The organism is Chryseobacterium paridis (genome assembly GCF_016595215.1).
In the GTDB taxonomy this organism is placed as follows: domain Bacteria; phylum Bacteroidota; class Bacteroidia; order Flavobacteriales; family Weeksellaceae; genus Chryseobacterium; species Chryseobacterium paridis.
In genome coordinates this window covers 747,574-805,244 of sequence record NZ_JAENHK010000001.1, presented here as the reverse complement: position 1 = coordinate 805,244, position 57,671 = coordinate 747,574, and the positions used below count along the sequence as shown (strand labels likewise).

Below are 57,671 nucleotides of genomic sequence, written 5' to 3'. Positions count from 1 at the left end.
CAATCTATATTCACTTCCATCCCAATACATACATTCCATTGGTCGAACATTATCAAGGTCTGCAAACCCTTGAGGGGCTTGTTTACTATTTGAGAAAACGACATTTCCGGTAACCAGGCACAACACTAATATCATTTCCATAATACCCATCCCATTTTGTTTGATGAATTCAGGCATTTTAAAATGCTGCTCGTTAGTGATATTGATAATAATATTTGAGAGCTTTTCTGTTAAAGACTCTTCATCTTTATCAACACTTATCTTCACTGTTGTTTTATTAGCGTTTTCATCATTTTTAACAAAAGTTCTAGAAAAATCTAAGAAATCTTTGTATCCAACATATTGACTTAGCTTATCCTGTTTAAGTGGTTCTATATTGGTGTCTCCTCCATTCTCTATAAAGGTTTCATAATAACGACTAAAGGTTTTGTCTGAAATTTTAAAGTCCAATTTATCTTCAAAATAAGACCACAAATAAGCTGCTAATCCGTTTTTTGTGTCTTTTCCGGATTCTTCTCTAGCTTGTTTGAATACCTCATCAATAAGTAGTTTTCTTTTGGACATATTTAGTTTTTAAAGTAATTACAAAATAGCTGCTTTTCACTCATGTCGCATTACGGATTACCGTAATCATATTCCTGTCCATTTCTTGTCTATCGATGTCTATGTTTTGTCTAACACATGCGTCGCCCTTTGTCGCATCTTTGTTTCAGAAAATCAGTGATAAACAAATAATTAAAACAACAGACAAAAACAAATTTACAAAACTGATTTCTAAATCACCAGATAAAACGGAAGAAAACTCCGGGTTGGGAAGCAGATGTTTCTCTTCCGTTTTTGAAGGTTCTACTTCCCAAAAAATTTAAGAAGCGCTTCAAATTTTTTTAACCGTGTAAAACTATCTGCGATCTGTTTCGCAGGGAAGAACACGAATGCTTTAACATTAAATTTTTTGACAAATGATCCAGTTTATATTAATGCTACTAGGTTTAGCATTTCCAAATAATAACGCGAATACAGCAACATGTCCACATAATAGTGAATCGCAAATTACAACACAAACAAGTAGTAGCCCAGGTGAGGGATTAGATCCGGGAGGGTCAGAAAGTGATACGGGAGGCGAAACAGGCCAAATTATTCCACCAAGAAAATAACTATAGAGCGAAAGAATGATCTTTCGCTTTTTTTATTAAATTTGATAAAAAACACCTTGAAAAATCTCAATTCCCTTTTCTTCATTTTACTCCTAGCTTTCACCTCATGCTATAAAAAAGAACTCTCAAAAGCTGATAGAACGAATTATGACAAGGCATATAATTTCCTAGATGCATCAAAAAAAGATAGTGCATTTAAATATTTTAATAAAGCAAAAGATAACTTCATAGAAAAAGGATACCCTTCTTATGCTGGAAGCAGTTTAGTTAATATGGGTATTATACAGTGTGATGGGGGAGATTATTATGGAGCACAAGAAACAGCTCTGTCAGCCATAAAGTTTTTAGATGAAAAAAAAGACGCAATAGAGCTTACTTCTAATTATAATAATCTTGGTGTCTCGTATCAGAACATGAAGGACTTTAATAAAGCTGCATATTTTTACAATGAAGCAGCAAAATTTACAACAGATTCTATCTATCAAATGACACTGTTAAATAATAAAGCTGTTTCTTATTCTCATTTAAAGAAATATAATTATGCAATTAGTATTTTTAATGAGCTTCTAGCTTCTCCAAATATTAGAAAACACCCTATTGTTTTTTCAATGGTTTATGACAATTTAGCTTTTACAAAGTTTCAACAGAATATTAATTATAATGCAGAACCTGAGTTGAATGTAGCTGTTCGAATCAGAAAAATTATAAAAGATGAGGGTGGGTTAAATGCTAGCTTTTCTCACTTAGCAGAATATTTTGAAAATCGCAATCCTCAAAAAGCATTATCATATGCAAAAGAGATGTTCAAAATAGCCTCAATAAATAAAAGTCCTGACGATAAGTTAAGTGCCTTGCAAAAAATTATCTTATTAGAAAAACCTGAAAACACAAAAATATACTTTAATGAATATCAGAAGCTTAAAGACAGTCTGGAAATAGCCAGAAACAAATCCAAAAGCCAATTCGCACTCGAAAGATTTGGCTCCGAGCAATTAAAAGCTCAAAATGCAGAAAAAGAAAATCAATTATTATGGCAATATCTCCTTTTAGGAGCATTAGTAGCTGCTGTAATAGTCATTATTGTCTTATATAATAGAAGACAGAAGAGACTAAAACATGAAAAAGAAATTGAAATCAAAAATACCCAGCTTAAACTTTCAAAAAAAGTCCATGATGTAGTAGCCAATGGTATTTATCATGTTATGACCAAAATTGAAAATCAAGAGCATTTTGATAAAACAGAAGCCTTAGATGAATTAGAATTTGTTTATGAAAAATCAAGGGATATTTCTTATGAAAAGCAAGAGCACAAAAACAACAATAATAGCTTCAATGATGAAGTATCTCACTTGATCGGGTCCTTTAAAAATGAAAGAGTCAAGACCTATACTGTAGGAAATAGCAAAGAAATTTGGAAGGGATTAACAGACACTACAACAAATGAGATTTATCAGATAATCCGTGAACTTTTAGTCAACATGAAAAAACACAGTCAAGCAGATAAGGTCATTTTTAAATTTGAAAAAATTAATAATCGCATCAATATTCAATATACGGATAATGGGATTGGTATTTCAGGAGATCTAATTCGTAATAATGGTTTAACAAATACGGATTCCCGTATTGAAAATATCAACGGGAAAATTATTTTTGACACCAAAACCGAAAAAGGATTGAAAGTAAATATCTCATTTCCTGTTTCCTAAAAAAAGAAAAAAAATGTTCAAAAAAATTTTAATAGCCGAAGACCATGAAAGTATGAATCTTTCTGTACAAAAGACATTAGAAGAGCTTAAAATCACCAATTTTGATTATGTATATTATTGTGATGATGCATTAGCAAAGACACAAAAATCAATCCGTGAAAAAAATGTTTATGATCTGCTAATTACAGATCTTTATTACGAAGAAGATCATCGGGAACAAAATATAAAAGATGGCAGGGATTTAATACAAAATATTAGGAAAGAACTTCCACATCTAAAAATTATTGTTTTCTCTGCAGAACATAAATCAGGGATTATTGATTCATTATTTTCAGAATACAAAATTAATGGCTATGTTCGAAAAGCACGTAATGACTCCAAAGAATTAAAAAAAGCAATATCTTCTGTCTTTGCAGGGGAAAACTATCTCTCTCTTGATCTTAAGCAAGAAGTAAAAAAACTTAACAGCTATGACTTCTCCGATTATGATATTACATTAGTTTCTCTTCTTTCTCAGGGAGTCCTACAAAAAAACATCCCTGTTTTTCTTCAAAACAACAACATCAAACCTAATAGCCTAAGCAGCATAGAGAAAAAATTAAACATTCTAAAAGAGGAATTACAAGTTACCAGCAATGAACAATTGGTCGCTTTTTGTAAAGATCTAGGAGTTATTTAAAATATCCTATTAATCATTCTTTTTATAACCTTTCATTTTTTTGAAAGGTTTTTTTGTTTTACGGGTTCCCGTAAGGATTGGTTTTTAAAGGGTTATACTTTTGGAATATTAAACCAATTAAAATTAAACGTCATGAAAAAAGACTATTACATCAACACAAATCTACAATCAAATGGAGACTATGAAGTTCATGAAAGTTCATGTAGATATTTACCAAATATATCGAATAGAGTCTATTTAGGAAGTTTTTATTCTTGTCAAGAAGCAGTTGATGAGGCAAAAAGATTATTTCCTTCTCAAAAAAATAACATTAATGGTTGTTACTATTGTTCAAACACCTGTCACACGAGATAGTTAATATCTAAAAAACGAACATTATGGAAGCTCAACATGAAACCACATTTTACCAGGATAATTCAGTTTTAGTTACTCAATCTAGATATATAACAGAATCAAAAACTTATGCTATGAGAAACATTTCTTCTGTTCACATTTTTGAGATTGAAAAAAATAGAATTGGACCTGTCCTAATAATTGTTTTTGGAATACCTTTTCTCTTTTCCAGAGATGTTTTCTGGATAGGATTAATACTTATTGCTGTAGGAGTACTTCGTCTCTTTTCTATAAAAAATGAATATTCAGTAAGAATCAGCACTAATGCAGGAGAAGCAAATAGCCTTGTCTCAAAAAATAGAGAATACATTCAAACTATTGTCAATGCGCTCAATGAAGCAATCATTCATCGAGGATAATCAATTAAATATTAATACAAATAAATTCATTATGAAAAAACTAATCTTTACAAGCCTGCTAGGCTTAGGTCTATTATTACCAGCAAACTTTTCAGCATCAGAAAACAGTACAGCGTCAAAAACTGAACTCTCATCTAAAAAGCCAAGGAAAAGTAAAATCAAAAAAAACCGAAAAAGTAACAAAAGAAGCTCAAGATCATATACCAAAAGTAAAGGCTGTACTTATAATGGATCTCCATTAAATGTAGGCCCAAGAGGTGGTTGTTACTACTACTCTGGAAGCAGCAAAGTATATGTGGACAGAGCATATTGCTCAGGTTGCAATTAATCTTTTAAGAAGATAATTAAAAACTAAGATCATGAAATACCTAATCATTGTAGCAGCACTCTGTTGTTTCATAGGCATAGTCGATTTACCAATGGGTTACTACACATTCCTTCGAATAATAGTTTCCTTCATGACATTCGTTATTATTGTTAATGAATTCAGGAGCAGACGTTTTTGGTTCATCGCTTTTGTGTTGATTTTTATCTTTTTCAATCCATTCATTCCAATCTATTTCTATTTAAAACCTTATTGGATTGTCCTTGATATTATAGTTGGCCTTCTGCTTTTTATTTACTTCTTAAAATTGATTCCGAAGGCTAAAATAAAACAACATGAAACCATTGATATCGAACACGAAGAAATTCCCAGAACCCGGGACAGAATAATTAAATAAAAAATTTATGGAAATAATACAAATCCCTGAAAATCTCAAAGCCCATTTTTTAAGGTTATACCAAATGGCTATATGTGATGATGACTTCAGTGCATCAGAACTAAAAATGCTCTATAAATCTGCAGAAGAGAGAGGCATTTCACCCAAAAATCTGGATGAAATTCTTATGAATCCTATTAATTCAAAATCATTAATTCCCGAAACGCTCAAGGAAAAAGTAGAATATCTATATGACCTTACTGTAATGGTATGGGCAGATGGGGTAGTCTCTCCTAATGAATATTCAGCATTAAAAAAATATATTGCAATGTTTGGATTTTTAGAGGAAAATGTAAAAGATATTGCAGATTATTTCATTGAGGCTGTAAAGCAGGGAAAGACTAAAGATGATATTTTCAATGATCTACAAAACTAAAAGTTATGAATGCTATGACAACCAATATCAAAAATCTCTTCCGCTTAAAAGCTGTTCCACTTGATGATCCTCAGGATCAACTTTCGAGAATAGAATCTTTAAACAGCGAATCGACTGAGGAAAGCAGAAAAAGAACTTACCACGAAACCGGATATAGAGACAGCACCAGAAATAATGGAAACCATACCGCTTTATCCATTTGCCTGGATGCCATTTATTCGAAATTTCAGAATGAGGAAAAAGAACTTGTTGAAAAACAGAATAAACTAAAAGAACCTTACCTCAACGAGCAGAAAAATAAAGAAACCGAGATCAAAGGATTGACAGTTTCTTTAGACAACAAAGAAGATCAATTAAAAAATAATGGAACAGACATCGAAAATGTCCAGGATAAAATCGAAAAACTGAAATTCGAAATCAATGATCTCCCAAGAAATCCAGAGATATATAATGTAAAAGCAACTAAAGGAGCATCTACAAAATTCTGGATTGGATTGATTATTCTTATTCCGATAAGTTTATATCTTTTTACCTTTTACATTTCAACATCCTTCTCTGCTTTCTTTAAAAACTTTGATGCAAATGGTAATATTATTCAAAGTGTTTTGGATGCACAGGCATTTAATAAAGCTTGGGATGAAGGACCTCTTGAGGGAGCATTTGTTACTTTAATTCCATTTGTGTTTCTGGGTCTGGGATATTTGATCCATATGTTTGGGGAAAATAAAAGTATGGTGAATTACTCCAAAGTCGCTTTGCTTTTCATCATCACTTTTGTTTTTGATGCTATTTTGGCTTATGAAATAGAATCCAAATTATATGAACTAAATAGAACTTTCAACTCCCCTCCGTTTGATCTTTCTATTGCATTTACAAAGAACCAGTTTTGGGGGATTATTTTTGCTGGATTTATTGTTTACATTATTTGGGGACTCGTCTTTGATTTTGTAATGAAAGAGCATAAAGAAAAAGATAAAATCAGGCACGAACAAACCAGAAGACAGAAAGACATTCTTATACATCAGGAAAGGATTGAGGATTTAAAAAAGCAGAAAGAAGAAGTAAGAAATAATATAGGAAGTATAAAAGAGCTGATTGCAAAAGCTAAAGGCAGAATTGAAGAACTTCAGAATATTATTGATGGCGTCATTATTCCCACCAAAGATTACACACTGTATGCTTCAGAATATATGCAAGGCTGGATCACCAATATCAATGAAAGAATTCACTCTCAAAAACTAGTAGATGAATGCATGGAAAAGTATAATGAAAACCTCAGAAAGGTTGGTGCAAATTCAGACAGTCAGAACTCAGTTTACATGTCCATTTTATAAAAACAGTTATGAAAAAAATATTTTATCTACTCATCACCTCTTTTCTTTTCATCCAATGTGGAAAGCCAAAAGAAAAGATTTTAGTTCAATCAACACCCGTAAGTAATTCTTCAAAAAATTTAAACATTAGCGTATTGATTGATCTTTCTGATAGAATTGATCCTGAAAAAAATCCGAATCCTACCATGGAATATTTTCAGAGAGATGTCGAATACATCAAAGCAATTGATAAGGGATTTTTAGATCATATTAAAGGAAAAAAGGTTATCCAGCTTGATGATCAGATGCAGGTATTTTTTAATCCCGAACCATCAGATCCTAAAATGAATGATCTTACTAAAAAACTAAAGGTTTCATTTGATAAAAATACCACCAAAGATAACATCAGTCTGGTAGAAAGTCAGTATTCATCACTTCCTTTAGAAATCTATCAATCTGCAATCCAAGACAAACAATATGTAGGGTCAGATATCTGGGAATTCTTTAAGAACAAGGTAAAGGATTATTGTATGAAAGACAATCATAGAAACATCCTTTTTATTTTAACAGATGGATATATTTATCATAAAGACTCTAAGTTTTCAGAGGGTAAAAAAACATCCTACTTAACACCTGAATTAATAAAGTCTTTAAAACTTACTTCCTCCGATTTTAAAACAAAAATTCAGGATAATGGTTTAGGCTTTATTAAAGCAAATGATGATTTAGAAAATCTTGAGGTAATTGTACTAGGAATCAATCCAGTCAAAGGAAATCCTTTCGAAGGAGATATTATCAAAGAATACTGGGAAAACTGGTTCAAAGAAATGAAAATCAAAAACTATCAGATCAAATCTGCAGATCTTCCTTCCAATCTGGAACCTATTATTTTAAAAGCCATCACGGGTAAAAACTAAAAACACTTTATTATATAACCACAAAAAAGGCGAAGATTAATCTTCGCCTTTTTTATTTTCTTATCATTTCCGTATGTGGAATATCATCTTCGAGATATTTATTTCCTGTATCTATAAAACCAAAGTCTGAATAGAACTTAATGAGATAATCCTGCGCAGAAATTTTGATTTCAGAAGTGTGAAAACGATTTTCTATCGTGTCAATAGCATATCGTATCAGCTGTTTCCCTAAGCTTTTCCCTCTTGCCTGCTCTGTTGTCAGTACCCTCCCAAAAGAAGTTTCATCATATTTTACTCCTTTATCAAAGACTCTGCAGTATGCCAGAACCTCTCCGTCTTCTTCCGCCCAAATGTGAATACCCTTTTGATCATTATTATCCAGATCAGGGTATGGGCAGTTTTGTTCAATGACAAAAACATCAATACGGGCTTTCAAAACCTTATACAATTCAGGAACAGTAAATTCCTCAAAAGTTTTAATTTTCCAGATTATATTACTCATCGAAGTTTACGCTATTATTTTTTAAAAATTCATTAGTCTTTTGGATAAAACTCAAAATCTCGTCCCCTCCTTCTTTCTTTTCCGCAGAAGTAACATACAATTCCGGCAGATCCTCCCATGTTTTGTGAAGTTCAGCCTTATAAGCTTCCACATTTTTCACTACAGCATTAGGTTTAAGTTTATCTGCTTTGGTAAATACGATTGAAAAGGGAACGCCGCTTTCTCCACACCATTGGATAAATTCTAAATCTATTTTTTGTGGAGTATGTCTGGAATCTACCAAAACAAAAAGGTTCACCAGGTTTTTTCTGTTGAGAATATAATTCGTGATCAGTTTTTCAAAATCCTTTCTGATCACTTTTGAAACTTTAGCATATCCATAACCAGGTAAATCGGTAAGGTACCAGGTCTCATTAACTAAAAAATGATTAATAAGCTGAGTCTTTCCCGGAGTCTGTGAAGTTTTTGCCAGATCCTTATGATTCATCATCGCATTGATCAATGATGATTTCCCGACATTTGACCTTCCAATAAAAGCATATTCGGGAATATTCGGTTCCGGGCATTCCTGCCACTTTCCGCTACTCTTTACAAATTCTGCAGTTTTAATTACCATTTTTGAATATTTTTTAGAAAAACAAACCATTAAGATAGCTCTTAATGGTTTAAGTTATTTTATACTTTATCTTTTAACCAGCTGTAAAGAATTTCATTGAATTCATCTGGTTTTTCCATCATTGCTGCGTGGCCGCATTTATCAATCCAGAACAAATCCGAATTAGGAATAAATTTATGCATATCCTCCGCTACTTCAGGAGGAGTTACATTATCCTGTTTTCCCCAGATCAGACAGGTTGGTGTCAGGATTTTGGGAAGATCATTCAGCATATTGTGTTTGATGGCACTTCTGGCAAGCATTACCGTTTTAATCCCCTTCATTCTGTCATTTACCACATCAAAAACTTCATCCACCAAATCCTCTGTCGCTACTGCAGGATCATAGAAAACCTCTTCAGTCTTCTTTCTTATATAAAGACGGTCACTCTTTCTTGGAAAGCTGTCACCGAATGTTCTCTCATACAAACCAGAACTTCCGGTCAAAACAAGATTTTTAACAAGATCAGGTCTTGCTAAAGCTAAGATAAGCCCAACATGTCCGCCCATTGAATTCCCCACAATCGTTACCGGTTCGGAAATATGGCTCTCTATAAACTTGATAATATATTTTGCGATGGTAGTAAGATTGGTATTAAGTACCGGCAAATCATAGATTGGCAGTTGAGGCACATACACCTTAAACCTTTTATCCGAAAAAAAATTCACCATCTTATCGAAATTACTCAAACCACCCATTAAACCGTGCAACAGCACCAATGGATGTCCTTCTCCCGCCTCTACAAAAGTATATTTCTTTTCTTTTTTTGTACTAAATATCATAAAACGCCTTAATAAAGCCCTGCAAAAATACAAATTAAACCTCAAAAATATTTTGATATTCCTAATTTAAGATAAAAATAATATAATAAAGGCTTTTTGCTGATCTTTTTTAACATCCTTTTTGTTATGGCCTAAATAACACCAATTCCAATATCCGAAATATCAAGCACTTACCCCCGCAATCTTCAATCTTTGATAAAACTTATTAACATTGAGTCAAAAAGTGGGAAAAAGTGGGAAGTTTTGGAAATAATTATATAAATTTGTCCCAAATGAAGAATTTCATTGGAACATATGAGTGTAAAATAGACGACAAAGGTCGCTTAAAAGTGCCTGCATCGCTGATCAAGCAGATGGAGAACTTTGAAGACAAAGCCTTTGTAGTCAAACGTTCCGTGTTTCAACCTTGTCTGGAAGTCTACCCTATGAAAGCATGGGATAAACTGATGGACAAAATTAATAAACTAAACAGATTCATTAAAAAGAATGCTGATTTCATTAGAATGTTTACAGCAGGTGTAAAAACTGTAGAGTTGGATAATGCAGGAAGATTGCAAATTTCAAAAGATCTCACCCTTTTCGCAAGTCTCCAAAAAGATATTGTGATCACAAGTGCAGGAGAGCTATTTGAAATCTGGGATAAAGATGCTTATGAAAAAGTAATTTCAACCAACGAAACCGATTTTGCGAGTCTGGCTGAGGATGTGATGGGCTCTTTCGATGAAGAATAACTGCGCTAATTAAAAAAAGGCACAAAACACAAATTAAAACATGTATCATAATCCCGTTTTGTTGAAGCAAAGTGTTGATGATTTGGTGACGAATCCAGACGGAACATACGTGGACTGTACTTTTGGTGGTGGGGGCCATTCAAGAGAAATTTTGAGCAGACTTTCCGATAAAGGAAAACTATTCAGTTTTGACCAGGACTTAGATGCTCTTAAAAATAATATTGATGATCCAAGATTTACTTTGATCAATCAGAATTTCAGATTTTTAGAAAACTCTTTACTGATGTATGGAGTTTCTCAGGTTGATGGGGTTTTAGCAGATCTTGGAGTATCCTCTCACCAATTTGATGAGGCTGAAAGAGGATTCTCTACAAGAAGTGACGCTCCTTTGGATATGAGAATGAATGTCATGCAAAGCCTTGATGCTAAAAGGGTGATCAATGATTATGAAGAGGAGCAGCTGGCCGATATTTTTTACTATTACGGTGAATTAAGAGAAGCCAGAAAATTAGCCAGAGATATCGTTCATCACAGAAAAAGCAAAATCATCAATACAACGGAAGATCTGAAAAAATTGTTCAGTTATCTACCACCGCATAAGGTTAATAAATTTTATGCACAGCTTTTTCAGGCGATCAGAATCGAAGTAAATCAAGAGCTTGAGGTTTTGAAAGAAATGCTTGTTCAGGCTTACCAGGTTTTAAAACCTGAAGGAAGATTGGTTGTGATTTCCTACCACTCTCTAGAGGATCGTCTGGTTAAAAGATTCCTGAAGAACGGAATGTTTGAAGGAGAACCCACCAGAGACATTTATGGAAATTATAAAAAGGCATTTGAACTGCTTAAGAGCAAAGCAATTATTCCTGACGACAAGGAAATTGAAGAAAACTCAAGAGCGCGAAGTGCAAAGATGAGAACAGGAATAAAAGTATAAATGATAAAACATTATTGATAAATGAGATCGACTCATCAATCATAATTTATCAATAATCAATTATAATAAGGTTTGGCTAAAAGAACAACAAATCGCCCACAGAAGAGATTAACTTTTATAGATATTATAAAAGGAAATTTTCTTAACCGTGATGAGATAAAAATACATTACAAGTATTTTTTATTGCTATTTGTTCTCATGATGGCCATGATCTACACCAATCACTTAGTGAATAAGAAGATCAAAATTGTAAATGCTTTAAAAGAAGAAACAGAAGAATATAAGTCCCGAAATGCATACGCACAAAGCAAACTGATCAAAGTAAAAATGGAATCAGAGCTGGGAAAAGAAGTGGCACGGGATTCTTTAATGACATTAGAAAACCACCCTCATAAACTGCTAATAAAATTAGATAGTACAGATGCAAAAGCAAAATGAATACGACAACAAACGTAAAAAAACGTTAAGGTGGGGCTACCTCTTCGCAGTGGTAGCTTTGTCCGTGTTTGTACTTTTTTTAGCAAGGATCGTCATTCTACAAAACACTAATGTTCAAGAAATTAAGGACGATTACATCAATAAAAATTATCGCGAAGCCACTTTAAAGGCTGCCCGTGGAAACTTATTTGCTTCAGATGGTTCTATTCTGGCTACTACCGTAATGCGTTATGACATCTATCTTGATTTCAAAACAATGAAAGACACGATCTACAGCAACAATATTGGAGCTTTAACGGATTCTTTAAGCAAGATGTTTGGAAAACCAAGAAGTGAATTCAGACAAAAATTTGACGAGCAGAAAAAAAAGAAGAATCAATACTATACTTTAGCAAGAGGACTTGATTTTGATGAATACGATAGAATCCGAAACTTCCCGATCTTCAAAAAAGGGAAAAATAAAGGAGGATTTATCGTAGACAGAAACTATAAAAGAGAGCTAGCCACTTCTGAAATTGGTGCAGGTACCATCGGAATGGATAACAGCGAATACAAATCCGGATTGGAAGGCGCATTCTCAAAATATCTAACAGGAACAGACGGTAAAAGACTGGAACAGAGGATCAACTCTTCACAATGGAAACCTATCGACTTCTGGAAAGTACAGGAACCTGTGGACGGAGAGGATGTATACACCACCTTAGACCTTAGAATTCAAGACATTGCACACTCTGCTTTAGAGAAGCAATTAATCAATTTTGAAGCAAAACATGGTACTGTGATTGTCATGGAAGTAGCAACCGGAAAGGTTCGTGCAATGGTTAATCTACGAAGAACAGATTCCGGAGATTATGAAGATGCCTACAATTATGCTATAAAAGATAATATAGAGCCAGGTTCAACTTTCAAAACGATCTCGCTTTTAGCAGCAATGGATGATGGTTTTATTGATGACAATACGACTGTAAATGTTGGGAACGGAGTCTGGACCTATGCTAAACAAAGAATCTCAGACGGCCACGGCGGCGGAACCTATGATATCAGTGATGTATTGGCAAAATCGAGTAACGTAGGAACAGCAAAACTGATTACAAAATATTATGCTGATAAGCCTCAGATATTTCTGGATCACCTAAAACGCTGGAAATTATTTGATAAAATGGACATCGAACTTCCGGGGATCACAAGACCTAAGATCGTAACTCCACAAAACAAAAGATGGAATGCAGCAACGCTCGCTTCTATTTCTTTTGGATATTCTTCGAACATCAACTTATTACAATTAGCAACTTTCTACAATGGAGTTGCTAATAATGGTAAAATGCTTAAGCCTTTATTCATCGACAAAATCATGAAAGATGGAAAAGTGATGTATAATGCTAAACCGGAGGTAATGGTTAATAAAATGGCTTCAGAAAAAGCCATAAAAATGATGACCAATGCTCTAACCAAAGCTGTAGAGAAAGGAACCGGTAAAAGTATTTTCACGCCAAACCTCAGGATGGCAGGAAAAACCGGAACTGCAAGATTTGAATATTGGCTTCCTGGCCCGATGAAATACCGTGCATCTTTTGCAGGCTTTTATCCGGCAGATAATCCTAAATATACTTGCTATGTAATGGTCAGTGAGCCAAATACGGCAAAAGGGTTTTATGGAGCTACTGTATCAGCCCCTGTTTTTAAAGAAATTGCTGGAAAGACATTCTTAAAAACACCTCAAAACATTGAAAAAGAAATGCTTGTTGACAAAAAGGTAAACCTCAATAAAATGGTGGAACCGAATGTTAAAATAGCAGTAAATGATAAGCAAATGCCTAATGTGGTAGGATTAATTGGTAAAAATGTAATCCCACAATTGGAAAATTTAGGATACCGTGTAGACTATAAAGGAGTAGGAAGAATAAAAGAACAATTTCCTTTAGAGGGTACAAGTATCAGTAAGAACCAGAGAATATATTTATCTCTACAGAATTAAAAATAATAAGCATCAAAGAAATGCAATTAATTGAATTATTAAATAGAATCCCAACTCTAGACATTCACGGTGACAATACCCGTGAGGTTTCCGAATTGGTTTTCGACAGCAGAAAGGTTACGGAAAACTCACTTTATATCGCAGTGAGAGGAACGGTTGCAGATGGGCATTCATATATTGCATCTTCTATTGAAAAAGGAGCAACGACCATTGTTTGTGAGGAGCTTCCAGAACATTTAGAAGAAAATATCACTTACGTTAAAGTAAAAGATTCTTCTAAAACTTTAGGACATCTAGCTTCCAATTTTTATGGTAATCCTTCACAAAAGCTGAAGCTTATTGGTGTTACAGGAACAAATGGAAAGACATCTGTTTCCACACTGCTATTTGATGTTTTTAAAAATTTAGGATTTGACTCTGCATTGCTTTCAACAGTAGAGATCAGAATTGGTAATGAAATAATTCCGGCAACACATACCACTCCGGATGTGATTACGATAAATCAGATTCTGGCTAAAGCAGTTGATGCAGGATGTGAATTTGCCTTCATGGAAGTAAGCTCTCATGGAATCTCCCAAAACAGAATTGAGGGGCTGCATTTCAAAATAGCAGGATTTACGAATCTTACGCATGATCATTTAGATTATCATAAAACATTTGATGAATATCTGAAAACGAAGAAAAGATTCTTTGACGAATTACAAGATACCGCTATTGCAATCACCAATGTTGATGATAAAAATGGGAATGTGATGCTTCAAAACACAAAGGCTACTAAAAGGTCTTATGCTTTGAAAACAATGGCTGATTATCACGGAAAAGCTTTAGAAATTGATTTCAATGGAATGTTATTGAACTTCAATGGAAAAGAATTCTGGACTACTTTGACAGGGAAATTTAATGTATATAATCTGTTGCTTGTTTTTGGGATTGCTTCTGAGCTTGGATTTGAGCAAAGTGAAATCCTTCAGGCTATCAGTATTTTGAAAAGAGTTTCCGGAAGATTTGAAACCTTTAAATCCGATGGCGGAATCTTCTTTATCGTGGATTACGCTCATACTCCGGATGCATTGGAAAATATTCTTGATAGCATTAATGACATCAGGACAAAAAATGAAAGGCTGATTACCGTCTTCGGTTGTGGAGGCGATAGAGACCATTCTAAAAGACCAGAAATGGGAAATATTGCGACAAAGAAATCCACGTTAGCGATTATCACTTCAGATAATCCAAGAACCGAAGATCCGGCAATTATTATAAAAGAGATTGAAGCAGGCGTTGAACCTCAAAACTTCAGCAAATACACTTCAATTCCAGATAGAAAAGAGGCCATAAAAATGGCGATCAAGTTTGCAGAACCGAAAGATATTGTTCTGGTAGCCGGAAAGGGCCACGAAAACTATCAAGAGATTAATGGTGTAAAACATCATTTTGACGACAAGGAAGTAATTAATGAGCTTTGGAAATTAATGAGCAAGTAATTTATCAATCACCACTTATCATTTATTAACAATAAGAAATTATGCTATACTATCTATACGAATACTTAACGAACCACGGAATTCACATCCCGGGACTTGGAATGTTAAAATACATTTCATTTCGTGCCGGAATGGCAGTTCTGTTGTCCTTAACAATTGCTCTTATTTACGGAAAAAGGATCATTAACTACCTAAGAGCTAAACAGATGGGCGAATTGGTTCGTGATTTGGGACTTGACGGGCAAAAGCAAAAAGAAGGAACTCCTACCATGGGAGGTCTTATTATCATCCTTGCGACCCTGATTCCCGTATTGCTTTTAACCAGAATAACCAATGTATACATTGTCCTTTTGACAATTTCTGTTTTATGGATGGGAGCCATCGGATTTGTAGATGATTATTTAAAGAAAGTTAAGAAAAATAAAGACGGATTAAGTGGCAAATTTAAAATTGTAGGCCAGGTTGGTTTAGGGCTAATTGTCGGAGTTACAATGTATTTCCATCCAGACATTACCGTAAAGAGAAAATATGCAGATGCAAAAGTGGTGAACAGAAACAATGTAGAGCAGAATTTTATGCCTACCGAAAAAATCACTGTTTCAACCGTTCCCTTTGCCAAGAATAATGAATTTGATTATAGTGGAATGCTATTCTGGATGAATGATAAAGATGCTCATGAATGGGCATGGATCGTTTTCATTCCGATTGTTATTTTCATTGTAACGGCAGTTTCCAATGGAGCTAATATTACAGATGGAATTGACGGACTCGCTGCAGGGACTAGTACTGTCATACTGTTAGCACTGGCGTTTTTCACCTACGTTTCCGGGAACATCATTTTTGCGGATTACCTCAACATTATGTTCCTCCCCAATATGGGTGAAACCACCATTTTTGTCGTCGCCATGGTCGGTGCAGTAATTGGTTTCTTCTGGTACAATACTTACCCTGCACAGGTTTTCATGGGTGACACCGGAAGCTTAATGTTAGGTGGAGTAATTGCAGTGTTGGCCATTATTTTAAGAAAAGAATTAATGATTCCTGTTTTATGTGGAATCTTTTTAATAGAAAACATGTCTGTTATGCTACAGGTTGTTGTTTTCAAATACAGAAAAAGAAAATATGGGTTGGAATATGCCCAAAATAATAGATTATTTAAAATGTCTCCATTACATCACCATTATCAAAAAGACGGTTTCCACGAAAGCAAAATCGTTAACAGAATGATTATCATCGGTGTAATGTTGGCTATAGTATGTCTGATCACATTAAAAATGAGATAAAACTTTGTAAAAAGTAAAATGTATTAACGTACAATGATTTTAAAATAAATGAATACAATGTACTTTAATACATAAATACAAAAAAGAATATGAAAATAGTTGTTTTAGGAGGTGGAGAAAGTGGCTGTGGCGCTGCTTATTTGGCTAAAAAGAAAGGTTTGGAAGTATTTCTTTCAGACAAGGGAGCTATTAAAGATAACTATAAGCAGTTTCTTACTGAAAACAACATTGAGTTCGAAGAAGGAAATCACGATGAAGAAAGAATTTTAAATGCAGACTGGATCGTAAAAAGCCCTGGAATTCCCAAAAAAGCAGATATTATTTATAAAATACATCTGAAAGGAATCCGACTTTCATCTGAGATAGAATTTGCATCAGAGTTTACCAATGCTAAAATCATTGCGATCACTGGAAGCAACGGAAAAACAACAACCACTTCATTGATCTACTACATCCTGAAAAATGATGGATTGAAAGTAGGTTTAGGAGGAAACATAGGATACAGCTTTGCCAAGCAGGTTGCAGATGAAAACCATGAATATTATGTATTGGAGGTAAGCTCTTTCCAACTGGATGATATTCAGAATTTCAGACCTTATATTTCTCTGTTATTGAACTTATCTCAGGATCATCTGGATCAGTACAATTATAATTATGAAGAATATGCCCTGGCAAAATTCAGAATAGCTGAAAATCAGGAAAACGACAATTTCTTCATCTACAATAAAGATGATGAGATGAGTAAGAATATTCTTGAGAAACTGGAAATAAAAGCAAAAATGATCCCTTTTTCAACAAAAGAAAAATTGTCTGAGGGAGGGTTTATAGATAACGACAGTATTGTGGTAAAATTAAAGGATGCGTTCTCAATGAAAATTGATGAACTTTCTTTATTAGGAAATCATAACGTCGCGAATAGCCTGGCTGCTTCAATCGCAAGTAAAATATTGAATGTCAACAATGAAAGTATTAGAAATTCATTAATGACATTTCAGGCAGTAGAACACAGATTGGAATTTGTTTCTGAAATTGATGGAGTAAAATACATCAACGATAGCAAAGCAACGAATGTGAATGCGACCTATTATGCATTAGAAAGCATGAAAACACCAACCGTTTGGATCGTTGGCGGACAGGATAAAGGAAATGATTACAGAGAGATTGAAGATCTTGTAAAAAGAAAAGTAAAAGCGATTGTTTGCTTAGGAATTGATAATCAAAAAATTATCAACTTCTTTAAAGACAAAAAAGAGTTTATATATGACACTTCAAGCATGGAAGAAGCCGTAAAAGTATCAAAATCAATTGCCAAAAACGGAGATACAGTTTTACTATCTCCTTGCTGTGCAAGTTTTGATCTCTTCAAAAGCTATGAAGACAGAGGAAGACAATTTAAAGAACAAGTATTAAAATAATTGTATCCATGCAAAATGTACCAAAGTATTAATGATCTCAACGGTCAAAATACATGAATACATTTTACATCAATACATGAATACATAACGTATGAACGAACAGGACACAGAAGAAAGCAGATTTGAATTTCTAAAGGGAGATAAAGTACTTTGGATGGTCATTCTTGTGATCTCTATTTTCTCTATTTTCCCTGTTTATTCAGCAAGTTCAAATTTGGAATATATCGTAAATAACGGAACCACCACGGGTCACGTTATCAAACATATGTTCTTTGTGGTATTAGGATTAGGAATCATGAGATTGGTAGGAACCGTAAAATATGAATACATAGGAAAACTCAGCAGCATCTTGCTGGGATTGATGATTATTTTATTGGTTGTTACCATGTTCACAGGACAAACCATTGATGGGGCAAGTGCTTCAAGATGGTTAAAAATCCCGGGAACTCCGATCTCTTTTCAGCCCTCATCATTTGCTTTCCTTATGCTGATTATTTATTTGTGCAGGTATTTAACAAAAAAAATAACGAGAGAAAGACTTCCGATAGAGAACATTATGTACATCTTCGGACCGATCCTTCTGGTTTTCGTATTAGTAGCAAAAGATAACGGATCCACTGCCCTAATGATATTAATGGTATCTGTTATTGTATTGGTGATTGGACAGCTTCACTGGAAATATATTGCAGGCTTTATTTCTGCATCCTTTGTAGCTATTGTGCTGTTTTTACTGATCGCTTTAAACACCAACTTAATCGGTGGAAACCGTGTTCACACATGGATGAGCCGTGTAGAAACATTTACATCCAGTAAAGCAAAATCAGCTGATGTAGATGATGAAAGTGTAAAAGCCAAAAACTATCAGGTTATGCAGGCTAAAGCAGCCATTGTGCATGGAGGAATTACAGGAATGGGGCCAGGAAAAAGTGCTTTAAAGCAAATGCTTCCACAGTCTGCTTCCGACTTTATATTTGCTGTAATTGTTGAGGAATATGGTGTGATTGGAGCCGCATTTTTGATCAGTATGTATTTGATTATGGTCATCAGGATCGTGATGATTGCCAGTAAAATGCCCGCATTTTTTGGGTCCTTACTCGTCCTCAGTCTTGGTGTGATGATCTTCATTCAGCTATCGGTAAATATTGCCGTAGCCATCAATCTGATCCCGGTAACAGGACAGCCTTTGCCATTAATTAGTTATGGAGGAACATCCATGCTGGTTACTTATTTGCAGTTAGGAATTATTTTAAATATAAGCTCAAGGATACAGATTTATGATGAAGAAGGAATGGGCAAAAAACAGAGTATTGCTGAAATAAATGATATCGCTTAGGTCATTACCCGAAGCGGAATGAAAAAGCAATTTCAAAATTAAAAAAGATGAACAAGAAACTAAAAGTACTATTATCTGGAGGTGGAACAGGAGGACATATCTTCCCGGCTATCGCTATTGCAGATGAAATCAGAAAAAGGTTTCCGGATACAGAATTCTTGTTTATTGGTGCCAACGGTAAAATGGAAATGGAAAAAGTTCCTCAGGCTGGTTACAATATTGAAGGAATTGATATTGCCGGAATCGACCGTGGCAACATGCTATCCAATTTGGGATTGCCTTTCAAAATTTTAAAAAGCTTATCCAGATCCAAAAAGATCATTAAGCGGTTCGCTCCTGATTTCGCAATCGGAACAGGGGGTTTTGCAAGTGGACCGGCTCTTTATGAAGCCAGCAAACTGGGAGTTCCCATTTTCATTCAGGAGCAAAATGCACATGCCGGAGTAACGAATAAAATTTTAAGTAAAAAAGCAAAAGCTGTTTTTACAGCCTACCCAAAAGTAGAAGGCTTCCCTACTGAAAAGATCAAATTTCTAGGCAATCCTATCCGTGAAAATATTATTTCAGGAATGGAAGAGACTTCTCAGGCAAAGGAAAAGATGGGGTTAGACAACAAAAAGCTGACGATCCTTTCTGTAGGAGGATCTTTAGGCTCCAGGACTCTAAATAATGCATGGAGATCACATTTTGATGAAATTGTAAATAAAGATTATCAGCTCATCTGGCAAACCGGAAAGCTTGATTATAAAGATATTATTGAAGAAACAAAAGACAAAACAAGTTCCAATATCCAGATTCTTGAATTTATAAAAGATATGGAAAAGGCTTATTCTGCGGCAGATATCATTGTTTCAAGAGCAGGAGCTATTGCTATTTCAGAACTGGCTGTAGCACAAAAACCTGTTTTATTGATTCCATTTCCGTTTGCGGCAGAGGATCACCAGACAAAAAATGCATTGAACCTTGTTGAAAAGAATGCAGCACGAATGGTAAAGGATTCTGAAATGCAGGAAAAGTTCTGGAACACGCTTATGGAGATTTGTGACAACGAAGCCCTGAGAAAAGAAATGTCTGAAAGTTTAGAATATTTTGCTAAACCAAATGCAGCCAAGGAAATTGTGGATGAAATTTTTATAAAACTACAATAACCAACACCAAAAAGTATGAAAACTAAATTACTAACAGTATTGCTCTTTTGCTTCTTTACCCATTGGGTAACAGCACAGACACTTATAAAGCCTGCTGACTTTAAAATTGCGGCAGTAGGTGCTTTCCTGAAAAGTAAAGGGTATGAAATACTGGAACAGGAGGAGACTTTTATTAAAATAGGAAATAAAGACAAAGCCACCCTATTTATGGATGTGGACTCAGGTAAAAAGTTTATCAATCTTAATGTAAATATCCTTTTAAATAAAGGAGTAAGCCAGGATAAGATTGATAGTTTATTAGCTGAAATTAATAAGCTTGCAATGATAAAGGCAGAATATCTGCCCACTCAAAATTCAATTGGTTTCAAATACTATTTCTGGATAACCAACGGATTTACGAATGAAACTTTAGAAGATGCAGTAATGGAGTTCTTTTTGTATCAGGGAGATGCTTATGGGCTTGATAAAGAAAAGATTTTCAATTATCAATAATTAAAATAGAAGATGAAATTATTAGAAACATATCAGACTTTTTACTTCGTGGGAATCGGAGGCATCGGCATGAGTGCCCTGGCTCGTTATTTTAATGCCTCAGGTAAAAAAGTTTTAGGTTATGATAAAACCAATACCAAACTTACTCAACAATTGATAAGCGAGGGAATTGATATTGTTTTTGAAGATTTGATCGATGAAAAAGTGACCTCTCTTCAAAAAGAGAATACACTGATAATTTATACGCCAGCCATCAAAATATTGGGAATTTTAGATTATTTTAATCAAAATGATTTTAAAGTTTTAAAGCGTGCAAAAGTTCTGGGGTTAATTACTGAAAATACAAATTGTATCGCAGTAGCAGGAACTCATGGTAAAACCACAACCTCAACTTTGGTATCTCATCTATGCAAAGAAGCCGATTTACCATTTTCATGCTTTTTAGGAGGGATCTCTGAAAACTTTAAATCCAATTTCCTATACAATGGTTCGGAATATTCGGTGGTTGAGGCTGATGAATATGACAGAAGTTTTTTAAACCTTTCTCCGGATTGGGCAGTAATAACTTCTACAGATGCAGATCATTTGGATATTTATGGAGATAAAAGCCATATAGAAGAAGGATTCCGCCAATTTGCAGCATTAGTTCCTGAAGATAAAAAGCTTTTTGTTAGAAAAGGCATTGAGATCGGAAGAGATCATAAAACCTATGCTGTAAATGAAAAAGCAGATTATTATTCCGACAATCTTCGTATGGATTATGATAAGATCTATTTCGATTTTCATACTCCGACTGAAACGATAAAAGATTTTGTCTGGGAAATTCCGGGAATCCATAATGTAGAAAATGCAACAGTTGCTTTAGCTATTCTTCACAATTTAGGAGTAGATTTTGAAACATTGAAAAAAGCCATTGCCAATTTCAAAGGTATCAAGAGAAGGTATACAAAGCATATTTATAAAAACGGTAAAAGGTATATTGATGATTATGCCCACCACCCTACAGAGATCAATGCTGTGGTTGGATCCATCAAAGCTTTCTACCCAGATAAAAAGTTATTAGTCGTATTCCAGCCCCATTTGTTCAGCAGAACAAGAGACTTTGCCGATGGATTTGCTGAAAGCTTAAGCAATGCTGATGAATTGATCTTACTGGATATTTATCCTGCAAGAGAACTACAGGAAAATTTTGCTGGGATTACATCAAAATGGCTGTTGGAAAAAGTAACATTAGATAAAAAAGAAGGATCAACATTGGCAGAAGCTTTTGAAAAAATAAAAGAAAAAGATTTTGATATTCTGCTTACCGTAGGTGCAGGAAATATAGACACCTTGTACGATCCGATTTGTGAATGGTTAAGTTTAAATGATAAATAGTAGTAGTGTATATAACTAATGTACCTCATGATCATCATGAATACATTTTACTTTAATACATGAATACAATAAAATATGAAAAATAAATACAGAATATTAAAAATTGCTATCACAGTAATCCTCCTTGGGGTTCTGCTGAGTTTCTCTTTGAAGAAATTCAGTGGCCAGAAGATTACGGATAATAAGATTTCTGTAAAATTAAGTGAAAAGACTCCTGTTTATTTTGTTGATGAAAAAGATATCAGAGAGATCGTAAAAAAAGAAAATCCTTCCGGAAAAGTGGGTGATCTGAATATTCCAGCTTTAGAAAAAAAGATCAATGCTCTTCCTGCAGTAGATAGTGCTAATGTTTATTTAAACTTAAATGGAAAACTTAATCTGGACATCAAACAAAGAGTTCCGGTTTTCAGATTAAATAAAGATGGAAGAGATTTTTATGTAGATGAGAAAGGGGTTGAATTTCCCATTTCAAAAACATATTCACACCCTTGTATGCTTGTTACAGGAAATGTGAAACCGGATGAATATGAAAAACTGGCAGAGCTGGTTGGGAAAATTGACAAAGATGATTTCAGCAAGAAATACTTCATCGGGATTTCAAAAGATAAAGATGATTATAACCTTCTGACAAGTGAGGGAAATTATAAAGTAGAAATTGGAGATTTAGATAATATCGAATTTAAGGTTAAAGGCTTTAAAGCATTTGTTGAAAAATATCTTGTGTATCAGGATCCTCAGAAATACAATATGATCTCTGTGAAATATCAGAATCAGATTGTGACCACTTTAAATCCTTATTTTAAAGAGAATGATAGTATTTTAAATGCCGGACGTAAGGAATTAGCAAAAGCTCCGACAATGGTAGTTGCAAAGAGAACAGAAACCAAAGTAAAACCAACGGAGATAAAAAAACAAAGCAATTCTTCTAAACCGAAGGAAAGCACAAAACCAAAAACGAAAACCAAGCCAAAGGAAACAAAAAAGACATCTGAGAAAAAGGCAACAACAAAGCCTAAAGGAAAAGTTAAAATAGAATAAAAAATCAAATCGATATAAACAAATGGAAAATCAAGAGTATTCAGTAGGTCTGGACATCGGGACAACAAAGATAGTCGCGATTGTCGGAAGGAGGAATGCACACGGGAAAATAGAAGTTCTCGGTGTAGGAAAGGCCAAAAGTCTTGGGGTTCATAAAGGTATTGTGAATAATATTTCACAAACCATTAATTCAATCAAGGCGGCCGTGTCCGAAGCACAATCAAGTGCGGGAGTTCCTATCCGCAAAGTCACGGTTGGTATTGCAGGAAAACATATCCGTTCACTGCAACACTCCGATTATATTATGCGTGAGCATCCGGACAAGTTTATTACAGATGACGACATCGAAGCATTGAAAGACCAGGTCAAGAAGCTGGTTATGCTTCCTGGTGAAGAAATTATTCATGTCCTTCCTCAGGAATATAAAGTGGACTCCGAAGGTGAAATACAGGAACCTGTCGGTATGCACGGAAAACGTTTAGAGGCTAATTTCCATGTGGTGGTTGGCCAAATGGGCAGTATCAGAAACATTGCAAGGTGCGTAAGAGAGGCAGGATTAGAGATGGAGGCACTTACATTGGAACCTTTGGCATCTTCTGAAGCTGTTCTTACAAAAGAAGAAAAAGAAGCAGGTGTCGCTATTGTAGATATAGGTGGTGGTACTACGGATATCGCTATTTTTAAAGATAATATCATCCGACATACATGTGTTATCCCTTATGGTGGAGGAATCATTACAGAAGATATCAAAGAAGGTTGTTCAATTATCGAGAAACATGCAGAGCAATTGAAAGTAAAATTCGGTTCTGCAGTTCCGGAACTGGAAAAAGACAGCACATTTGTTACAATTCCAGGACTTCATGGCAGACCAGATAAAGAAATTTCACTTAAAACTTTAGCACAGATCATCAATGCGAGAGTAGAAGAAATTCTGGAAATGGTCAATACTGAACTTAAAGCATATGGTGCTTTTGAGCAAAAGAAAAAGCTGATTGCAGGAATTGTTCTTACAGGAGGTGGTTCTAATCTTAAACATTTACGTCAGTTGGCAAATTACACTACAGGTTTTGACAGCAGAATCGGTTTTGCCAATGAATATATTGCCAATGACAAGAACCAATACCTAAAAGGCCCTGAATTTGCAACATCTATCGGGTTGCTAATGGAAAGTTTGAAGATCAGAGATAAAAAGCAGGTGATCATCGAGGAGGAAGAACTCGTTCAGGAAAAACAACCAGAAGCTACAACAAGTTCTGTTGAAACCAATACAGTGAACCAACAGATCACTCCGGTTCAGGAACAGGAAGTTGTAAGAGAACAGCAAGAGCACAAAAAGGCGGCAAGATTAACTTTTGGTCAGTCGCTAATGGAAAAAGTAAAAAAATTCTTTGAAGAAGTAGAATAAATTATAAAATGATGAATGATAAGCGATATATGATTATTCCTTATCACTTATCATGAGTCAATTTTAAAAAATATAAGTTATGGAAAATATAGGTACACAAGGGTTTTCATTTGATTTGCCAAAAGGAAATTCATCAATCATCAAAGTAATTGGTGTTGGTGGCGGTGGAAACAACGCCCTTAAACACATGTACGAGAAAGGGATTCACGGTGTTGATTTCGTGATCTGTAATACGGATGCTCAGACTTTAGATAATAACCCCGTCTCTAATAAAGTTCAGTTAGGTACTACCATTACTGAAGGACTTGGAGCTGGTGCAGATCCTGAAGTAGGAGAAAAATCAGCTATTGAAAGTATCGAAGAAATCAAGGCTGCGATGGGACAAAATACCAAAATGGTATTCATTACCGCAGGGATGGGTGGTGGAACCGGAACAGGTGCAGCTCCCGTTATTGCTAAAGTAGCTAAAGACCTAGGAATTTTGACGGTAGGTATTGTTACGGTTCCATTTAGCTTCGAAGGTAAAAGAAGATTGGAGCAAGCTGAAAATGGTCTTGATAAATTAAGAAACAATGTTGACTCTCTAATTGTCATCAATAACGATAAACTAAGACAGCAGTTTGGTAACCTTGGTTTCAAACAAGGTTTCTCAAAGGCCGATGAAGTGTTGACCAATGCTGCAAAAGGTATGGCAGAGGTTATTACCGGTTATTTCGATGTGAATATTGACTTTAGAGATGCTAAATCTGTACTTCAGAACTCCGGTACTGCTCTTATGTCAACCGGTACAGCTTCCGGAGAAAACAAAGCGGAAGAAGCCGTAAGAAAAGCGCTTGACTCTCCGTTATTGAACGACAATAAAATTACAGGAGCTAAAAATGTATTGTTATTGATCAGAAGTGGTGCTGAAGAAGTTACTATGGATGAGATCGGTATCATCATGGATCATATTCAAAAAGAAGCAGGACATACCGCTGATATCATTTTTGGAGTTGGAGCTGATGAGGAATTGGGTGATGCAGTAAGTGTTCTTGTTATTGCTACAGGTTTTTCAAATGACGATAAAAAATTTGCTGGCCCTACTGAAAAGATCAGAATCGGCTTAAATGATAAATTAGATTCTTTCAAAACCTCTCCATTTAAAACCAGAGAAGAAAGAGAAGTTGCTCCAGAGCAAGGCTATACTTTTGGTGGAAAAAACCTTTTCAAGCTAGATGATGAAGACCAGGATGCTCCTCAATTCAATACATCTACTGAAAAAAAAATGATTATTGAGCAAGAAGAGGTTAAAACAGAAATAAAATTCTCTCATAGAGAGGAAGATACGATAGACAGCCCAATTCAGGATTGGAGAAACGAGGAAGAAGAGCAGGATGCATACAACCTGTTTTCTTTTGACGAAGATCATGACCCGAATGACCTGGAGATCCAATCTTTCTCATTCGAAACAGAAGAAAGAAAAGAAGAATCAACTAAAAATTCTTCCGTTCAGTCTTTTTCAGAAGAGAAACCTGTTGAATTCAGCTTCTTTGTGAATGAACCGATCAATGAGCCTAAAGCAGATTATGGACAGCCTAAAGCAGAGTTCAACCCTTCTGCAACTGCCGTTAGTCAAATAACAGAAGAACCTGCTCAGAAAATTGAAAGTTTCTTTACACCTACAAAAGAAGTTCCAGCAACTGAAAATAAACCAATTGTTGAGAATAAAACGGAAATTGAAACTCCAAAGCCAGCAGAAAGTGAGTTCACCTTTGTGAACAAAACAATGGATCAGGAAAGAGTAGTAGAAAGAAGAAATAAATTAAAAGAATTCAACTCCCGTTATCAAAGTTTTGATAATGTAAATGAATTCGAATCTATTCCTGCCTTTAAAAGAAAGAATATTTCAATTGACGGAACCAATGCCTCAGATCAGAATATAAATACCTATTTATCTGACAATAATGGTTCTATGCAAGTGAGAGAAAACAGATTTTTAAATAAGGACGTAGACTAAATAATATAACAATGTAGAAATGTACCAATGTAACAATCTTCCTTTAAACAATTATTGGTAAACCGTTACATTGATACATTGTTAAATTAAAAAAAATGAGCTTAGAAAATATAATTACAGAAGCTATAAAAACGGCAATGAGAGCAAAAGACAAAGTTGCTTTGGATTCCCTTCGTGCTGTAAAATCCCAAATTCAGCTTTTAAAAACAGAAGCTAAAGGAGCAGAAGTTTCGGCAGAACAGGAAATTGCCATTCTGCAAAGAATGATTAAACAGCGTAAGGATTCTTACGAACAGTTTACTGCTCAGGGAAGAACAGATTTAGCTGAAGTAGAAGATTCTCAGATGAAAGTAATTGAGAAATTTTTACCTCAACAGCTTACTTCTGAAGAGCTGGAAACAGAAATTAAAAATATTATCTCACAAACCGGAGCTGAATCTATAAAAGATTTAGGAAAGGTAATGGGATTAGCTTCAAAAGCACTAGCTGGAAAATCAGACGGAAAAAGTATTTCCGAAATGGCTAAGAAGCTGCTTTCATAAAAAGATACGCGATGCGTGTTTCGTGGTTTAAGATGTACATATACAATTAAACTTTAAGCCCGTGATCAAGATCTTGAAAGCTTTTAAAAAGGATATTCAACCTTTGCATATCGATTTGATTAACGAAGCCCGAAATTAATTTCGGGCTTCGCTTTATGCATAAGATGCTTGAGTGTCTGTAAATGACAGACTTAACTAAATGCATCTTTTAAGTCGAGGGAATGACGTAAAAAATGCTTTTTCATGGTTGGTTGTTTTTAGAATCATTTCAAATTTAATAAAAAATATTCATTATACATGTGTTTTATTCATATTTTTTCTAATATTACTAAAGCATTAACACTGTGTAACATTTCTGTTTCATCCACATTTCCTAATGCATCAATAGTTTTTATAAGTTGATGAAACCTAAATAATTTTTTACCTTTGTAAGGATTTAAAAAAACAAAAAATGTATCCATCAGATTTAGTAATGCCTATGAAGGCTGAACTTACAGATAAAGGCTTCGAAGACTTGACAACAACATCTCAGGTAGAAGAAGCATTAAAACAATCAGGAACAACCTTATTAGTAATCAACTCAGTATGTGGATGTGCTGCAGGAGCTGCAAGACCAGGAGTTGTTTATTCTTTAACAGGAGATAAGAAACCTGATCACTTAACAACAGTTTTTGCTGGTTTTGATACTGAAGCAGTTTCAGAAGCTAGAAAACATTTAGCACCATTCCCTCCAAGCTCACCATGTGTAGCTCTTTTCAAAGACGGAGAATTGGTTCATATGTTAGAAAGACATCACATTGAAGGAAATCCTGCAGGAGCAATTGCTGCAAACCTTCAGGCTGCTTACGACGAATATTGCTAGAAAAACAATATATTCAGATAATCAACCGTTACAATATTTGTAACGGTTTTTTATTTTAAGCCATAAAAAATTCTCTAAAAATTCAAATATCATTATATTTGTTGGAATGGCAACGAAAGCACTTTTCAATACTGTGGTGAATTGGTTTATCCGTCAAAGGATAGATCAGATCCAGAACTTCATGAACCATCCTATTGAGACACAGAAAGGTATATTATTCTCTCAGTTGTTTCATGCAGAAGATACGGAGTATGGTAAAAAGTATGGCTTCAATTCAATTTCGAGTTATCAGGATTTCAAGAATAAAGTTCCCGTTGTTACTTACGAAGATTTTGAACCTTATATTGAAAGAGCAAGACAGGGCTATAAAGATGTAAGCTGGCCTGGTTATATTAAGCATTTCGCTAAATCCTCAGGAACAACAAATGCGAAAAGCAAGTTTATCCCTATCTCCGCTGAAAGCCTCGAGTATTGCCATATGAAAGCGGGAAAAGATATGGTATCTATCTATGCGAATAATCATCCTGAAAATCAACTTTTCACCAATAAAAACTTAAGGCTAGGAGGAAGCTCTGAACTTTATGCTGATTTCAATACAAAATTTGGGGACCTTTCAGCGATCCTTATCGATAACCTTCCTTTCTGGGTAGAGATTACAACAACACCCAGCAAAAAGGTATCCCTTATGTCTGAGTGGGAAAGTAAATTGAGAGCCATTATATCTGAAGTTAAGAATGAAGATGTTGGAAGTCTCTTAGGTGTTCCAAGCTGGATGCTGGTTTTACTGCAAAGGGTTTTAAAAGAAACGGATGTCCAAAATATATCTGAGTTATGGCCTAATTTAGAGGTCTTTTTTCATGGCGGAATAAGCTTTAAACCCTATCGGGAACAATACAACCAGATCATCGGGAAAAATATCAATTACTACGAAATTTACAATGCTTCTGAAGGCTTTTTTGGAATCCAGGATAGATCCAATAGTGATGAAATGCTTCTTATGCTGGATTATGGGATTTTCTATGAATTTATTCCCATGGATCAGTTTAACTTTTCCAATCCTCCGGTAATAAGCCTTGAAGATGTAGAAGTTGGGAAAAACTATGCCATGGTTATTACTACCAATGGTGGACTATGGAGATACCTTATTGGTGATACAGTCGTATTTACTTCCGTTAATCCGTTCAGAGTAAAGATTTCAGGAAGAACAAAACACTATATAAATGCTTTCGGAGAGGAATTAATGATCACGAATGTAGAGCTTGCTCTTACAAAAGCCTGTGAACAAACCGGAGCTGCCATTACAGACTTTACAGGAGCCCCTGTTTTCATGAAAGAAAATGAAAGTGGTGCTCATGAGTGGATATTTGAATTCAGTAAAAATCCAGACGATTTAGACTGCTTTGTCAATGCTTTTGATGAAAGTCTCAAGGCTGTAAATTCTGATTACGAAGCCAAAAGATACAACAACATCACACTGAAGAAACCTATCGTCCATATTGCTAAGCCCAATTTATTTTATTGCTGGCTGGAGTCTAAAGGAAAACTTGGTGGACAAAACAAGGTTCCAAGATTAAGTAACGACAGAGAATACATAGATCCATTATTGGAACTCAACAAAAACTAACACATAAAAAAACCGCAGTTGTAAACTGCGGTTCTTATTTTATTTCTTCAAATCTTCTTTTAATTTTTTAGCCCCTTCTTCTACTTTGCCGGCTCCTTTTGCTGCAGCGTCTTTTACATCTTTACCGATTTCTTTGGCTCCAGCCTTGATATCTTTTCCGGCTTCTTTCAGATCTGCTTTCGTCTTATCTGCAGCATTATCTATTTTATCCCCGGCAGCATCAACTTTAGCTTTTACATCTTCTTTTGCCTTATTAATCTTAGAAGAATCTACTATTTCAGAAGGGCTTTGCGTTACAGTAGTACTGGTTGTAGTTACTGATCCATCTGGATTCTCAACCGTCTCTGTTTTTGTTGTTGACTTAGTGCAAGAAATTACTACTCCTGCAACCATAAGTGCTGTTACAATTTGTTTTTTCATATTGAATTTTTTAAGAATGTATCCAAATTTATAAAAAATATCATAACGTTTTTATTTTTAAGGAGAGGTTTTTGGTGCTTCTGTTTTTTCTTTATCCTCCTTTTCTTTTTTCTTTTTTTCCTCTTCCTGCTTTTTCTTATTCTCTTTCTCCAGCTCCTCTTTAATACGTTTTTCTTCCTTCTGAATTTTTATTGCTTCTTTTAAGGAATCCTGGTATTTTTGAGAAGACATCCTGATCTGACGTACGATATCGACAGATGTTGCTCCATTTGAGAAAGAATCAATAGCAATAGTATCATAATGTACTTTCATATCCATATCTTCCTCTGCATGAGCGGGTTCTTTTTTGGAACATGAAGTAAATAGGATAGAAAAAATTGCAGCTACAAAAAATAAATTTTTCATGGAACTAATTTAACAGAAATTCCGCAATTACCGGATAGTGATCAGATAATTTTACAGATTGATCTATTTTATAGCTTATCGGTCTGATATCTTTTGAAGTAAAAATATAATCTAGTCTCAAAGGGACTTTATAATCATGAAAACTAGTAGAAACTCCATTTCCTACGGTTAAAAAAGCATCATCCAGGTTTTTACCTAAATTATAATACTCATAGGAATTAGGTACAGAATTGAAATCTCCTGCCAATATTACAGGATATGGAGAGAAATCGATTGCTTTTCTTATTTTCTTGATTTGCTCTTCGTGCGCTCTGAAAGTAGGAGTCATATGAGACAAAAGAAGATGCAGTTTGTTCGATCCTTTTCCTAAGTCAAACATAGATTTATTCAAACGGAAAGGCTCCAGATATACATTGACAATTCTGATGATCTTTCCATTGATATCAATATCAGCATAAAATGAATTTCCTCTGGATTTATCTTCTATTAATTCTGCCTGTCTGAGAATTTTGTGCTTTGTCTTTAATATGACCACCGGATATTTTATCATATCCTTTCTTATTGCTCTGTTTGTATCCTTTTCCTGAACCAAAATGATATCAGCATTCTGATCCTGGATGTATTTTTTTACTTTATCCCAACCAAACTCACCATACTTAACATTGAATGTCAATATTTTAACATCCCGTATTGATTTGTAATTTTCAGTTTTAGGAGAAAAGTTCACCCATCGTCTAATCGGGTTATAGAAAATAAAAGTACTTAGAATAAAAACAATTGCAATTTTATTTCTTTTTATGATCCATACCAAAGTCAGTAAAATATGCAGTAATATAAAATACGGAAAGCCGAGTGAAAGAAGATTTAAGCCGCTGATAAAGTTCGGTGGAATCCATGCATTCCCTAAGGTGCACAGTAATAATACGATAATTGCAATATGCAAAAACAACAATATCTGGTTCGGCTTCATGAAAAAAACGGTCTAGTCTTTCTTTCATCAAAAATCCTACCAATAGGAAAACATTTAACTTATTTTATGAATATTATTTTTTTAATTTAAAAGTAGCAATGACAGGATAATGATCTGAAATCCTGACAGAACGGTCTACTTCATAGCTTAAGGGCAGTATAGAGTCTGATGTAAAAACATAGTCTATTCTTATTGGGAATTTGTAATCATGGAAACTTGTTGCACTTCCTCTTCCTGATTCTACAAAGGCATCTTTTAGCCCTTTTCCTAAATGATAATACTCGTAAGAATTCGGCACTGAATTGAAATCTCCAACCAGTATAACAGGATAAGGAGAGTCATCTATTCCTTTTCTTATGGATGCTACCTGTTCCTGATGCATTTTAAAAGTAGGGATCAATCTTTTAACAACGTCTTTCACTTTTTGTTCATCTTCATCACTGTTTCCTTTAAGTTTTACCATATTCTTTTCAAACTTGAACGGTTGAAGATAGACATTGATAAAGCGATAAATACTCCCTTTTATTTCAATATCAGTTTGATTGGCGTAAGCATTATTTGTTTCAGAGTTACTCTCGATCAATTCTTTTTGGTCAACAATTTTATATTTTGAAAAAACTGAAATAATATCATCTCCTTTTCCTTCATTGAACCCTTTTAAATGATACCCTTTCATATTACCATGTTCTTGTAACAACACAATATCAGCATCCTGAGTATTTATATATCTTTCAATATTTTCGTATCCTAAAGTTCCGCCCTTAGCATTAAATGAAACAATTTTTAAATCAGAACCCGCTTTTTTATCAGAGGAAAAATTTACCCATCTTTTAATAGGGTTCAAAAAAAGTAGCCCTAGTAAAATAAATGCTACAGCTCTTTTCTTCCATAAGAATATCCAGAAAATTGTTAATACAATATAGGCAATAATTAAAACCGGAAACCCTAAAGAGAGCAGGTTAAACCATGGATATACTTTTGGGGGAACGTATGCATTCATTAATGTTCCTAATAGAAGAAACAGTATTCCCAAATGTGCAATTAAAAATATAAGACGAACTACTTTCACAGGGTTATTTTAACGGAATCTATAAAGATGTTTCTTCCAGATCATTGCCAATAAAAATCCTACAAGAGCACCTCCCACGTGTGCAAAGTGAGCAATTCCACCTACATTTCCTGATACTCCTAAATAAATGGAAATCACAAGAAGTATAGGCAATAAATATTTTACCTTAACAGGAACCGGAATAAACATGATCCCGATTTTTGCATCAGGGTATAGTGTAGCAAAAGCAGCGATAACACCAAAGATAGCACCTGAAGCTCCAACCATAGGAGTTCTAAGTGCATTATAAAGATTTTGCGAAAGTTCTTTTCCTTCAGCTGTTGTTGCACTGATATTCATATCTCCTGTATATCCTATTGCTGACTTCTTATAAATTTCTGCAGCATTTAATCCTAAACTCTCCAAACCAGAAGTAATTTGCTGGATTTCAATAAAATTCCAGAGATTAAATAAGAAAAACGCCCCTAATCCACTTACAAAATAAAGAATCAAATATTTTTTCTCACCCAGCGACTGCTCTAATATAGGTCCAAAACTCCATAATGTTAACATATTAAACAAAATATGCATATAACCTCCATGCATAAACATGTGAGTGATAATCTGCCAGGACCTAAAGTTTGGGGAAAAAGGATAATACGCAGAAAGCGTATTATATAGTTGAGGAAATATAAAAAATGATACAATAAATACAATAACATTTATTATAATTATATTTCTTGTGATCGGTGGTATACTGTTAAACATTTTTAAAATTTGTTTTTAAAGTCATTGAACGGAACTTCATAATAGCATCTTTTCCCGTTCGGTAAAAACTCAGGAAAGCCTAATGCCGTAAAGTCCTTAATTAATTGCTCAGCATCTTTTTTATAAATAAAATCAAACCTCGACTTAGATTGCATCTTGGTCCACTGATTTTGATAATATTGCGTAAACTCTTCTTCTGTTTTATAGTCCAGGATATCAAACAAATCTTCAAGAAACTTCATTACCTGAGTTTCTTTTAATCCTTCAGGAACAGCATCTATTCTTAAAACACTTTCATGAGCAATCTTCATATCGAATCCCAACTCCGGAAGATATTTTTTAATTGATTTATATTTATTTTTCTCAATTTCATTCATGTGATATTCCAAAGAGAAAAGAAGAGCATGACTATTGGTTGCTCCTTTTTTAGTAGGCTTATTATTTTCTGAAACGAAAAGCCTGTGCATTCTTCCCAGATCCAGCATCAATGTCCGATCTCCTTTATTGAAAAGCCAATATCCATTCGGAAGCCTCATCAAATCTTCGTCAAAATCTTCATCTTCAAACAAATTGATTTTTGAAGGTTCCGCAGAGATATTCTGGTGATACATTTCAGCCAAATTTTGAATTTCTGCCTGCTTTACTCCTCTTTCTTCCAAAAATGGATTGTAATCTTTATCAACAACAATTTCCGGCATCTTTATGACTCCTCCACTACTCCCCTTACTGGAAAAAGTTTTCTGCATAAGGTCATCCAACTGGGGATCTCTTTCAAAATCAAGACTTGGTGCAACATTATAAATTCCCAAAGATCTTTTTATTGTAGAGCGGATAAGCGCAAAAATAAGATGCTCATCCTCAAACTTCACTTCTGTCTTTTGTGGATGAATATTAACATCTATTTTTTCAGGATCAAGTTCAAGAAAAAGGAAAAACGTAGGAATATATCCTGGTAGAAGCAATCCTTCAAATGCTTCCTGAACCGCTTTATTAAAATATGGACTCTTAAAGAATCTTCCATTCACAAAAATAAACTGTTCTCCTCTTGTTTTCTTAGCCCCCTCCGGTTTTGCAACAAAACCATGAAGCTTACACCAGATGATATCTTCTTTGATCGGAATAAGCTGTGGTTGCAACTTTCTTCCGAAAATATCTACTATACGCTGCATCTGGCTTCCTTTCCTTAATTTAAAAACAGGTTCATCATCATGAAACAAAGAAAATTCTAAATTTTCATGAGCTAAAGCAACCCGTTGGAATTCATCGATAACATGTCTGAATTCAATATTATTGTTTTTAAGGAATTTCCTTCTTGCAGGCACGTTAAAGAAAAGGTTTTTTACAAGAAAATTAGACCCTTCAGAAGTTTGAACGGGATCCTGAAATTGGAAAACACCCCCTTCAATATAAATATTGGTGCCGATATTGGTTTCTTTTTGTTTCGTTCTTAATTCTACCTGAGAAACAGCGGCTATAGAAGCTAATGCTTCTCCACGAAAACCCTTTGTTGCGATTTTAAAAATATCTTCTGTCCCTCTGATTTTAGAAGTTGCATGTCTTTCAAAAGCCATTCTTGCATCTGTCTCAGACATTCCTTTTCCGTCATCAACAACCTGTATCAGATTCTTCCCGGCATCTCTTACGATCAGTTCAATTTTAGAAGCATCTGCATCGATAGCATTCTCCAATAGTTCTTTCACAATGGACGCAGGTCTCTGCACCACTTCTCCTGCCGCAATTTGGTTGGCTACATGATCCGGTAAAAGCTGAATAATATCTGACATAAAAACGTTAAATCAACTTACAAAAATAGTCAATGAAAATGGGAATAAAAACAATAAATCGTGAATTAAAATTAAATTATCAACATGCAAAAATTCTGCCTTTTATTGTTTATTCAAAATTCTCTTTATTTTCTGACTTTTTTAAAAATACAATCCCCTAATTGTACGACACAAATAGAGGATTGATTCACAGCTTGTTTACACAAAATTAATACTGATAGTTTCTTTATTTATTCTTGTATTTTAATCATCAAATACAAGTGTTCTTTTTTCTTTCGTTTTAGGCTTCCCATGGATCTTATCATACATCTTAGCTAAAAAGCTTGGCTTTTTGTAGATCTTATTATACCTGTATCGGGTATTGAAGTGTCTGATATTGATGGTATAAAAATCATATCCAATTACCACTAAAAGACAGACGCTGATTACATAAAACACTCTGAATTCCAGATAATAATATGTTAGTCCCGAAAATACTGCCCCTAAGACATAGGCTACCATAATACTTGACAGCAATTTCGCTCTTGCGATCAACTCTGGGTTTCTTCTGTATTTCTTATGGGTAAACATAGATACCAAAATCCCCAAGTCGGTAGTTGTACCTGTAAGGTGAGTTGTTTTTACGGAAAAGTTGGAAATACTTGCCGTCAGTCCATTCTGTAGTCCTGTTGCAAACAGCATTAAAGCCACCAGATACTCTGTTTCTTCAACTGTTCTTTTGTAAAAAAACTGTCCGTAAATCCCTACAAATAGTAAACACATGATCTCCAATATAATTGGCATTGCATGGGCAAAATATTTACTTTTTTTATTGAAATTGATGACAAAGAAGTTGGCTACGAAACTTCCAAAGAAGAAAAGAAAAATCCATCCACCTACTACTGCAACCTGAGTCCAGTTTCCTTTACTGATCTCAGCCGCAAAAATAGCATAGTGCCCTGTTACGTTTGAGGTAAAAGAAAGAAATATTAAGAGAGATGCTATATTTATAGTTCCTGCTGTAAAAGCAGTCAGCGTCCCCAGTCTAATATTGTCTCCCAATGTCCTGCTGTTACTATAATTTCTTAACATTTTTTTAATTTTAAAGTTTGTGTGTGTTTTTTTTAGACCTCGACAAAAATCTCAGCAAGTCTTCCTCTTTCAGGAAGTCTTTCAGAAATCTCAAGAGTAATTTCATGAGATTCAAGACTTTTACACTTCCTGATATATGGAATGATGTCGAATTTCCCTTTACCTTTGCTTTTAATAGATGGAGAAAAATAAGCTTCGTCAATATTTTCTACTGTCACATAATTATTAAAAGTTCTTTGAAAACTTCCCGTAAAAACATCGCATGTCATCTTATTGATCAGATGCGGATATTTATTTTTTACAATACTGAACGCATCACAAAATTCGAGAGGTCTTATTTTATTGAATATTGCGCTTTTAGTAGTGAACAAAAGATCTCTTATAGAATCCCCCATATCATATCCTGATACGAATAATATATTGTATTGTGTTTCTTCCTGTTTTCCATCTTTCTCTTTAAGTACTTTTTTTAATATATTTAATGACTCAAGAGAGTAATCTGTAGCAATTAAAATTGTTTTGATCATATCTTATTAGATTTAGTTGATGTGTATCTGATTTTGATATTACAAAACTATAGCGACCAAATTAGAGGATCTTTGGAATGGAATTAAAATGTCATTAAAGAGATTAAAATGAGATTAGAAAATTGTTAAGCGGAGTTAATATTGGGGAAAGGGAGGAATGGCAAATGGGTGAAAAGGCGAAATCGCAGATTCGTAAAATTGCCAAATTGCGGAATCGTTAATTTGTAAAAATGCAAGGCATTTAGATAAAAGATAATGAATTACCACCTAACTGCGAAAATTATAATACTAAATCGAATCCTCAATCGTGGAAAAGCGATTTTACTATTCTGCAATTTCAAAAACAAATCAATTTATAAAAACGAAGGCTACCCGATAAAGATATTGAATTAATATTTATACAAATCAAAATCTAGTCGATTGTTATTCTTTTTTAAAGCTTCTTTAAAACGTTCTTTATTTTTTCTCATCTCTTCATTTGCATCTAATTTGTGTCCAGATGCATCCACAAAATTGAATGTAGAATTCCCTTGAGCATCATGTTCAGAACTTGCTATTTTTTGCCTTGTTATCTTATTGGGATCATTAACATATTCTTTCCAGAGTTTATTAAATTGAATATTATTTACAGAAATTTCATTCTTTATTTTATTAAAAACCATTTCATCTGAAACTTCTTTAACTGTTCTATTAGCAATCAAAGTCATTATATGGCTTTGTTTCTTATCTTCTAGTTTTACAATTAAACCAGGTAAACCATAGAATTTATATGGTCCATCCTGAAAAGGTAAGTCGGTGGAAAACCATGCTGTCCATTCTCTTCCAAGATATTTTGTGGTTGCTTTTTGACTGGAATAATTTCCGATTTTTATTTTTTCCGGATGTATTTTCCAGATAGGTTTTTGATCTTCCTCCACTTTATAAAAGTCAAAACTCAAATTTGTGTGTAAATAAGTTTTATAATCAGGATATTCTTTTGTGACCTTGCTTCTAATTGCCCCTTTATAATTGCCTGGTTTTATAAATGCTATAGGATTTCCTTTATCCCCTTGTTTTACAAATTCTGAATTCAGAATAGAATCTGTTACAAAAACATCATAACTATAATATTTAGAACCTTTCTCTTCAATATCCAATAACATTAATTCCTTTTTCACATCGGCACGATTTGTAGAATCTGTAATATATTGATATTCGTATGTAAAACGCTGTATTTGGGATGAATATAATACAGAAAACAATAAAAATAAACATGCGTAAGTTTTCATAGAAGCCAATGTTTTCACGAAAATAAGAATTTTATAAATCATATTCAACAAAAAAAAATCATTTACAACATTTTACGCTTTTTCATTAATATATAATTATAATACGTTTCAAATTTTACAAAAAATTCATTCAAAATCAAAAATTATTTTTATTTTTGAAACAGCGGAATCCGAAAAGCTAATGAGTAGGAAAAATTAAAAAATTAAAAATTAATGTCAAATTTTGAAAAACTTGAAAATTTTGAACTTGAAAACGAAAAGTTAAAAGTGGTAATTGGAGGCAATGGACCTGTAACCTCAACTGGTGGAGGTTCAGCTGTAGCACAAGGTGTCCCAAGTGCTGGACAATCTACAACTGTAACATGGACTAGTGATACTTGTAATGAGGATGGTTCAACAAGCTATCAAGGAAAAACTACTAGCGTAAGCCCTTCTTTTGATATAAATTAATTTATATTAAGGATTACAAATTTATAAAAACCAAAAGAGAAGTATTATTTACTTCTCTTTTAATTTTTGTTTTATAATAGACATATTGTTGATTCACATTTAAAAATGTATGGTGCTTTTGGTAAGTAAATATAATGATTCAATTACAGATGAAATTTGTTCTTGGTTATTATCAGAAAATAAAAAATTTATCCGCCTAAATGAAAATCAAGTAATCTCTTCAATATATTTTGACTTCAATCAAAATATATTTGAAATTTCTGTCGATAATATTTCGTATAATTTAAATGAAATTAAATCCGTTTTTTATAGAAATGGAAGTATTTCATATGATACAATTCATTTTAACAACAAGGAAGAAATTGATATAGAGATAGGAGAGTTCTATAAAAAGGAGTATAAATCAATTACAAATTTCATATTCTATTATTTGAAAGCAAAAAACATTTCTATGTATGGAAATTTTTTTGTTAAAGAAGTAAATAAATTAGAAGTTCTGCATTTGGCAAGTTTGATTGGTTTTAAAATTCCAGAAACCTACATTTTTTCAGAAGTTTCAAATATTAGACAAACTATATCACAAAAAGAGTATATTACAAAAGCAATATCTGAAATGCAACCTATTATTAATGATAAAGATCTTTATTTAAATTATACCTGTCAAATTTTTCAAGAAAAAATTCCAAACAAAAAAAGTATAGTGCCTACTTTATTGCAGAATATGATTCAATCTGATTTTGAAATCCGGACGTTTTTTTTTGAAAATAAAATCTGGTCAATTGCAACTTTTGACTTTGAAAATAATGTTGATATAAGAAACATCAAAGAAATTGATAAGAAATATATTCCATACGAGCTGCCAAAATCTTTGAAAAATAAGATTTTGAAATTAGCAAAAGTATTAAAATTAAAATGTGGAACGATTGATTTATTAAAGACCAAAAATGAATTTCATTTTTTGGAAGTGAATCCATTGGGCCAATTTCATCAGGTCAGTTATTTTGGCAACTATAACATAGGTAAATACATAGCAAATTTATTATGAAAGAAAAAATACAGTTAAAAGGAACACAATATTCACTACAAGAATGGATAAAATGTAAGAATATAGTTCAAATAAAACCAATTCATAATAAAAATGTAAAAAAAGTTACCACTCATATTTTACGTTCGCCTAAACAGTATTCATTATTTTGAAAATATGTATTTAAAGTTATTTGAATCTGTAAAGATTACTAAAGGTTTCAGTAGGTCAATAATATTTGATACCAATTCCGGGTTTTTAAAATTCATACCAAATATCTTATATGATCTGCTAGTAAATGATAATCAAAATTATCTTCTTTTAAAAAAAAGTTTGGATGATGAATCTAATAAAATATTACAGCAATATATTGATTTTTTAATATCAAATAAACTTGCAATAATTATTTCCTCAAAGAAAGACTTAAATAGATTCAAAAATTCAAATAATAAAATTGACGAACCAAACAGTTTGAATTATTTAATTATTGATCTTGATAATATTAATATTTTGTGTGAAAGAATTATTCCACAAATAATAGAAAGTAAGATTAGGTTTATTCAAATTCGGACAACACCTTTGTTTTCTAATACAGAAATACTAGAACTATTTTCATTACTTAGGTTGTTTAATGAAACATATATTAATGAAATTTCAATTGTCATAAAATATACCCCTGAAATATTCTCTTTTATTATAAATGGCAATATCGATTCAGAAAAATATTTACAATTTATAATGCATTCTTCTGATGAGAATCTAAGAAAAGATTATGGCTCTATTGAGATTATCAAAAACAAAGAAACGATTAAGATACCCATTAGTTGTGGTTCAGTCAAATTAGAAAATATGAATTCGAGTCGTTCATTTTATTATGAATCTATACATTGTAATTCATGTCTTAACAAGAAAATATCTATTGATACAAATGGAAATATCAGAAATTGTCCAAGTATGTCTCAAAATTTTGGCAATATAAAAGATACAACATTAGAAGGGGCATTAGAACATCCTGATTTTAAAAAATATTGGAATCTCACAAAAGATCATATCGAAGTCTGTAGAGATTGTGAGTTCCGTTACATGTGTACAGATTGTAGAGCTTATACAGAACGGACACATACAAATTCGGAAGGTTTGGATACTTCAAAACCGTTGAAATGTGGTTATAACCCTTACACTAGTGAGTGGGAGGAATGGAGTAAAAGTCCTCTGAAAGAAAAAGGTATAAAACATTACGATATGGAATAGGTATTGAAAAAAAATTAGACCATGGATAATACGACGCAACTCTGAAAGTCATAATAGTAGAATAAATCCTCAACCTAAAAAAGCAATTTCGCAATTCAGCGATTTTGCGATTTTACTAAATACCCTCTTTACATTCCCGGATCTTCCGCCTGCATAGTATAGAAATTAGGAAAACGAAGCTGAACAGTTGTCCCCTGATTTTCGTGAGAGCTTACAATCAATTCTCCATGATGCATTCTTACAATATTTCTGGCTAATGGTAAACCTATACCATACCCTTCATAGTTTTTTGTATTAGAAGCCCTAAAGAAAGGATCATAAATTTTATTCATTTCCTCTTCGGGAATTCCGATTCCATTATCTTTTACAATAATGTAAACATCAGTATCTGTTGCTCCTAATGAAACTTTCACCTGTTGGAAATTAGAATATTTACATCCGTTATTAATAATATTGGCTACCGCAAGATGCAGCAATTGCTCATTTCCGCGAACTTTCAGTTTTTTTGGATTTTCAGGCAACATACTGATATCTAAATAAATGTTATTTCGGGTATCAATTCTCCTCAGGGTTTCAATTACATCCCAAAGCAGCTGATCGATCCTTACTTTATCTATTTTCTGAATTTTACCATCAAACCCTGTTTGCGCAATCATCAGTAGTGCTTTAATTTTTTTATCAAGCTTTTCTGCTTCGTCCAGAATAATTTCCAATGTTTCTTTGTATTCTTCAGCAGTTCTGTTGATAGAAAGGGCTACATCAGCTTCCCCCATAATGGATGTGAGCGGGGTTCTTAATTCATGAGAAACATTTCCGATCAGATGATTTTGGGTTTCAAATGAAGTTTCAATACGGTTCAGCATATCATTGAAAGTGTCTGCTAACTCATTAAGCTCTTTATTATCAGGATGGGATTCCAGTCTCAAATGCAGATTTTCAGAACTGATCTCTTTTACTTTTCCTGTGATCTTTAAAATGGGTTTAAATAAAGTTCTCGACAAATAGAAAGAGAAGATCATACTGAAGAACAATGAAAGTACAATACAGGTAACTAATGTTCTTTTCAGAAATCCCAGGTAATAAATGAGATAGTGATTTTTAGCAGAAGCTATTGCTATATAATCTTTATCATGAAACCTGAAAGACTGACCTATATAGTAAAACTCTTTATCATTATAATTGTCCTCGCCTTTTTTCATGATATTTTTGAAAAAGGTATCGGGAATATGAACCTCCTGAGATATTTTCTTGAAATTGGAATCTGTTGGAACCATAAATACATAATCCTTTTCCATTGGCAGCTCTTCATCATTCAGGCTGTTCAGGATATAATTTTCAGGAAGATCCAAATGTTCTTTTCCTTTTTCAATTTGTACAATAGTAGTGGTCCTGATCTTCAGCAATTCATAAAACCTCTGATGCGAAAAGTTGACAATTGAGAAATATACCAGCCCTCCAAACAATAGTATAATGGTTGTAAAAACGACCATTAAAAGCACCATTGTCTTGGTTTGAGTGGTAACAACTTTATTAAACATCTATATTATGGCTTTTTTAAAACATACCCCATTCCTATTACTGTATGTATCAACTTTTGATCATCCTGGCTATCGAGCTTTTTTCTTAGATAGTTAACATATACATCTACCACATTCGTCCCCAATTCATAGTTGACTCCCCAAACAGCATCAAGAATTTCAGCCCGGGAAATTACTTTTTCGGGATTATTAAGAAAATACATAAGTAGTTTATATTCAGTTGAAGTGAGTGTAACTTCTTCTCCCGCACGTGTTACTTTTTTAGTATAGTCATTGACAACAAGGTCAGAAACTTGATAAATATATTCACTATCTTCTTCCGGTTCTGCAGTTTCCTGTGTTGCACTATTGGTAACACTTCTTCTTAGTAAAGATTTTACGCGAGCTACCAGTTCAATAAATTTGAAAGGTTTTACAAGATAATCGTCTCCGCCACTTTCAAGACCCAGAACTATATTTTCTGAAGTCCCCAATGCGGTCAGAAATAAAATCGGAACATGCTGATTGGTCTTTCTAATCTCTTTACAGACATCCAACCCATTCATTTCCGGGAGCATAATATCTAAAATTACCAGATCGAATTCATTGGCTTCTACCAGCTGTACTCCAGTACGCCCGTCAAAAGCGACTGAAATCTCATAGCCTTTTTCCTGAAGCCCTTTTTTAATAAAAGAAACAACACTTGTTTCGTCTTCGATCAGAATAATTTTTTTCATAAGTAACGAATTTCACAAAAATAACAAAAAGAAAGCAAACGCCCCGATCGTATAGATGATATGATTTTAAATGAAATGATTTCAAATTTGGTGAAAACTTTAGAGAATAATACTACATTTGCTGTAATTAGCAAATACTGAAAACAGTTTAGGTTAAATTTTTAATTATATGAATGATTTTTTAATAGGTATCGGGAAGAGATTAAAAGATATTAGAAAGAAAAACAATTTAACCATTAATGAACTGGCTTTTAAAGCGAACGTGAGCAATGGTCTTGTATCAAGAATTGAAAATGGAAGAACTATTCCTTCACTTCCTGTTCTTTTGGATCTTATTCAGTCATTAGAAATTGATGCCAGCTTCTTTTTCGAAGGAGTTGAAAAGAAATCAAATGCTAAATTCATCTATTTACCTAAAGACAGCCAGCAGCTTATCGAAAAAGAAGTAGAAGCTGAGGGCTTTAAATATCTCCATATTTTTAGCAAAAGTCTTCATTCATTAGGTTTTGAAGCGGTGCTATTAACCTTGGAACCTAATTCTAAAAGAGAAAAGGTAATTACAGATGCCTGGGAGTTCAAATACATTCTAAAGGGTGAAGTAAAATATCTTATAGATAATGAAGAAGTAATTTTACACGAAGGAGATTCACTGTATTTCAATGGTAAATTACCGCACGTTCCGGTAAGCATCAGTAATGAAAGCTGCATTATGTTAGTATTATATTTTTATTCTGATAAATAATCACCTTATTCTTCATTTCTTCTTTTGACAAATTTCAGCCTAAATCTATTAAGAAAGTTTACAAATATTCAACTTTTGCTTTTTTGAAATTCATTAAAATGAATCGAAAGTAAACTCATTTTACGTTCTGCATAGTCCAGGTTTTTAAACATTTTTATTGAATAAAAACATCAAACTACCTGTTTTACAGCATTAATTAATCTTTTATCCTGTTTTTTAAGTATGATTTTTCGTAATACATGCTTAACAAATTACGCGTATTTGTTAATCATTACTTAACACCAAATATTTACATATATTAAAATTATTAGCTTGATTTGCATAAAAATTTAATATTTGTAAAAATGAAAACAAAATCGAAGAAATTATTACTCCTTATTTTTCTTTGTTTCATTGGTTGGGTCTCGGCCCAGAAGAGATCTGTTACGGGAATTGTATCAGATGAGAATCAGCCTCTCCCGGGGGCATCTATAAAAATAAAAGGTCTATCTAAAAATATTGTCACAGATCTTGATGGAAAATTTACCATTACTGATCTTCCAACAGGCGAATATAATTTGCAGGTCGGATATATTGGATACGAAAACAATAATATTACTGTACAGGTAAAATCTGAAGAGAACACTGATCTGGGTGTTATTACATTATCCCAAAAACATAAAAATATAGATGAAGTCGTTGTTACTGCTACCTTGAAAAATAGTGAAGCAAGGGCTTTAAGTCTTCAAAAAAATGCAATCAACATTTCCAATGTTATTGCTTCTGATGGAATCGGAAAATTACCGGACAGAAATGCTGCAGAAACTGTTCAACGTGTTCAGGGTGTTTCTATTGAAAGAGATCAGGGTGAAGGAAGATTTGTATCCATCAGGGGGCTACCTCCTTTTTGGGCATCCACAACGATCAATGGAAACAGGCTGCCAACAGCAGAAGAGGAAACCACTTCAAGGGCAACTGCTTTTGACTTTTTTCCAACAGAGCTTATCTCGTATGTTCATGTAAATAAATCTTTCACTCCAGATATGGAAGCCGATGGAATCGGTGGTGGAGTGAATTTTATTACAAAAACACCTCCGATGAAACAGGAATTAAAAATCACAGTTGGAAGTGGTTACAATGCTAAATCCGACAAAGGAGTTTATAACCTTGGGCTATTGTACGGAGGAAGAACAAAAGATAAAAAATTCGGATACCTGCTTAACGTTGCTCATTTTACAAGAAACTGGTCTACAGATAATTTTGAGGCAAGAAGAAGTGGTGATGAAGGGGTTTTCCGATTAGAACTTCGTGATTATAATGGAGTTAGAAAAACAACCGGGATCAATACTGCTTTCGAATACGTGCTGTCTCCAAAAAGTACTTTATATGCAAAAGGAATGTTCGGAACACTATCTGATGATGAAACACATTATAAACACAGAATCAGATTTGATAAATTCAGTTCTGCGAATAATACAGCAAGAGTTGAATTGCAAAACATTCATAACCTTTTAATTACTGAAATGACTTCTGTTTCATTGGGTGGGATCCACCAATTGAACAAAGGAAAAATTGACTGGGATGTATCTTATTATGATAACAGATTCAAATACGGAAACATTCCCGACAAACAGAATAACTCTTATTACGTAATCAAATACACTCAATCTGGTGTTGGTATTAACCCTAATTATATTGCGGATCATGGAAATGGGCCAAGAGCCTACTGGAAAGCTGATGGAGGGAAATTAGATTATAAAGACCCGGATGCCTTATTTGGATTCTATAGTGATCCTAATTTTAAAATGGATGCTTCACAGATGAGATTTACTGATCTTGAATTTTACAAAGTTTTTGTTGATGAGAAAGATAAAATTGTAGCGGCATTCAACCACGAATTGAATATTTCTGATCGATTGACTTTAAAATATGGTTTTAAATACCGAGATAAAGAACGTACTGCAAAGTTTTCAGATATTTTCTACAACTGGAGCAACGGAACAGCACCGCTTTTATCACAATCCGGTCAATACATCACCACTCAACCCAACGGACCTAAATATCTAAGCGAAATGAATGCCCATATCGGGAACACTTTCGGTCCTGTTTTATCAACCACAGGAATGGATCAGTTCTGGTTTCAGAATCAGGGAAATTTAAAGATAAATCCTGCAGATTCCGAAGCTCTGGAATACAATAAAGCTCTGGGAAGAAACTTCGATGTATTTGAAAAACATGCAGATGCTTATGGGATGGGGACTTACAAAATAAATGATAAAATTACAGTATTAGGAGGAATCAGATTATCCAATACCAACACGAAAGTAAAGGGTTACAACGTAATTGATGACAAATTGGTTCCCGTTGAAAACACTAAAAAATATCTTGCTGTTTTACCCATGCTGCATATCAAGTATACATTAAATGATAAAACAAACCTTCGTTTTGCAGCAACAAGAACTTTTTCAAGACCTAATTTCGGAGACCTGACTCCAGGAGGAACTTATATTGAAGCAGATAATGAATTTAAAGGCGGGAATCCAAACCTGAATCCTACCTATTCTATCAATCTTGACTTAATGGGAGAATACTACTTTTCCAATGTAGGTATTTTGAGTGGTGGAGTTTTCTATAAATCAATTACAGATCCCGTTTTTCAGGACTCTTTTATTGGGACTTATAATGGAAATACAGGCGTGCAGTTTACAGCACCCAATAATGGAAAAGCAGCTTCTTTGGGTGGTCTTGAACTTGGTTTGAACAGAAGATTCGATTTTCTTCCAGGTTTTTTACAATATTTTGGAACACAGTTGAATGCAACTTTCATGACTTCAAAAATGGAAAAACCAAGTGGCAGAAAGGTTGCCCTTCCTTACCAGGCTAAGGAATTATATAACGTTCAGCTTTTCTTTGAGAAAAAAGGATTCAATGCAAGGCTAGCTTACAACTATAAAGGAAAATATGCAGTTGAATATGCTGAGGATGACATCAATGATACCTATTACGGGAAATACAGCAGTTTAGATTTTGGAGGGTCTTATCAATTTACCAAATATTTAATGTTGTACGCAGATGTCAATAACATCTTGAACAAACCGCTTATCTATCATTTCGGAAAAAATGAAGATCGTCCGGAACAAGTTGAATACTACGGGGTAAGATTTAATCTGGGTATCAAGCTTAATTTTTAATACGATCAAAATGGCTGATACAATCAAAAAAAACACATTAGTAACACTGAAAGCAGCATTTTCTGCTTTTGGTGTTTACTTCTGCATGTATGGTTTTAGAAAACCTTTTACGGTGGCATCATTCGAAGGCCTTGCTTATTTTGGGGTCGATTATAAAGTATTGATTATTATCGCTCAGGTTGCCGGATATTTTATTTCAAAATTTATTGGAATCCGATTTATTTCAGAATTAAAGCCAGAAAAAAGAATCTTCTATCTTTTTACTTTCATTGCCATTGCGGAACTTGCGTTACTGGGTTTTGCAGTCGTTCCTGCACCTTACAATATCATTTTCATGTTTATTAACGGGTTCCCGTTGGGATTAATCTGGGGGATCGTTTTTTCATATATCGAAGGAAGAAAAACAACCGAAATCATAGGGTTGTTCCTATGCTCAAGCTTTGTCGTTTCTTCCGGATTCACTAAATCAGTTGGAAAATTTATTATGGATACGTTTGGGATCTCAGAATTCTGGATGCCTTTTACTGCTGGTCTGGTTTTCATTATTCCTCTGATCGTCTTCGGTCTTTTATTAAACCGAATCCCTAAACCAACTGAAGAAGATATTTTATTAAAAAACAAAAGACAACCTCTTGATAAAGCAGCAAGAAAAGGATTGATCCATCAGTTCTTTATCCCAATGATCTGCATTACTGTTTTGTACATAAGCTTAACTATTTTAAGGGATTTCAGGGATAATTTTAATCGTGAGATCTGGGATAGTATCAACTTCAAAACTAATAGTTCTGTATTTACCCTTACGGAAATTCCCATCGCCATTGTTGTTCTTTTAATTTTAAGTTTCATGGTAAAAGTGAAAAACAATAAAAAAGCTTTTGCTTACTATCATTACATTCTTTTTACAGCCATAGGAATCGTTGGGTTTTCGACTTATTTTTTTCAGCACAACATGATCTCTCCTTTTTTATGGATGATGTTGTCAGGGCTTGGAATGTATTTGTGCTATATTCCTTTCAATGGTATTTATTTTGACCGGATGATAGCTGCTTTCGATATTAAAGGTAATGTAGGATTTTTAATTTATTTCGTAGATTCATTTGGCTATCTGGGAAGTGTTTTAATACTGCTTTATAAGAACTTTGGTTCTGCACAGACATCATGGTTGAATTTTTATATTCATCTCAATTATATTATCGTCATGATCGTTTTGATTTTTTCGGTCATTGCCTATTTAGCTTTCAAAAAAAAATCGAAACCAAAATCCAATAAAAATAATCAGTACATCAATTTCGATACCTCGAAAATGATATAAAATAGAATAAAAATGACAACAAAATTTGATTTAATCGTTGTGGGAGGAGGGATCCTAGGAACATTCCACGCTTACCATGCATTAAAAAGAAACCTAAAAGTAGCCCTATTAGAGAAAAATTCTCTTCCTCAGGGAGCTACGGTAAGGAATTTCGGACAGGTCGTACCATCGGGAATGGATCTTAAATGGCAGAATTTCGGAAGAGAAAGTTTAGCAATATATAATGAGTTACAGTCTCAGACAGATTTGACGATAAGAAAGAATGGTTCTGTCTATTTAGCTTCTAATGAAGAGGAGCTTCAGCTGATCAACGAACTTTATGAGATCAATCAGAAAAATAATTACGAATCTGTTCTGCTATCGAAAAATGACTGTATGAAAAAATTCGATGGTCTTCGTTCGGATTATTGCAAAGGAGGTTTATTTTTTCCAGAGGAACTGTCTATAGATTCTGCTGAAATGATTGTGAAACTTCATGGCCTTTTACAGGAAAAACTGGATCTGAAGATTTACTATAACACCACTGTTGTTGAAACTTACGAAACTGATCATCAATGTGTTGCAATAACTGCAGACGGTCAGGAACTCAATGCTGCAAAAATAATTATCTGTGGAGGACACGAGTTTAAAACATTATACCCTAATGTATTCAATGAAAGCGACTTAGTAGTCACTAAACTGCAGATGCTACAGACAAGACCTCAGGGTATTTATTCTTTACAGGGAAATATCCTTACCGGATTATCCATAAGAAGATACGAGTCATTTCAGGAATGTCCTTCTTTTGAAGGAATCAAAGCTTTAGAGGATCCTAACTCATTTGAGAAAAAATATGGTGTCCATATTTTATTTAAACAAGCTCTTGATGGATCTGTTATTTTAGGCGATTCTCATGAGTATGCGAGTGCAAAGGATTCTGATGCATTAGGATATGACCTGAATATGGAAATTGATGAATTCATGATCAACGAGGCTAAAAAGATCATAGATCTCCCTACTTATGAAATCCAAAGAAGATGGTTTGGGATCTATTCACAATGTAAAACAAAAGATATCTTCGAACATAATCCATCCCCTAACATCCACATTGTAACCGGAATTGGTGGAAAAGGAATGACCGCAAGTGGCGGATTTTCAAAATTTAATATTGATAAAATTTACTCATAAAATAATGAAGAACATAGAATTATTGGTTCTGGATATGGCCGGAACAACGATTAATGAAGATAATGTAGTATACAAAACCTTAATGCACGCTGTGAATGATTACGGATATAATGTTTCTCTTGAAAAGGTATTATCGAGTTGTGCAGGAAAGGAAAAATTAGAAGCAATCAACAGTTTATTACAGGAAATCGGAGGAGACACGAATGAAGCGCTTCCTATTTTTGAAAACTTCTCTGATCAATTAAAAGAAGCTTACCAAAACTTAGAAGTAAAGCCCATTGAAGGAGTGGAAGATTTTTTACTGAAAATGAGAGCAAAAGATAAAAAGATTGTCCTTAACACGGGTTACACTACCGAAATCGCCCAACAGCTACTGGATAAGCTAGGATGGAAAGAAAATGTATATTATGATGCGCTTATAACTGCAAATGATGTTTCTGAAAGCCGTCCAAGCCCTGAAATGATTCACCTTGCTATGCAGAAATTCAACATCAATGAGCCTGAAAAAGTGTTGAAAGCCGGCGACTCTGTCATCGATATAGAGGAAGGAAAAAATGCAGGATGCGGACTTACAATTGCTGTACTTTCCGGTGCTCAAAAAAGAACAGAACTGGAAAGCTCCAATCCGGATTACATATTCAATACCATCTCTGAGGCTGAAGAAGTTATCTAGTATATTCTTTCATCTTTCTACTGATCATTCAGCCTCAGTTTCTTATTGTTTTTTTATCCTTTAATTAACTTTAAGTTCATACATGTTTACAAATAGTAAATTAATTTTACAAATAATAAAATATAATTACTATTTGTAAACATTTTCATTTCTAAAAACAAAAAAATTTCTATGAAAACAAAACTATTTTCAATGGCCGTCATAATGAGCTGCTTTTTAGGAGCTCAGACGAAAAAAGTTCTTTTTATTGGTATTGATGGATGTCGCGCGGATGTCATGATGTCTTCCAACACTCCCAACATTAAGAGTCTTATTACAAAATCAATTTATTCCCTGGATGGCCTTTGTGCTGCGACCACATGGAGTGGAAATGGCTGGAGCACTATGCTAACCGGGGTATGGCACACAAAACACAACATTCAGGATAACAATTTTACGAATCCCAATTATATCAATTATCCTGATTTTTTGACTCGTGCAGAAACCTATAATCCAAACCTGAGAACAATTTCATTAGCACATTGGGCTCCTATCAACGATATTATTATCAAAGATGCGGATATACAAACTAACTTAAGCACAGATTTAGCCGTAAAAAATGCAGCGGTTGCAGCTTTACAAAATGATAATCCTGATATTCTATTTGTTGATTTTGATGATGTAGATCACGCAGGACACTCTTATGGTTTTTCTTCAAGCGTTCCACAATATGTTTCTTCTATGCAGACAACAGATACCTATATTGGTGAAATTGTAAATGCAATGAAGAACAGAGCAACCTACAACAATGAGGACTGGCTGGTTGTTTTAACAACGGATCATGGTGCTGTAAGTGATGGACATGGTGGAGGAAACCTTTCCGAAAGAAATATCTTTACCATTTATTCCAATCCTAATCTTACCCCTCAGCAGATAAGTAAGACTGAAATTAATTCAAGTGTTACCCATAACCAGCTTAATTTCCCTGCAGGAACTTATGCTAAACCTGCCAACCAAACCCCTTTTAATTTTGGGAGTACTCAGGATTTCACAATTGAATTTTGGGTAAAACCTAATGCTAATTTTTCAAGTGATCCGGTAATGATCAGCAATAAAAACTGGAACAGCGGAAAAAACAAAGGATTCGTTATTTCAGGATATTCGGGGCAAACCTATAAAATAAATATCGGTGACGGTACCAACAGAATTGATCTTGTAGGTGGTAAAATGGAAACCAACAAGTGGAAACATATTGCAGTAAGTTTTGATAGAGATGGTCTTGTTACGCTTTATGAAGATGGTGTACCTGTTACTTTTGCTAAAATGAATACGATCGGAAATATTGATTCCGGCCTTCCTCTTACAATCAATCAGGATGGAACGAATACCTACGGACAGAATCTGGCCGCTTCTTATAAAGACATCAGAATCTGGAAATCTGCTCTTCCAAACAATGTTTTGGTAAACTGGGCAACTCAGAATATTACGTCTTCACATCCTTATTATTCTCAATTGCTGGCTAACTGGAAATGTGATGAAACTTCAGGAAATACATTAACAGACTCAAGTTCAAACAGTAACAACGCTACGATCACAGGAAGTCCAACCCGTAACCTCAACACGGTTAATAACTTTAAAATTTATAATTACTTATCTACCACAAGAGAAACAGATCATTTACCAACGGTATTAAACTGGTTGTGTATTCCTGTTCAAAGTTCTTGGGGAATAGATGGAGTGAACAGATTACCCAATTGTGATCTTAACACATTATCTGCAAAAAATATTGAAAAATCAACAGAAGATTTTGCGATCTACCCTAATCCTGCCGATCAGAAGGTCAATGTAAAATTCAAATCTGATGAAAAGGAAATCAGCATACAGGTCATTGATACCAAAGGGACTATTGTTTCATCTAAAAAATCAAAATCATCAGATGGACAATATGGCGAAACAATCGATATCAACACCATCCCAAGTGGAGTATACTTTATAAAGATTATAGGAGCTCAGAAATCTTTAACAAAAACTTTTATCAAAAAATAATTTCATCATATCATTAGTAGATTTAAATTGGATATTAGAACGAGGATCACTCCAAGTTCTAATATCTTTTTTATTTAATCCTTAAAAACTAATTCCATCTGTGTATCACATCGGTCGTACGCCGAATGAGTAATCGCAATGTGTTTAAAACCTAGCTTTTCGTATAATTTAATGGCAGGTACCAAAACAGAATTCGTTTCGAGAAATATTTTTTCTGCATTGAGTTCTTTTGCTTTTTCTACCAGTGCATTTCCCAGAAGATATCCAATCTTTTTACCCTGAGCTTTAGGACTTACCGCCATTTTAGAAAGTTCATAGGTCACAGGATCTGTTTTTACTAAAGCACAAGTTCCTACCACTTCATTATCCAACAAAGCGAATACGATGTGGCCTTCTTTATTAATAATATGTTCTTCAGGATTATCAAGCAGCTTATAATCTCCGCTTTCCATCACAAAGAATGTTTTGATCCATTCTTCATTTAGGGTTTTAAAGGCTTCTTTATACTTTGGATCATAAGCCACTATCTTTACTTCAGTATTCTGGGCATTCATATTTTTATCGTATTAAATATTATTTTTTATCATGTTACCAAGTTTCTCAATATCACTCTCCACTCTATCTGTCCATTCTAAAGCATAATTCAACCGCATGCAATTCCTGTACTGATCATATTGAGAAAACATTCTTCCGGGAGCAAAATTGATCTTCTGACTAAAAGCTTCGTCAAACAGATCTTCGGTGCATATTCTTTTATCAAGTTCCAACCACAGCATAAAACCTCCCTTGGGTTCAGAAACTTTAGTGTTATCGGGAAAATAGGCTGTGACTGCTTTTTGGATCTGCAGATAATTGGAATACATTTTATTTCTAAACGTTCGCAAATGGTGATCATACCTTCCAAATTCAAGAAAATCTGCAATCACATCAGAATACAGGGATGGACTACAAACAGTCTGAATCAATTTCTGGCGAATAATCCGATCTTTAAACTGACCTGGCGCGACCCAACCTACCCGAAATCCGGGAGCCATTGTCTTGGAAACCGAGCCTACCCACATAACCAAACCTGCTTCATCGTAAAACTTACATGGTTTTGGACGTTCTGCTCCGAAATATAAATTTCCATAGATATCATCTTCGATCAATGGGACATTATAATGAGTGATCAATCTTACCAATTCCTTTTTGTTTTCATCAGGCATTTGAAATCCCATAGGATTATTGAAATTAGTAACAAAACAACACGCTGAAAGCTTAGGTAGTACTTTTTTCAATGCATCCAGATCAACTCCATATACAGGGTGTGTAGGAATTTCTACAGTTTTTAATCCTAATAACTGGATAGCCTGTAAGATTCCAAAATATGCAGGACTTTCCACAGCGACAGAATCACCCGGTTTTGTGACGGCCATCAAACTGTTATAAATGGCATTCATAGCTCCGGAGGTTACCACAAGATCATCTTCCGTAATTTTTCCTTCCATTACCAGTGACCATTTAGCAATTTCACGACGAAGGTTTTGACTTCCTTGTACAGGCTCATAATTGGTTCCACTGTCATTCTTGCTTTTTACCACATTGATAATTGATTTCTTCATTTTGGCCAACGGAAGAAAGTTTTTCCCGGGAATTGCCAACGCAAATTGAGTGATCGTAGAATCTGAAATGGTTCCAAATACTTTATCAATCAGATCTTCATTAGGTCCTTCTATTTCAGAATCTTTTATTTTTGTTACAGAAGGAAGAGCCAGCTTTCGTTGTGAAGTATGGCTTACAAAATAACCGAACTTTGGTTTAGACTCAATAAGAGAGTGGCTTTCAAGTTCCATATAAGCCAACTTTACGGTATTCAGGCTTACATTGTATAATTTCTGAGCACTTCTGAGAGAGGGTAATTTATCCCCAAACTGAAGGGTTTCTGTCTGGATTTGCTCTTTAATTGTTTTCGCTATTTTGAGGTATAAAACTTCTTTGCCCATAAGATGATCATTTAAAATAAAGCAAGTACGAATCTGTATTCACTACACATTAATCCAGTCGATAATTCTGCTGGTAGTACTTTTCAATTGTTCAGGATCACGATAGTTATCTGAAGGGCTTTTTCTAAAGTAGTCTTCAACATACCATCTAAAATCCTCTTTTTCCTCCTCACTCAAATCTTTCGATTCATAAATTACAAAATCTATTTCATTATGATCATTGATAATAAGACTGGCAAAAGCTACAATAGCATTGGCTTCTTTAGCTAACAAAAAAGGTAGTCCAAAATCTTCATTGACGATATCCGAATCCTTCTTTTGCATAAAGATCTGTTTTAAAAGAACCAGATCGGAAAAGTAAACCTCACTATATTTAAGGTCATTCGAGTGCTGAAGGCGCGTTTCCATAGTGCTTGTATTAGGATGTAAAGTTATGGAATCACCTCAAAAGGGTACAGATACAGAAGTTGCTATTTTTGTGGATACAGCAAAATTATAAATTGAGAAAATAGGATCGGAATATAAATGGAACCGTTAATTAATCTTCTTCTTTGAAAAGTCCGTAATAAATTCATCAACCTCTTTTTTGTAGGTTCTTCCAACAGGAATTGAGTACTTGCCCAACATCAGTTCATCATTGTTGAAAGCAGTAACAAATTGGGAATTGATCAGAAAAGAACGGTGGACTCTTACAAATCCTTTTTGTGACAATAGCATATCCAGTTCGGAAATCTTATCCTTCGCAATGATACTGGTGTTGTCTTTTACAATCACCTTCACATCATTCCCACAGCTCTCAAAATATACAATATCCTCCAACAGAATTCTTTTGTTTAATCCTCCTGATTTAAGAATAATAAATTCTCCCTCTTCTTTCGTCGCAGTATTCTTTCTTAGTACCCTATCTACTGCTTTGAAAAAACGTTCAAAAGAAATGGGTTTTAAAATATAATCTACCGCTTCCAGCTCAAATCCTTCAATCGCAAATTCACGATATGCAGTTGTAAAAATGGTCTTTGGTTTTTTGTGAAGTGATTTTAAAAAATCAATTCCGTTCAGATCCGGCATTTCAATGTCTAAAAACATGAGGTCTATGGGTGTGGATTGTAGTATCTTATAGGCATCCATTGCATTTTTAGCCGTGCCTATCAGTTTCAAACTTTCTATTTTTGAAATATGACTTTCCAAAAGCTGTATCGCCAGAGGCTCATCGTCTACTATGATGCAATTAATCATGATGTGCAGGTATCGTTATCGTAATGGTAAACCAATTATTTTCTTTTGTTGTGGTCAACTCAAACCGGGTATCAAAATACAACTTTAGCTGCTCTTTAATATTTTTTAATCCCAATCCCTCTTTTTCAAAACTGTTATTTCCATTGAACGTATTTTCTACCTTTAAAACAGAATGAATTTTATTCGTTTCTGCTGAGATATGAATCTCTGCTTCTCCTGACGTTTTACCCGCCCCATGTTTAAATGCATTTTCCACCAAAGAAAGAAACAATAAGGGTGGAATTGTATTTGAAGATTCCAGCTTTTCGAATGTACGCACTTTTAATCTTTCATCGTAGCGCAATTTCTCAAGTTCTACATAATCATTAATGATCTCAAGTTCATCGGAAATGAGAACCGTTTTCCTCTGTCCTTTATATAGAATATAGTCCAGGATATCTGAAAGCCGATGAATCGATTCAGAGGTTCGTTCAGAATTCGTAAGAGAAAGAGCATAAATATTATTGAGTGTGTTGAACAAAAAATGTGGATTCAATTGGGATTTCAATGCCTTTAATTCAAGTTCTGCCTTTTCTTTTAAAAGCCGGGCCGCATTCTCTTTTTCATTCCTGTACCTCAACATAAACATGGTGGCTATAAAAATAAATGCTCCGATGATAATAGAAAATACATAATGAAACAGCAAATAATTAAGATCTGTAAAAATATCATAAAAGCTATCCTTAGGATAATTCATGAAAAGAGGTTCAACCCCATACACAATAAAGATTCTGTTGACCACAGAAATGGCATAAAGACTTACTACAAGTGACAGCGAAAATAAAAGATATTTCTTCCGGTTAAAAAAATATTCAATCAGCACATAATAAATAAAATTAGCTGCTGCGATCTGAAAGATCCAATGACTGATCTCATAGATGATGATTTCTTTGAAATTGGTTCCGTCATATTGCCCATAGTTTTTGGCTATCCCAAACAAAAACAGCCCTACCCAGAAAATAATCTGGTATCCAATATCCTGTTGTATTCTTTTCTTTTTTACCATTTCCACAATATCCAAAAATATAAAATCCATTCCTATAAAAAACTGCATATCTCCTTAATGCAATGAAATTATTGGTCAATGTCTCTACTTTCCATTTAAACAGCAAAAATTGTTTTCTACCATCAGTTATCCCTATTCTGAAACAACAGCTCCAATAAAAGCCCAATTTTAGAAACATTTGCAAAAAAAATAAATAATGAACACCTTTTCTGAACGGTTTTATGGGCTTGATCATTTAAGAGCCGCTGCTATAGTTCTGGTTTTATTTTATCATTATCGCTCGTTTGATCATCCGGAATGGGTGGATGAATATGGACGATTTGGCTGGACCGGAGTAGATCTCTTTTTTGTACTCAGTGGATTCCTTATTTCCAATCAGCTTTTTAAAGAAATTAAAGCCCGCAATACGATCGATCTCAAATCCTTTTTTATCAAAAGGTTTTTTAGAATTATTCCACCTTATCTGTTCACCGTTTTATTATATTTTTCTGTTCCCTTTTTCAGAGAAAGGGAGAGTCTGGCTCCTCTCTGGAAATTTCTCACATTTACTCAAAATTATGGCCTGGATGTGATCAATAAAGGAACTTTTTCACATGCCTGGTCCTTATGCATTGAAGAACAGTTTTACCTGCTTCTCCCTTTTTCATTGTTATTATTTATAAAAACAAGAGGCTTTAGATATTTAAAATATATGATATTATCTCTTCTTATTTTCTGTATTATCATCAGATGTTTTATATGGTATCAATTGATTGTTCCAAGCCTCAATACCGATGACTTCTGGAAAGAGTGGTATATGAACCTCTACTACCCTACTTATACCCGTCTGGATAGCCTGGCTGTAGGGGTTTTGGTCGGTTATCTTTTCCAGTTTTCGCCAAAATTCAAAGCATTTATCAATACGTTTGGCAATCTCCTTTTTGTATCAGGTATTGCACTTCTGGGTTTTTCGTTCTGGGTTTGTAATGAGCAAGTCTCAAAGAATGCTTCTATTTTTGGTTTTACATGGGTCGCTATAAGCTATGGACTCATTGTAATGTCTGCTATCTCCAGCTCATCTGTCCTTTCCCGATCCCGTTCTTCTGTTACCAGCCAGCTCGCCAGTCTGTCATATGCCATCTATTTATCTCATAAAGGGATTATTCATATGGTACAAACAGGGCTTACCTCATTAGATATTGAGATTCCGGAAAATCTCCTGCTTTTGATCTGTTTATTGACTTGTATTATAGGAGCACTATTTTACAGATATGTTATTGAGAAACCTTCGGCAAAGTTTAAAATAGCTAATCTAAAGAGATTATAAAAAGTTAAAAGCACTAGCTATTTTGTTTCATAAAAAAAATGATTTTTTTTATTTGGGAAACACCTAATAATACTAGTGTTCTCCGGTGTTTTTGTTTTTGTA

The 57,671-nt window shown here is 34.0% G+C and carries 56 protein-coding genes (1 of these 56 running past the window's edge); 36 read left to right on the top strand and 20 right to left on the bottom strand.

Annotated elements, in window-relative coordinates:
* Nucleotides 1–564, bottom strand: the 5' portion of a protein-coding gene (locus JHL15_RS03780) for a hypothetical protein (protein ID WP_200242987.1). Its footprint begins 270 nt before the window's first position; only the first 564 of its 834 coding nucleotides appear in the window; it begins with the start codon at nt 562–564; its stop codon lies beyond the left edge, outside the window.
* 395 nt (nt 565–959) lie between these two features.
* On the opposite strand from JHL15_RS03780, the gene JHL15_RS03775 reads away from it, so the two are divergent.
* From JHL15_RS03775 to JHL15_RS03735, 9 genes are all read left to right on the top strand, one after another.
* The gene (locus JHL15_RS03775) at nt 960–1,154 is read left to right on the top strand and encodes a hypothetical protein (protein ID WP_200242986.1); all 195 of its coding nucleotides are present in this window, start codon (nt 960–962) and stop codon (nt 1,152–1,154) included.
* A gap of 56 nt (nt 1,155–1,210) precedes the next feature.
* Nucleotides 1,211–2,860, top strand: a complete 1,650-nt coding sequence (locus tag JHL15_RS03770) for an ATP-binding protein (RefSeq protein ID WP_200242984.1) — start codon at nt 1,211–1,213, stop codon at nt 2,858–2,860.
* A gap of 13 nt (nt 2,861–2,873) precedes the next feature.
* A complete protein-coding gene (locus tag JHL15_RS03765; protein WP_200242982.1) occupies nt 2,874–3,539 on the top strand; it encodes a response regulator in 666 nt (221 codons plus the stop codon).
* 377 nt (nt 3,540–3,916) lie between these two features.
* Nucleotides 3,917–4,291 carry a DUF6232 family protein gene (locus JHL15_RS03760; protein WP_200242980.1) on the top strand — a complete coding sequence of 125 codons (375 nt, stop codon included), beginning with the start codon at nt 3,917–3,919 and terminating at the stop codon, nt 4,289–4,291.
* 31 nt (nt 4,292–4,322) lie between these two features.
* Nucleotides 4,323–4,619, top strand: a complete 297-nt coding sequence (locus tag JHL15_RS03755; protein WP_200242978.1) for a hypothetical protein — start codon at nt 4,323–4,325, stop codon at nt 4,617–4,619.
* Nucleotides 4,620–4,650: 31 nt separating this feature from the next.
* Nucleotides 4,651–5,013: a DUF6804 family protein gene (locus JHL15_RS03750; protein WP_200242975.1), complete on the top strand. Its 363-nt coding sequence runs from the start codon at nt 4,651–4,653 to the stop codon at nt 5,011–5,013.
* A 7-nt stretch (nt 5,014–5,020) separates the two neighbouring features.
* Nucleotides 5,021–5,428 carry a hypothetical protein gene (locus JHL15_RS03745; protein WP_200242973.1) on the top strand — a complete coding sequence of 136 codons (408 nt, stop codon included), beginning with the start codon at nt 5,021–5,023 and terminating at the stop codon, nt 5,426–5,428.
* Between the two features lie 5 nt (nt 5,429–5,433).
* The gene (locus JHL15_RS03740) at nt 5,434–6,762 is read left to right on the top strand and encodes a beta-carotene 15,15'-monooxygenase (RefSeq protein ID WP_200242965.1); all 1,329 of its coding nucleotides are present in this window, start codon (nt 5,434–5,436) and stop codon (nt 6,760–6,762) included.
* Between the two features lie 8 nt (nt 6,763–6,770).
* Nucleotides 6,771–7,658 carry a hypothetical protein gene (locus tag JHL15_RS03735; RefSeq protein ID WP_200242962.1) on the top strand — a complete coding sequence of 296 codons (888 nt, stop codon included), beginning with the start codon at nt 6,771–6,773 and terminating at the stop codon, nt 7,656–7,658.
* 52 nt (nt 7,659–7,710) lie between these two features.
* On the opposite strand, the gene JHL15_RS03730 is transcribed toward JHL15_RS03735, so the two are convergent.
* From JHL15_RS03730 to JHL15_RS03720, 3 genes are read right to left on the bottom strand one after another with little or no spacing between them, the layout of a single operon-like run.
* Nucleotides 7,711–8,160 (bottom strand): GNAT family N-acetyltransferase, encoded by a 450-nt coding sequence (locus JHL15_RS03730; RefSeq protein WP_200242959.1) that lies wholly within the window; start codon nt 8,158–8,160, stop codon nt 7,711–7,713.
* Complete coding sequence (gene yihA, locus JHL15_RS03725) at nt 8,153–8,776, bottom strand: ribosome biogenesis GTP-binding protein YihA/YsxC (RefSeq protein WP_200242957.1); 624 nt, start codon at nt 8,774–8,776, stop codon at nt 8,153–8,155. Before yihA ends, JHL15_RS03730 begins: the two co-directional genes overlap by 8 nt.
* Nucleotides 8,777–8,835: 59 nt before the next feature.
* Complete coding sequence (locus JHL15_RS03720) at nt 8,836–9,597, bottom strand: alpha/beta fold hydrolase (RefSeq protein ID WP_200242955.1); 762 nt, start codon at nt 9,595–9,597, stop codon at nt 8,836–8,838.
* A 272-nt stretch (nt 9,598–9,869) separates the two neighbouring features.
* On the opposite strand from JHL15_RS03720, the gene mraZ reads away from it, so the two are divergent.
* The 17 genes from mraZ (at nt 9,870) to JHL15_RS03635 (ending at nt 29,671) form a co-directional block, all read left to right on the top strand.
* A complete protein-coding gene (mraZ, locus tag JHL15_RS03715; RefSeq protein ID WP_200242953.1) occupies nt 9,870–10,328 on the top strand; it encodes a division/cell wall cluster transcriptional repressor MraZ in 459 nt (152 codons plus the stop codon).
* A 40-nt stretch (nt 10,329–10,368) separates the two neighbouring features.
* On the top strand, nt 10,369–11,262 hold the full coding sequence (rsmH, locus tag JHL15_RS03710; protein WP_200242951.1) for a 16S rRNA (cytosine(1402)-N(4))-methyltransferase RsmH: 894 nt from the start codon (nt 10,369–10,371) through the stop codon (nt 11,260–11,262).
* Between the two features lie 72 nt (nt 11,263–11,334).
* Nucleotides 11,335–11,700 carry an FtsL-like putative cell division protein gene (locus JHL15_RS03705; RefSeq protein ID WP_002981890.1) on the top strand — a complete coding sequence of 122 codons (366 nt, stop codon included), beginning with the start codon at nt 11,335–11,337 and terminating at the stop codon, nt 11,698–11,700.
* Nucleotides 11,684–13,675: a penicillin-binding transpeptidase domain-containing protein gene (locus tag JHL15_RS03700; protein ID WP_200242949.1), complete on the top strand. Its 1,992-nt coding sequence runs from the start codon at nt 11,684–11,686 to the stop codon at nt 13,673–13,675. The genes JHL15_RS03705 and JHL15_RS03700 overlap by 17 nt, the downstream gene beginning before the upstream one ends.
* A gap of 20 nt (nt 13,676–13,695) precedes the next feature.
* Nucleotides 13,696–15,156, top strand: coding sequence for a UDP-N-acetylmuramoyl-L-alanyl-D-glutamate--2,6-diaminopimelate ligase (locus JHL15_RS03695; RefSeq protein WP_200242947.1), 1,461 nt, complete (start codon nt 13,696–13,698; stop codon nt 15,154–15,156).
* A 41-nt stretch (nt 15,157–15,197) separates the two neighbouring features.
* Nucleotides 15,198–16,439, top strand: a complete 1,242-nt coding sequence (gene mraY / locus JHL15_RS03690; protein ID WP_200242944.1) for a phospho-N-acetylmuramoyl-pentapeptide-transferase — start codon at nt 15,198–15,200, stop codon at nt 16,437–16,439.
* Nucleotides 16,440–16,528: 89 nt separating this feature from the next.
* Complete coding sequence (murD, locus tag JHL15_RS03685; protein ID WP_200242941.1) at nt 16,529–17,854, top strand: UDP-N-acetylmuramoyl-L-alanine--D-glutamate ligase; 1,326 nt, start codon at nt 16,529–16,531, stop codon at nt 17,852–17,854.
* 91 nt (nt 17,855–17,945) lie between these two features.
* The gene (locus JHL15_RS03680; RefSeq protein WP_200242938.1) at nt 17,946–19,187 is read left to right on the top strand and encodes an FtsW/RodA/SpoVE family cell cycle protein; all 1,242 of its coding nucleotides are present in this window, start codon (nt 17,946–17,948) and stop codon (nt 19,185–19,187) included.
* A gap of 47 nt (nt 19,188–19,234) precedes the next feature.
* Entirely contained in the window at nt 19,235–20,335 is a 1,101-nt protein-coding gene (murG, locus tag JHL15_RS03675) for an undecaprenyldiphospho-muramoylpentapeptide beta-N-acetylglucosaminyltransferase (RefSeq protein WP_200242935.1), read from the top strand.
* 15 nt (nt 20,336–20,350) lie between these two features.
* Nucleotides 20,351–20,827, top strand: coding sequence for a hypothetical protein (locus JHL15_RS03670; RefSeq protein ID WP_200242931.1), 477 nt, complete (start codon nt 20,351–20,353; stop codon nt 20,825–20,827).
* 12 nt (nt 20,828–20,839) lie between these two features.
* Complete coding sequence (gene murC, locus JHL15_RS03665; protein WP_200242928.1) at nt 20,840–22,204, top strand: UDP-N-acetylmuramate--L-alanine ligase; 1,365 nt, start codon at nt 20,840–20,842, stop codon at nt 22,202–22,204.
* A 75-nt stretch (nt 22,205–22,279) separates the two neighbouring features.
* Nucleotides 22,280–23,242, top strand: a complete 963-nt coding sequence (locus tag JHL15_RS03660) for a cell division protein FtsQ/DivIB (RefSeq protein WP_200242926.1) — start codon at nt 22,280–22,282, stop codon at nt 23,240–23,242.
* Nucleotides 23,243–23,264: 22 nt separating this feature from the next.
* A complete protein-coding gene (gene ftsA, locus JHL15_RS03655) occupies nt 23,265–24,647 on the top strand; it encodes a cell division protein FtsA (RefSeq protein WP_200242924.1) in 1,383 nt (460 codons plus the stop codon).
* Nucleotides 24,648–24,726: 79 nt separating this feature from the next.
* Nucleotides 24,727–26,643: a cell division protein FtsZ gene (ftsZ, locus tag JHL15_RS03650; protein ID WP_200242923.1), complete on the top strand. Its 1,917-nt coding sequence runs from the start codon at nt 24,727–24,729 to the stop codon at nt 26,641–26,643.
* A 95-nt stretch (nt 26,644–26,738) separates the two neighbouring features.
* Nucleotides 26,739–27,185: a GatB/YqeY domain-containing protein gene (locus JHL15_RS03645; RefSeq protein WP_200242912.1), complete on the top strand. Its 447-nt coding sequence runs from the start codon at nt 26,739–26,741 to the stop codon at nt 27,183–27,185.
* A 451-nt stretch (nt 27,186–27,636) separates the two neighbouring features.
* Nucleotides 27,637–28,047, top strand: a complete 411-nt coding sequence (locus tag JHL15_RS03640) for a BrxA/BrxB family bacilliredoxin (RefSeq protein ID WP_200242909.1) — start codon at nt 27,637–27,639, stop codon at nt 28,045–28,047.
* Between the two features lie 106 nt (nt 28,048–28,153).
* Nucleotides 28,154–29,671, top strand: coding sequence for a GH3 auxin-responsive promoter family protein (locus JHL15_RS03635; protein ID WP_200242906.1), 1,518 nt, complete (start codon nt 28,154–28,156; stop codon nt 29,669–29,671).
* Between the two features lie 39 nt (nt 29,672–29,710).
* Here the strand turns inward: JHL15_RS03635 and JHL15_RS03630 are convergent, their stop codons facing one another.
* From JHL15_RS03630 to JHL15_RS03590, 9 genes are all read right to left on the bottom strand, one after another.
* Nucleotides 29,711–30,091 (bottom strand): hypothetical protein, encoded by a 381-nt coding sequence (locus tag JHL15_RS03630; protein ID WP_200242903.1) that lies wholly within the window; start codon nt 30,089–30,091, stop codon nt 29,711–29,713.
* A 57-nt stretch (nt 30,092–30,148) separates the two neighbouring features.
* Nucleotides 30,149–30,496, bottom strand: coding sequence for a hypothetical protein (locus tag JHL15_RS03625; RefSeq protein WP_200242901.1), 348 nt, complete (start codon nt 30,494–30,496; stop codon nt 30,149–30,151).
* Between the two features lie 4 nt (nt 30,497–30,500).
* Nucleotides 30,501–31,466 carry an endonuclease/exonuclease/phosphatase family protein gene (locus tag JHL15_RS03620; protein WP_200242899.1) on the bottom strand — a complete coding sequence of 322 codons (966 nt, stop codon included), beginning with the start codon at nt 31,464–31,466 and terminating at the stop codon, nt 30,501–30,503.
* 73 nt (nt 31,467–31,539) lie between these two features.
* Entirely contained in the window at nt 31,540–32,535 is a 996-nt protein-coding gene (locus JHL15_RS03615) for an endonuclease/exonuclease/phosphatase family protein (RefSeq protein ID WP_200242896.1), read from the bottom strand.
* 9 nt (nt 32,536–32,544) lie between these two features.
* The gene (locus tag JHL15_RS03610; RefSeq protein ID WP_200242887.1) at nt 32,545–33,282 is read right to left on the bottom strand and encodes a rhomboid family intramembrane serine protease; all 738 of its coding nucleotides are present in this window, start codon (nt 33,280–33,282) and stop codon (nt 32,545–32,547) included.
* A 2-nt stretch (nt 33,283–33,284) separates the two neighbouring features.
* Nucleotides 33,285–35,066, bottom strand: a complete 1,782-nt coding sequence (gene mutL / locus JHL15_RS03605; RefSeq protein WP_200242885.1) for a DNA mismatch repair endonuclease MutL — start codon at nt 35,064–35,066, stop codon at nt 33,285–33,287.
* A 243-nt stretch (nt 35,067–35,309) separates the two neighbouring features.
* A complete protein-coding gene (locus tag JHL15_RS03600) occupies nt 35,310–36,137 on the bottom strand; it encodes a YoaK family protein (protein WP_200242883.1) in 828 nt (275 codons plus the stop codon).
* 32 nt (nt 36,138–36,169) lie between these two features.
* Nucleotides 36,170–36,664, bottom strand: coding sequence for a hypothetical protein (locus JHL15_RS03595; RefSeq protein WP_200242882.1), 495 nt, complete (start codon nt 36,662–36,664; stop codon nt 36,170–36,172).
* Between the two features lie 389 nt (nt 36,665–37,053).
* A complete protein-coding gene (locus JHL15_RS03590; RefSeq protein WP_200242881.1) occupies nt 37,054–37,932 on the bottom strand; it encodes a GLPGLI family protein in 879 nt (292 codons plus the stop codon).
* A 213-nt stretch (nt 37,933–38,145) separates the two neighbouring features.
* Here JHL15_RS03590 and JHL15_RS03585 point away from each other — a divergent pair, with 213 nt between their 5' ends.
* From JHL15_RS03585 to gwsS, 3 genes are all read left to right on the top strand, one after another.
* Nucleotides 38,146–38,382, top strand: a complete 237-nt coding sequence (locus JHL15_RS03585) for a hypothetical protein (RefSeq protein WP_200242880.1) — start codon at nt 38,146–38,148, stop codon at nt 38,380–38,382.
* 109 nt (nt 38,383–38,491) lie between these two features.
* Nucleotides 38,492–39,427: an ATP-grasp domain-containing protein gene (locus JHL15_RS03580; protein ID WP_200242879.1), complete on the top strand. Its 936-nt coding sequence runs from the start codon at nt 38,492–38,494 to the stop codon at nt 39,425–39,427.
* A gap of 156 nt (nt 39,428–39,583) precedes the next feature.
* Nucleotides 39,584–40,657, top strand: a complete 1,074-nt coding sequence (gene gwsS, locus JHL15_RS03575; protein ID WP_200242878.1) for a grasp-with-spasm system SPASM domain peptide maturase — start codon at nt 39,584–39,586, stop codon at nt 40,655–40,657.
* A gap of 128 nt (nt 40,658–40,785) precedes the next feature.
* Here the strand turns inward: gwsS and JHL15_RS03570 are convergent, their stop codons facing one another.
* Entirely contained in the window at nt 40,786–42,195 is a 1,410-nt protein-coding gene (locus JHL15_RS03570) for a sensor histidine kinase (protein WP_200242877.1), read from the bottom strand.
* Nucleotides 42,196–42,200: 5 nt separating this feature from the next.
* Complete coding sequence (locus JHL15_RS03565) at nt 42,201–42,911, bottom strand: response regulator transcription factor (RefSeq protein WP_200242875.1); 711 nt, start codon at nt 42,909–42,911, stop codon at nt 42,201–42,203.
* Nucleotides 42,912–43,080: 169 nt separating this feature from the next.
* Here JHL15_RS03565 and JHL15_RS03560 point away from each other — a divergent pair, with 169 nt between their 5' ends.
* The 6 genes from JHL15_RS03560 to JHL15_RS03535 all read left to right on the top strand — a co-directional run bounded on the left by JHL15_RS03560 (nt 43,081) and on the right by JHL15_RS03535 (nt 52,000).
* On the top strand, nt 43,081–43,653 hold the full coding sequence (locus JHL15_RS03560; RefSeq protein WP_200242873.1) for a helix-turn-helix domain-containing protein: 573 nt from the start codon (nt 43,081–43,083) through the stop codon (nt 43,651–43,653).
* 344 nt (nt 43,654–43,997) lie between these two features.
* Complete coding sequence (locus tag JHL15_RS03555) at nt 43,998–46,823, top strand: TonB-dependent receptor (RefSeq protein ID WP_200242871.1); 2,826 nt, start codon at nt 43,998–44,000, stop codon at nt 46,821–46,823.
* A 10-nt stretch (nt 46,824–46,833) separates the two neighbouring features.
* Nucleotides 46,834–48,135: a DUF5690 family protein gene (locus JHL15_RS03550; protein ID WP_200242868.1), complete on the top strand. Its 1,302-nt coding sequence runs from the start codon at nt 46,834–46,836 to the stop codon at nt 48,133–48,135.
* A gap of 12 nt (nt 48,136–48,147) precedes the next feature.
* On the top strand, nt 48,148–49,302 hold the full coding sequence (locus tag JHL15_RS03545; RefSeq protein WP_200242865.1) for a TIGR03364 family FAD-dependent oxidoreductase: 1,155 nt from the start codon (nt 48,148–48,150) through the stop codon (nt 49,300–49,302).
* Between the two features lie 4 nt (nt 49,303–49,306).
* Nucleotides 49,307–49,975 carry an HAD-IA family hydrolase gene (locus JHL15_RS03540; RefSeq protein WP_200242862.1) on the top strand — a complete coding sequence of 223 codons (669 nt, stop codon included), beginning with the start codon at nt 49,307–49,309 and terminating at the stop codon, nt 49,973–49,975.
* 171 nt (nt 49,976–50,146) lie between these two features.
* Nucleotides 50,147–52,000 (top strand): alkaline phosphatase family protein, encoded by a 1,854-nt coding sequence (locus JHL15_RS03535; protein ID WP_200242859.1) that lies wholly within the window; start codon nt 50,147–50,149, stop codon nt 51,998–52,000.
* Between the two features lie 74 nt (nt 52,001–52,074).
* Here JHL15_RS03535 and JHL15_RS03530 read toward each other — a convergent pair whose 3' ends face one another.
* The 5 genes from JHL15_RS03530 to JHL15_RS03510 all read right to left on the bottom strand — a co-directional run bounded on the left by JHL15_RS03530 (nt 52,075) and on the right by JHL15_RS03510 (nt 56,311).
* The gene (locus tag JHL15_RS03530) at nt 52,075–52,554 is read right to left on the bottom strand and encodes a GNAT family N-acetyltransferase (RefSeq protein WP_200242842.1); all 480 of its coding nucleotides are present in this window, start codon (nt 52,552–52,554) and stop codon (nt 52,075–52,077) included.
* 12 nt (nt 52,555–52,566) lie between these two features.
* On the bottom strand, nt 52,567–53,982 hold the full coding sequence (locus JHL15_RS03525) for an aminotransferase-like domain-containing protein (protein WP_200242839.1): 1,416 nt from the start codon (nt 53,980–53,982) through the stop codon (nt 52,567–52,569).
* Between the two features lie 42 nt (nt 53,983–54,024).
* The gene (locus JHL15_RS03520; RefSeq protein WP_200242836.1) at nt 54,025–54,390 is read right to left on the bottom strand and encodes a hypothetical protein; all 366 of its coding nucleotides are present in this window, start codon (nt 54,388–54,390) and stop codon (nt 54,025–54,027) included.
* A gap of 126 nt (nt 54,391–54,516) precedes the next feature.
* A complete protein-coding gene (locus tag JHL15_RS03515; protein WP_200242833.1) occupies nt 54,517–55,218 on the bottom strand; it encodes a LytR/AlgR family response regulator transcription factor in 702 nt (233 codons plus the stop codon).
* A complete protein-coding gene (locus JHL15_RS03510; protein WP_234047673.1) occupies nt 55,211–56,311 on the bottom strand; it encodes a sensor histidine kinase in 1,101 nt (366 codons plus the stop codon). The genes JHL15_RS03515 and JHL15_RS03510 overlap by 8 nt, the downstream gene beginning before the upstream one ends.
* A gap of 148 nt (nt 56,312–56,459) precedes the next feature.
* Between JHL15_RS03510 and JHL15_RS03505 the strand changes: the two genes are divergently transcribed.
* The gene (locus JHL15_RS03505) at nt 56,460–57,569 is read left to right on the top strand and encodes an acyltransferase family protein (RefSeq protein ID WP_200242830.1); all 1,110 of its coding nucleotides are present in this window, start codon (nt 56,460–56,462) and stop codon (nt 57,567–57,569) included.
* The last annotated feature ends 102 nt before the right edge of the window (nt 57,570–57,671 follow it).

Excerpts from the sequence above, each read along its gene's own strand:
- JHL15_RS03775 (WP_200242986.1), top strand. The coding sequence starts at position 960 with ATGATCCAGTTTATATTAATGCTACTAGGTTTAGCATTTCCAAATAAT.
- JHL15_RS03765 (WP_200242982.1), top strand. The coding sequence starts at position 2,874 with ATGTTCAAAAAAATTTTAATAGCCGAAGACCATGAAAGTATGAATCTT.
- JHL15_RS03760 (WP_200242980.1), top strand. The coding sequence starts at position 3,917 with ATGGAAGCTCAACATGAAACCACATTTTACCAGGATAATTCAGTTTTA.
- JHL15_RS03755 (WP_200242978.1), top strand. The coding sequence starts at position 4,323 with ATGAAAAAACTAATCTTTACAAGCCTGCTAGGCTTAGGTCTATTATTA.
- JHL15_RS03750 (WP_200242975.1), top strand. The coding sequence starts at position 4,651 with ATGAAATACCTAATCATTGTAGCAGCACTCTGTTGTTTCATAGGCATA.
- JHL15_RS03745 (WP_200242973.1), top strand. The coding sequence starts at position 5,021 with ATGGAAATAATACAAATCCCTGAAAATCTCAAAGCCCATTTTTTAAGG.
- JHL15_RS03740 (WP_200242965.1), top strand. The coding sequence starts at position 5,434 with ATGAATGCTATGACAACCAATATCAAAAATCTCTTCCGCTTAAAAGCT.
- JHL15_RS03735 (WP_200242962.1), top strand. The coding sequence starts at position 6,771 with ATGAAAAAAATATTTTATCTACTCATCACCTCTTTTCTTTTCATCCAA.
- JHL15_RS03730 (WP_200242959.1), bottom strand. The coding sequence starts at position 8,160 with ATGAGTAATATAATCTGGAAAATTAAAACTTTTGAGGAATTTACTGTT.
- yihA (WP_200242957.1), bottom strand. The coding sequence starts at position 8,776 with ATGGTAATTAAAACTGCAGAATTTGTAAAGAGTAGCGGAAAGTGGCAG.
- JHL15_RS03720 (WP_200242955.1), bottom strand. The coding sequence starts at position 9,597 with ATGATATTTAGTACAAAAAAAGAAAAGAAATATACTTTTGTAGAGGCG.
- mraZ (WP_200242953.1), top strand. The coding sequence starts at position 9,870 with ATGAAGAATTTCATTGGAACATATGAGTGTAAAATAGACGACAAAGGT.
- rsmH (WP_200242951.1), top strand. The coding sequence starts at position 10,369 with ATGTATCATAATCCCGTTTTGTTGAAGCAAAGTGTTGATGATTTGGTG.
- JHL15_RS03700 (WP_200242949.1), top strand. The coding sequence starts at position 11,684 with ATGCAAAAGCAAAATGAATACGACAACAAACGTAAAAAAACGTTAAGG.
- JHL15_RS03695 (WP_200242947.1), top strand. The coding sequence starts at position 13,696 with ATGCAATTAATTGAATTATTAAATAGAATCCCAACTCTAGACATTCAC.
- mraY (WP_200242944.1), top strand. The coding sequence starts at position 15,198 with ATGCTATACTATCTATACGAATACTTAACGAACCACGGAATTCACATC.
- murD (WP_200242941.1), top strand. The coding sequence starts at position 16,529 with ATGAAAATAGTTGTTTTAGGAGGTGGAGAAAGTGGCTGTGGCGCTGCT.
- JHL15_RS03680 (WP_200242938.1), top strand. The coding sequence starts at position 17,946 with ATGAACGAACAGGACACAGAAGAAAGCAGATTTGAATTTCTAAAGGGA.
- murG (WP_200242935.1), top strand. The coding sequence starts at position 19,235 with ATGAACAAGAAACTAAAAGTACTATTATCTGGAGGTGGAACAGGAGGA.
- JHL15_RS03670 (WP_200242931.1), top strand. The coding sequence starts at position 20,351 with ATGAAAACTAAATTACTAACAGTATTGCTCTTTTGCTTCTTTACCCAT.
- murC (WP_200242928.1), top strand. The coding sequence starts at position 20,840 with ATGAAATTATTAGAAACATATCAGACTTTTTACTTCGTGGGAATCGGA.
- JHL15_RS03660 (WP_200242926.1), top strand. The coding sequence starts at position 22,280 with ATGAAAAATAAATACAGAATATTAAAAATTGCTATCACAGTAATCCTC.
- ftsA (WP_200242924.1), top strand. The coding sequence starts at position 23,265 with ATGGAAAATCAAGAGTATTCAGTAGGTCTGGACATCGGGACAACAAAG.
- ftsZ (WP_200242923.1), top strand. The coding sequence starts at position 24,727 with ATGGAAAATATAGGTACACAAGGGTTTTCATTTGATTTGCCAAAAGGA.
- JHL15_RS03645 (WP_200242912.1), top strand. The coding sequence starts at position 26,739 with ATGAGCTTAGAAAATATAATTACAGAAGCTATAAAAACGGCAATGAGA.
- JHL15_RS03640 (WP_200242909.1), top strand. The coding sequence starts at position 27,637 with ATGTATCCATCAGATTTAGTAATGCCTATGAAGGCTGAACTTACAGAT.
- JHL15_RS03635 (WP_200242906.1), top strand. The coding sequence starts at position 28,154 with ATGGCAACGAAAGCACTTTTCAATACTGTGGTGAATTGGTTTATCCGT.
- JHL15_RS03630 (WP_200242903.1), bottom strand. The coding sequence starts at position 30,091 with ATGAAAAAACAAATTGTAACAGCACTTATGGTTGCAGGAGTAGTAATT.
- JHL15_RS03625 (WP_200242901.1), bottom strand. The coding sequence starts at position 30,496 with ATGAAAAATTTATTTTTTGTAGCTGCAATTTTTTCTATCCTATTTACT.
- JHL15_RS03620 (WP_200242899.1), bottom strand. The coding sequence starts at position 31,466 with ATGAAGCCGAACCAGATATTGTTGTTTTTGCATATTGCAATTATCGTA.
- JHL15_RS03610 (WP_200242887.1), bottom strand. The coding sequence starts at position 33,282 with ATGTTTAACAGTATACCACCGATCACAAGAAATATAATTATAATAAAT.
- mutL (WP_200242885.1), bottom strand. The coding sequence starts at position 35,066 with ATGTCAGATATTATTCAGCTTTTACCGGATCATGTAGCCAACCAAATT.
- JHL15_RS03600 (WP_200242883.1), bottom strand. The coding sequence starts at position 36,137 with ATGTTAAGAAATTATAGTAACAGCAGGACATTGGGAGACAATATTAGA.
- JHL15_RS03595 (WP_200242882.1), bottom strand. The coding sequence starts at position 36,664 with ATGATCAAAACAATTTTAATTGCTACAGATTACTCTCTTGAGTCATTA.
- JHL15_RS03590 (WP_200242881.1), bottom strand. The coding sequence starts at position 37,932 with ATGAAAACTTACGCATGTTTATTTTTATTGTTTTCTGTATTATATTCA.
- JHL15_RS03585 (WP_200242880.1), top strand. The coding sequence starts at position 38,146 with ATGTCAAATTTTGAAAAACTTGAAAATTTTGAACTTGAAAACGAAAAG.
- JHL15_RS03580 (WP_200242879.1), top strand. The coding sequence starts at position 38,492 with ATGGTGCTTTTGGTAAGTAAATATAATGATTCAATTACAGATGAAATT.
- gwsS (WP_200242878.1), top strand. The coding sequence starts at position 39,584 with ATGTATTTAAAGTTATTTGAATCTGTAAAGATTACTAAAGGTTTCAGT.
- JHL15_RS03570 (WP_200242877.1), bottom strand. The coding sequence starts at position 42,195 with ATGTTTAATAAAGTTGTTACCACTCAAACCAAGACAATGGTGCTTTTA.
- JHL15_RS03565 (WP_200242875.1), bottom strand. The coding sequence starts at position 42,911 with ATGAAAAAAATTATTCTGATCGAAGACGAAACAAGTGTTGTTTCTTTT.
- JHL15_RS03560 (WP_200242873.1), top strand. The coding sequence starts at position 43,081 with ATGAATGATTTTTTAATAGGTATCGGGAAGAGATTAAAAGATATTAGA.
- JHL15_RS03555 (WP_200242871.1), top strand. The coding sequence starts at position 43,998 with ATGAAAACAAAATCGAAGAAATTATTACTCCTTATTTTTCTTTGTTTC.
- JHL15_RS03550 (WP_200242868.1), top strand. The coding sequence starts at position 46,834 with ATGGCTGATACAATCAAAAAAAACACATTAGTAACACTGAAAGCAGCA.
- JHL15_RS03545 (WP_200242865.1), top strand. The coding sequence starts at position 48,148 with ATGACAACAAAATTTGATTTAATCGTTGTGGGAGGAGGGATCCTAGGA.
- JHL15_RS03540 (WP_200242862.1), top strand. The coding sequence starts at position 49,307 with ATGAAGAACATAGAATTATTGGTTCTGGATATGGCCGGAACAACGATT.
- JHL15_RS03535 (WP_200242859.1), top strand. The coding sequence starts at position 50,147 with ATGAAAACAAAACTATTTTCAATGGCCGTCATAATGAGCTGCTTTTTA.
- JHL15_RS03530 (WP_200242842.1), bottom strand. The coding sequence starts at position 52,554 with ATGAATGCCCAGAATACTGAAGTAAAGATAGTGGCTTATGATCCAAAG.
- JHL15_RS03525 (WP_200242839.1), bottom strand. The coding sequence starts at position 53,982 with ATGGGCAAAGAAGTTTTATACCTCAAAATAGCGAAAACAATTAAAGAG.
- JHL15_RS03520 (WP_200242836.1), bottom strand. The coding sequence starts at position 54,390 with ATGGAAACGCGCCTTCAGCACTCGAATGACCTTAAATATAGTGAGGTT.
- JHL15_RS03515 (WP_200242833.1), bottom strand. The coding sequence starts at position 55,218 with ATGATTAATTGCATCATAGTAGACGATGAGCCTCTGGCGATACAGCTT.
- JHL15_RS03510 (WP_234047673.1), bottom strand. The coding sequence starts at position 56,311 with ATGCAGTTTTTTATAGGAATGGATTTTATATTTTTGGATATTGTGGAA.
- JHL15_RS03505 (WP_200242830.1), top strand. The coding sequence starts at position 56,460 with ATGAACACCTTTTCTGAACGGTTTTATGGGCTTGATCATTTAAGAGCC.